General features: G+C 67.0%; 57 protein-coding genes and 1 tRNA gene (1 of these 58 only partly in view). 34 read left to right on the plus strand and 24 right to left on the minus strand.

What is annotated here, in order from left to right; translation table 11 throughout:
* From KPL74_00560 to rpsB, 6 genes are all read right to left on the minus strand, one after another.
* On the minus strand, positions 1-312 hold the start of the coding sequence (locus tag KPL74_00560; GenBank protein QWT20519.1) for a phosphatidate cytidylyltransferase. It extends 507 nt beyond the left edge of the window; only the first 312 of its 819 coding nucleotides appear in the window; the start codon lies at positions 310-312; its stop codon lies beyond the left edge, outside the window.
* Between the two features lie 12 nt (positions 313-324).
* Positions 325-1062, minus strand: a complete 738-nt coding sequence (gene uppS / locus KPL74_00565) for a di-trans,poly-cis-decaprenylcistransferase (protein ID QWT20520.1) — start codon at positions 1060-1062, stop codon at positions 325-327.
* 20 nt (positions 1063-1082) lie between these two features.
* Complete coding sequence (frr, locus tag KPL74_00570; protein ID QWT20521.1) at positions 1083-1640, minus strand: ribosome recycling factor; 558 nt, start codon at positions 1638-1640, stop codon at positions 1083-1085.
* A gap of 93 nt (positions 1641-1733) precedes the next feature.
* A complete protein-coding gene (pyrH, locus tag KPL74_00575; GenBank protein QWT20522.1) occupies positions 1734-2456 on the minus strand; it encodes a UMP kinase in 723 nt (240 codons plus the stop codon).
* Between the two features lie 484 nt (positions 2457-2940).
* Complete coding sequence (gene tsf / locus KPL74_00580) at positions 2941-3819, minus strand: translation elongation factor Ts (GenBank protein ID QWT20523.1); 879 nt, start codon at positions 3817-3819, stop codon at positions 2941-2943.
* 87 nt (positions 3820-3906) lie between these two features.
* Complete coding sequence (gene rpsB, locus KPL74_00585; GenBank protein QWT20524.1) at positions 3907-4764, minus strand: 30S ribosomal protein S2; 858 nt, start codon at positions 4762-4764, stop codon at positions 3907-3909.
* A 381-nt stretch (positions 4765-5145) separates the two neighbouring features.
* Between rpsB and map the strand changes: the two genes are divergently transcribed.
* The 5 genes from map (at position 5146) to dapE (ending at position 10945) form a co-directional block, all read left to right on the plus strand.
* Positions 5146-5913, plus strand: a complete 768-nt coding sequence (gene map / locus KPL74_00590; GenBank protein ID QWT20525.1) for a type I methionyl aminopeptidase — start codon at positions 5146-5148, stop codon at positions 5911-5913.
* Positions 5914-5978: 65 nt separating this feature from the next.
* Positions 5979-8636, plus strand: a complete 2658-nt coding sequence (gene glnD / locus KPL74_00595) for a [protein-PII] uridylyltransferase (protein QWT20526.1) — start codon at positions 5979-5981, stop codon at positions 8634-8636.
* Complete coding sequence (gene dapD / locus KPL74_00600; protein QWT20527.1) at positions 8617-9450, plus strand: 2,3,4,5-tetrahydropyridine-2,6-dicarboxylate N-succinyltransferase; 834 nt, start codon at positions 8617-8619, stop codon at positions 9448-9450. Before glnD ends, dapD begins: the two co-directional genes overlap by 20 nt.
* A gap of 4 nt (positions 9451-9454) precedes the next feature.
* Complete coding sequence (locus KPL74_00605) at positions 9455-9808, plus strand: arsenate reductase (protein QWT20528.1); 354 nt, start codon at positions 9455-9457, stop codon at positions 9806-9808.
* 6 nt (positions 9809-9814) lie between these two features.
* Complete coding sequence (dapE, locus tag KPL74_00610; protein QWT20529.1) at positions 9815-10945, plus strand: succinyl-diaminopimelate desuccinylase; 1131 nt, start codon at positions 9815-9817, stop codon at positions 10943-10945.
* Here the strand turns inward: dapE and KPL74_00615 are convergent.
* Positions 10940-13303 (minus strand): penicillin acylase family protein, encoded by a 2364-nt coding sequence (locus KPL74_00615; protein ID QWT20530.1) that lies wholly within the window; start codon positions 13301-13303, stop codon positions 10940-10942. The two genes, dapE and KPL74_00615, sit on opposite strands and share 6 nt — an antisense overlap.
* Positions 13304-13308: 5 nt before the next feature.
* Positions 13309-14097 carry a phosphodiester glycosidase family protein gene (locus KPL74_00620; GenBank protein QWT20531.1) on the minus strand — a complete coding sequence of 263 codons (789 nt, stop codon included), beginning with the start codon at positions 14095-14097 and terminating at the stop codon, positions 13309-13311.
* 167 nt (positions 14098-14264) lie between these two features.
* On the opposite strand from KPL74_00620, the gene KPL74_00625 reads away from it, so the two are divergent.
* The gene (locus KPL74_00625; GenBank protein ID QWT20532.1) at positions 14265-14753 is read left to right on the plus strand and encodes an 8-oxo-dGTP diphosphatase; all 489 of its coding nucleotides are present in this window, start codon (positions 14265-14267) and stop codon (positions 14751-14753) included.
* A 46-nt stretch (positions 14754-14799) separates the two neighbouring features.
* Here KPL74_00625 and parC read toward each other — a convergent pair whose 3' ends face one another.
* Positions 14800-17040 carry a DNA topoisomerase IV subunit A gene (parC, locus tag KPL74_00630; GenBank protein ID QWT20533.1) on the minus strand — a complete coding sequence of 747 codons (2241 nt, stop codon included), beginning with the start codon at positions 17038-17040 and terminating at the stop codon, positions 14800-14802.
* A 95-nt stretch (positions 17041-17135) separates the two neighbouring features.
* Complete coding sequence (locus KPL74_00635) at positions 17136-18032, minus strand: proline iminopeptidase-family hydrolase (GenBank protein QWT22555.1); 897 nt, start codon at positions 18030-18032, stop codon at positions 17136-17138.
* Between the two features lie 299 nt (positions 18033-18331).
* Between KPL74_00635 and KPL74_00640 the strand changes: the two genes are divergently transcribed.
* Entirely contained in the window at positions 18332-19594 is a 1263-nt protein-coding gene (locus tag KPL74_00640) for an acyltransferase (GenBank protein QWT20534.1), read from the plus strand.
* Here KPL74_00640 and KPL74_00645 read toward each other — a convergent pair.
* From KPL74_00645 to KPL74_00655, 3 genes are read right to left on the minus strand one after another with little or no spacing between them, the layout of a single operon-like run.
* Entirely contained in the window at positions 19580-20473 is an 894-nt protein-coding gene (locus KPL74_00645) for an NAD(P)/FAD-dependent oxidoreductase (GenBank protein ID QWT20535.1), read from the minus strand. The two genes, KPL74_00640 and KPL74_00645, sit on opposite strands and share 15 nt — an antisense overlap.
* 1 nt (position 20474) lies before the next feature.
* Entirely contained in the window at positions 20475-20924 is a 450-nt protein-coding gene (locus tag KPL74_00650; protein QWT20536.1) for an Rrf2 family transcriptional regulator, read from the minus strand.
* Positions 20925-20972: 48 nt separating this feature from the next.
* A complete protein-coding gene (locus tag KPL74_00655) occupies positions 20973-21806 on the minus strand; it encodes an endonuclease/exonuclease/phosphatase family protein (GenBank protein QWT20537.1) in 834 nt (277 codons plus the stop codon).
* Positions 21807-21989: 183 nt separating this feature from the next.
* On the opposite strand from KPL74_00655, the gene KPL74_00660 reads away from it, so the two are divergent.
* Positions 21990-22454, plus strand: coding sequence for a hypothetical protein (locus KPL74_00660; protein QWT20538.1), 465 nt, complete (start codon positions 21990-21992; stop codon positions 22452-22454).
* On the opposite strand, the gene KPL74_00665 is transcribed toward KPL74_00660, so the two are convergent.
* From KPL74_00665 to ftsY, 6 genes are all read right to left on the minus strand, one after another.
* Positions 22451-23149, minus strand: a complete 699-nt coding sequence (locus tag KPL74_00665) for a hypothetical protein (protein ID QWT20539.1) — start codon at positions 23147-23149, stop codon at positions 22451-22453. The genes KPL74_00660 and KPL74_00665 overlap by 4 nt on opposite strands.
* A 156-nt stretch (positions 23150-23305) precedes the next feature.
* Positions 23306-23381: transfer RNA gene (locus KPL74_00670), tRNA-Phe, on the minus strand.
* Positions 23382-23447: 66 nt separating this feature from the next.
* A complete protein-coding gene (locus KPL74_00675; protein QWT20540.1) occupies positions 23448-23723 on the minus strand; it encodes an oxidative damage protection protein in 276 nt (91 codons plus the stop codon).
* Positions 23720-24766, minus strand: coding sequence for an A/G-specific adenine glycosylase (gene mutY / locus KPL74_00680; protein QWT20541.1), 1047 nt, complete (start codon positions 24764-24766; stop codon positions 23720-23722). The genes KPL74_00675 and mutY overlap by 4 nt, the downstream gene beginning before the upstream one ends.
* Positions 24763-25812: a hypothetical protein gene (locus tag KPL74_00685; protein QWT20542.1), complete on the minus strand. Its 1050-nt coding sequence runs from the start codon at positions 25810-25812 to the stop codon at positions 24763-24765. The genes mutY and KPL74_00685 overlap by 4 nt, the downstream gene beginning before the upstream one ends.
* An 18-nt stretch (positions 25813-25830) precedes the next feature.
* Entirely contained in the window at positions 25831-26970 is a 1140-nt protein-coding gene (ftsY, locus tag KPL74_00690; protein QWT20543.1) for a signal recognition particle-docking protein FtsY, read from the minus strand.
* A 64-nt stretch (positions 26971-27034) separates the two neighbouring features.
* Here ftsY and rsmD point away from each other — a divergent pair, with 64 nt between their 5' ends.
* The 8 genes from rsmD (at position 27035) to KPL74_00730 (ending at position 33216) form a co-directional block, all read left to right on the plus strand.
* The gene (gene rsmD, locus KPL74_00695) at positions 27035-27604 is read left to right on the plus strand and encodes a 16S rRNA (guanine(966)-N(2))-methyltransferase RsmD (GenBank protein QWT20544.1); all 570 of its coding nucleotides are present in this window, start codon (positions 27035-27037) and stop codon (positions 27602-27604) included.
* 28 nt (positions 27605-27632) lie between these two features.
* Positions 27633-28136 carry a pantetheine-phosphate adenylyltransferase gene (coaD, locus tag KPL74_00700; protein ID QWT20545.1) on the plus strand — a complete coding sequence of 168 codons (504 nt, stop codon included), beginning with the start codon at positions 27633-27635 and terminating at the stop codon, positions 28134-28136.
* Positions 28137-28153: 17 nt separating this feature from the next.
* Positions 28154-28657 carry a hypothetical protein gene (locus tag KPL74_00705; protein ID QWT20546.1) on the plus strand — a complete coding sequence of 168 codons (504 nt, stop codon included), beginning with the start codon at positions 28154-28156 and terminating at the stop codon, positions 28655-28657.
* A gap of 123 nt (positions 28658-28780) precedes the next feature.
* Positions 28781-29038 carry a YfhL family 4Fe-4S dicluster ferredoxin gene (locus KPL74_00710; protein ID QWT20547.1) on the plus strand — a complete coding sequence of 86 codons (258 nt, stop codon included), beginning with the start codon at positions 28781-28783 and terminating at the stop codon, positions 29036-29038.
* Positions 29039-29111: 73 nt separating this feature from the next.
* Positions 29112-30839 carry a gamma-glutamyltransferase gene (ggt, locus tag KPL74_00715; protein ID QWT20548.1) on the plus strand — a complete coding sequence of 576 codons (1728 nt, stop codon included), beginning with the start codon at positions 29112-29114 and terminating at the stop codon, positions 30837-30839.
* A gap of 9 nt (positions 30840-30848) precedes the next feature.
* Entirely contained in the window at positions 30849-31700 is an 852-nt protein-coding gene (locus KPL74_00720; GenBank protein ID QWT20549.1) for an MBL fold metallo-hydrolase, read from the plus strand.
* A 28-nt stretch (positions 31701-31728) separates the two neighbouring features.
* On the plus strand, positions 31729-32787 hold the full coding sequence (locus KPL74_00725; GenBank protein QWT20550.1) for a TMEM43 family protein: 1059 nt from the start codon (positions 31729-31731) through the stop codon (positions 32785-32787).
* A gap of 18 nt (positions 32788-32805) precedes the next feature.
* Positions 32806-33216 (plus strand): MAPEG family protein, encoded by a 411-nt coding sequence (locus KPL74_00730; protein ID QWT20551.1) that lies wholly within the window; start codon positions 32806-32808, stop codon positions 33214-33216.
* A gap of 7 nt (positions 33217-33223) precedes the next feature.
* Here KPL74_00730 and KPL74_00735 read toward each other — a convergent pair whose 3' ends face one another.
* The 5 genes from KPL74_00735 to KPL74_00755 form a co-directional block, all read right to left on the minus strand.
* Entirely contained in the window at positions 33224-34492 is a 1269-nt protein-coding gene (locus KPL74_00735; GenBank protein ID QWT20552.1) for an HDOD domain-containing protein, read from the minus strand.
* A 47-nt stretch (positions 34493-34539) separates the two neighbouring features.
* Entirely contained in the window at positions 34540-34986 is a 447-nt protein-coding gene (locus tag KPL74_00740) for a flagellar protein FlgN (GenBank protein ID QWT20553.1), read from the minus strand.
* A complete protein-coding gene (flgM, locus tag KPL74_00745) occupies positions 34983-35288 on the minus strand; it encodes a flagellar biosynthesis anti-sigma factor FlgM (protein QWT20554.1) in 306 nt (101 codons plus the stop codon). The genes KPL74_00740 and flgM overlap by 4 nt, the downstream gene beginning before the upstream one ends.
* Before the next feature lie 105 nt (positions 35289-35393).
* Entirely contained in the window at positions 35394-36092 is a 699-nt protein-coding gene (gene flgA / locus KPL74_00750) for a flagellar basal body P-ring formation protein FlgA (GenBank protein ID QWT20555.1), read from the minus strand.
* Positions 36089-37492, minus strand: a complete 1404-nt coding sequence (locus KPL74_00755; protein QWT20556.1) for a hypothetical protein — start codon at positions 37490-37492, stop codon at positions 36089-36091. Before KPL74_00755 ends, flgA begins: the two co-directional genes overlap by 4 nt.
* Before the next feature lie 160 nt (positions 37493-37652).
* On the opposite strand from KPL74_00755, the gene KPL74_00760 reads away from it, so the two are divergent.
* The 18 genes from KPL74_00760 (at position 37653) to KPL74_00845 (ending at position 55529) form a co-directional block, all read left to right on the plus strand.
* On the plus strand, positions 37653-38564 hold the full coding sequence (locus KPL74_00760) for a chemotaxis protein (GenBank protein QWT20557.1): 912 nt from the start codon (positions 37653-37655) through the stop codon (positions 38562-38564).
* 274 nt (positions 38565-38838) lie between these two features.
* A complete protein-coding gene (flgB, locus tag KPL74_00765; GenBank protein ID QWT20558.1) occupies positions 38839-39258 on the plus strand; it encodes a flagellar basal body rod protein FlgB in 420 nt (139 codons plus the stop codon).
* Positions 39255-39668, plus strand: coding sequence for a flagellar basal body rod protein FlgC (gene flgC / locus KPL74_00770; protein QWT20559.1), 414 nt, complete (start codon positions 39255-39257; stop codon positions 39666-39668). The genes flgB and flgC overlap by 4 nt, the downstream gene beginning before the upstream one ends.
* A gap of 11 nt (positions 39669-39679) precedes the next feature.
* The gene (locus KPL74_00775) at positions 39680-40330 is read left to right on the plus strand and encodes a hypothetical protein (protein ID QWT20560.1); all 651 of its coding nucleotides are present in this window, start codon (positions 39680-39682) and stop codon (positions 40328-40330) included.
* Positions 40331-40351: 21 nt separating this feature from the next.
* Positions 40352-41578, plus strand: a complete 1227-nt coding sequence (locus KPL74_00780) for a flagellar hook protein FlgE (protein ID QWT20561.1) — start codon at positions 40352-40354, stop codon at positions 41576-41578.
* A gap of 55 nt (positions 41579-41633) precedes the next feature.
* Positions 41634-42374 carry a flagellar basal-body rod protein FlgF gene (gene flgF / locus KPL74_00785; protein ID QWT20562.1) on the plus strand — a complete coding sequence of 247 codons (741 nt, stop codon included), beginning with the start codon at positions 41634-41636 and terminating at the stop codon, positions 42372-42374.
* Positions 42375-42436: 62 nt separating this feature from the next.
* Positions 42437-43222: a flagellar basal-body rod protein FlgG gene (flgG, locus tag KPL74_00790; GenBank protein QWT20563.1), complete on the plus strand. Its 786-nt coding sequence runs from the start codon at positions 42437-42439 to the stop codon at positions 43220-43222.
* Between the two features lie 11 nt (positions 43223-43233).
* Positions 43234-43914, plus strand: a complete 681-nt coding sequence (gene flgH, locus KPL74_00795) for a flagellar basal body L-ring protein FlgH (GenBank protein ID QWT20564.1) — start codon at positions 43234-43236, stop codon at positions 43912-43914.
* Positions 43914-45041, plus strand: coding sequence for a flagellar basal body P-ring protein FlgI (locus KPL74_00800; GenBank protein ID QWT20565.1), 1128 nt, complete (start codon positions 43914-43916; stop codon positions 45039-45041). The genes flgH and KPL74_00800 overlap by 1 nt, the downstream gene beginning before the upstream one ends.
* Position 45042: 1 nt before the next feature.
* Positions 45043-46047 (plus strand): flagellar assembly peptidoglycan hydrolase FlgJ, encoded by a 1005-nt coding sequence (gene flgJ, locus KPL74_00805; protein ID QWT20566.1) that lies wholly within the window; start codon positions 45043-45045, stop codon positions 46045-46047.
* Between the two features lie 10 nt (positions 46048-46057).
* Positions 46058-47929, plus strand: a complete 1872-nt coding sequence (gene flgK, locus KPL74_00810; GenBank protein ID QWT20567.1) for a flagellar hook-associated protein FlgK — start codon at positions 46058-46060, stop codon at positions 47927-47929.
* 2 nt (positions 47930-47931) lie between these two features.
* Positions 47932-49128 carry a flagellar hook-associated protein FlgL gene (flgL, locus tag KPL74_00815; protein ID QWT20568.1) on the plus strand — a complete coding sequence of 399 codons (1197 nt, stop codon included), beginning with the start codon at positions 47932-47934 and terminating at the stop codon, positions 49126-49128.
* 396 nt (positions 49129-49524) lie between these two features.
* Positions 49525-50994: a hypothetical protein gene (locus KPL74_00820; protein QWT20569.1), complete on the plus strand. Its 1470-nt coding sequence runs from the start codon at positions 49525-49527 to the stop codon at positions 50992-50994.
* 143 nt (positions 50995-51137) lie between these two features.
* The gene (fliD, locus tag KPL74_00825; protein ID QWT20570.1) at positions 51138-52502 is read left to right on the plus strand and encodes a flagellar filament capping protein FliD; all 1365 of its coding nucleotides are present in this window, start codon (positions 51138-51140) and stop codon (positions 52500-52502) included.
* Positions 52503-52524: 22 nt separating this feature from the next.
* Entirely contained in the window at positions 52525-52944 is a 420-nt protein-coding gene (gene fliS, locus KPL74_00830) for a flagellar export chaperone FliS (protein QWT20571.1), read from the plus strand.
* The gene (locus KPL74_00835) at positions 52941-53237 is read left to right on the plus strand and encodes a flagellar protein FliT (GenBank protein QWT20572.1); all 297 of its coding nucleotides are present in this window, start codon (positions 52941-52943) and stop codon (positions 53235-53237) included. The genes fliS and KPL74_00835 overlap by 4 nt, the downstream gene beginning before the upstream one ends.
* Positions 53238-53261: 24 nt before the next feature.
* Positions 53262-53822: a PilZ domain-containing protein gene (locus KPL74_00840; protein QWT20573.1), complete on the plus strand. Its 561-nt coding sequence runs from the start codon at positions 53262-53264 to the stop codon at positions 53820-53822.
* Between the two features lie 510 nt (positions 53823-54332).
* Positions 54333-55529, plus strand: coding sequence for a sigma-54 dependent transcriptional regulator (locus KPL74_00845; protein ID QWT22556.1), 1197 nt, complete (start codon positions 54333-54335; stop codon positions 55527-55529).
* Positions 55530-55544 lie beyond the last annotated feature (15 nt).

Raw genomic sequence — 55544 nt, forward strand, 5'->3', positions numbered from 1 at the left:
CGCGGCCGCGAAAGTGAAGTGGCGCAGCCAGAAGCAGCAGCCGATCCACCAGGCGACGCCGGCAAACGTCAGCGCCGCCAGCAGGCCATGCGTGCGCACGATCAGTAGCACGGCGAAGATCACCGCGGCGACGGCGGTGACGATGCCGCGGCTGACCTGCGTGCGGCAGCCGGCGAGCGCGGCCCATTCCCATGCCGCGCCGACGAAGGCGAGGGCGGCCACCACCGCGAAGAACCCGGTCGGCGACAGCAGGATGATGGCGAGGACCACCGGAAGGAGGACGGCCGCGGTGATGATGCGTTGCTTCAGCATGGGGGTCCGGCGTTAGCCCGTGGCGACCTGCTCGCCCGTGCGGCCATAACGGCGCTCGCGGCGTGCATAGTCGTCCAGCGCCTCGGCCAGGCAAGCCTGGTCGACGTCTGGCCACAGGGTGTCGGTGAAATAGAGCTCGGCGTAGGCAAGCTGCCAGAGCAGGAAGTTACTGACCCGGCGCTCGCCACCCGTGCGGATGAAGAGATCCAGCGGCGGCTGGTCGGCGAGGCAGGTGTAGCTGTTGAGGCGCTTCTCGTCGAGCTCGGCCAGGCTGAACTCGCCACGGGCCGCGGCTTCGGCGGCAAGCTTCGCCGCGTTGGCGATGTCCCAGCGGCCGCCGTAGTTCACGGCCACGTTCATGTTCAGCGCCGCATTGCCGGCCGTGCGTTCCATCGCCCCGAGCATGCGCTTGCGCAGTTCGGGCGCGAACGCGTCGAGGTCGCCGACGAAGCGGATGCGCACGCCGTTGCCGTGCAATTCGTCCACTTCGCGGTCGATGGCCTTGAGGAACAGTTCCATCAACGCCGACACTTCGCCCTCGGGCCGCGCCCAGTTCTCACTGGAGAACGCGAAGAGGGTGAGCGAGGCGACGCCGCGACGCAGGCAGAACTCAACGGCCTCACGCACGGCCTTCTGGCCGGCGTGATGACCGAACGTGCGCGGTCGCAGGCGCTGCTTTGCCCAGCGACCGTTGCCATCCATCACGATGGCGAGGTGGCGGGGAACCCGGTCGTCGGGCCTCGCTGCCATGGATGAGGGCCGATGGCGCGTCAGAGCGCCATCAGCTCCTTTTCCTTTTCCTTGACCACGTCATCCACTTCCTTGACGTACTTGTCCGTCAGCTTCTGGATGTCGTCGTCGGCACGCTTCTTGTCGTCTTCCGTGATCGTCTTGTCCTTGAGCAGCTTGTCGATGTGCTGGATGGCATCGCGACGCACGTTGCGGACGGCGATCTTGGCCTGCTCGCCTTCCTTCGACACGCTCTTGGCGAGCTCCTTGCGGCGCTCCTCGGTCGGCGGCGGGAAGTTCAGGCGGATGTCCATGCCCATCGTGGTCGGCGTGATGCCGAGGTCCGACGCCATGATGGCCTTCTCGATCGGGCCGATCATGGCCTTGTCGAACGGCTTCACGGAGAGCGAGCGCGCATCCGGCGTGGTCACGTTGGCGACCTGGGAGAGCGGCGTTTCCGAACCGTAGTACGGGACGCGGATGTTCTCGAGGATCGAGGGGTTGGCACGACCGGTGCGGATCGTCTTCAGGTCGTGGCGCAGCGATTCGATGCTCTTGCCCATGCGGGTCTCAGCATCTTTCTTGATGTCATTGATCATGGGCGATATTTCCGGTGAATCTGGTCAGCAGGCGAGTATAGCAAAGCGCGCGGTGTGGCCGTGCCGCACCGCGCCAGAGGCCGAATATGCAGGTTAGCCGGCGTCGACCAGCGTGCCGACGGGCTCGCCCTGCATGATCTTCATCAGGTTGCCCGGTGCGGTCATGTCGTAGATACGCAGGGGCAGCTTGTTTTCGCGGCAGAGGGCGATGGCGGCGGTATCCATGACTTCGAGGCGGCGCTCGATGACCTGGTTGTAGGTCAGGTGGTCGTAGCGGGTCGCATCCGGCACGCGCTTCGGGTCGGCGCTGTACACACCGTCGACCTTGGTTGCCTTCAGCAGCAGGTCCGCACCCACCTCGACGGCACGCAGCGCGGCGGCCGAATCGGTGGTGAAGAACGGGTTGCCGATACCGGCGGCGAACAGGGCGACACGGCCCTTTTCGAGGTGGCGGATGGCGCGACGGCGGATGAAGTCTTCACAGACCTCGTTGATCTTGATGGCGCTCATGGTGCGGGCTTCGCCGCCGAGCTTTTCGATGGCGTCCTGCATGGCGAGGGCGTTCATGACCGTGGCCAGCATGCCCATGTGGTCGCCGGTGACGCGGTCCATGCCCGAGGCAGCCAGGCCGGCGCCGCGGAAGATGTTGCCGCCACCGATGACGACGCCGACCTGGACGCCTGCACCGATGACTTCGAGGATTTCTTTGGCGAGGCGGCCGATGACCTTGGGATCGATCCCATAGTCTTCGCTGCCCATGAGGGCTTCACCGGAGAGTTTGAGCAGGATGCGGCGGTGTTTCAGCGAGTTGCTCATGGGGTTTCTCCGAATTGTGTGGGGCAAAACGCGCGCATTGTACCCCGAGGTGTTTATTACAGACACATTAAAAGCTGAGAGCGGGGGCTCGGCTTCGCCTTCGCCGAGAGCTGGGACTGGGGCGCGGGGGAGGCGTCGGCTGGCATTTTCGTCACTAAGTCCTCGTCCGGCCTTCGCCTCCCTGCGGAATCGTTCCGAAAACGCCACCCGACGCCTCCCCACCCCACGTCCCCGCAGCTTGTCGGAGTGCAGGCGCACAAGCTCTGGCTCTGGCTGTCCACACCGGGACTGGGGGCGCTGGGTGGGGTGGGGGCGGGCGGTGTCCCTGGAGCGATTCCGCAGGGAGGCGAAGGCCGGACGAGGACTTAGCGATAGGGACACCGCCCACCCCCGCCCCGTGCCTCGCCGCCCGAGCGCTGGGCTCTGGCGCCAGGGCAAAAAAAAGGCCGCGATTGCTCGCGGCCTTTCTTTTCGGGCGGGTGGCTTAGGCCAGGCCGGCCTGCTTCATGACTTCGGCAGCGAAGTCGTCGACCACCTTCTCGATGCCCTCGCCGACGGCGAGGCGCTCGACGGCGACGATCTCCGCGCCAGCCTTCTTGAGGGCCTCGGCAACGGTGATGTCGGTATCGATGACATACGACTGGCCCACGAGGGTCACGTCGGCAAGGATCTTGTTCACCTTGCCCGAGACGATCTTCTCGAGGATTTCAGCCGGCTTCTGCTTTTCCTTGTCCGACATCTTCGACAGCTCGATTTCCTTTTCCTTCTCAAGGAACTCGACCGGGACGTCTTCGACCTTGACGAACTTCGGGTTCATCGCGGCCACGTGCATGGCGATACCCCTGGCCAGCTCTTCCGAGCCACCCTTCAGGGCAACCAGCACGCCGATGCGGCCGCTGTGCGAGTAGGCACCCAGCACGCCGTCGGTTTCGACCGTCGCCATGCGGCGGACTTCGAACTTCTCACCGATGGTGAGGGTCAGGGCCTTCGCAGCGTCTTCCACGGACACGTCGCCGAGCTTGGCAGCCTTCAGCGTCTCGATATCCTTGGCGCCCGACGAAAGGGCGACGCCAGCGACGTCCTTCGTGAACTGGATGAACTGCTCGTTGCGCGAAGAGAAGTCGGTCTCGCTGTTGACTTCGACCAGCACGCCCTTGCCACCGTTGGTGGCGACGGCGACGAGGCCCTCGGCAGCCACGCGGTCAGCCTTCTTGTCGGCCTTGGCCATGCCGTTCTTGCGCAGCCATTCCATCGCCGCTTCGATATCGCCATTGTTTTCGACGAGTGCCTTCTTGCACTCCATCATGCCGACGCCCGAACGCTCGCGCAGGTCCTTGACGAGGCTTGCGGTGATCTCAGCCATGGTAATTCCTCAATGGTTTTGGTGGGTGCCGCGGCCAGGTTGCCGCGGCACCGGTGAAACGGAAGAGCGTGTTACGGGGTGGGGCGCTTACGCGCGGCCACGACCACCGTCACGGCCGCCTTCGCGACGCGGGGCACCCTTCTTGGCCGGGCCGCGGTCGTTGCGACGCTCGCCACGCGGGGCTTCGTCCTTGGCGACCGGGTTGCCGGCTTCGTCCATTTCCACGAACTCGTTGGCATCGCCGCGGGCGGCGTGCTGCGGAGCGGCGGCCTTGCCTTCCAGGATCGAGTCGGCGGCGGCGCGTGCGTAGAGCTGGATGGCGCGGATGGCGTCGTCGTTACCCGGGATGGCGTAGTCGACGAGGGCCGGGTCATAGTTGGTATCGACGACGGCGACGACCGGGATGCCGAGCTTGCGGGCTTCCTGCACGGCGATGTCTTCGTGGCCGATGTCCACGATGAACAGCGCGTCCGGCAGGCGGTTCATGTCCTTGATGCCGCCCAGCGAGTTCTGCAGCTTGTCGCGCTCGCGGCGGCGGGCCAGCACTTCGTGCTTGACCAGCTTCTCGAACGAACCGTCGGTTTCGGCGGCTTCGAGTTCCTTCAGGCGGGCAACCGACTGCTTCACGGTGCGGAAGTTGGTCAGCATGCCGCCGAGCCAGCGGGCGGTGACGAACGGCTGGTTCGCGCGGCCGGCTTCTTCAGCCAGGGCTTCGCGGGCCGAACGCTTGGTGCCGACGAACAGGATGGTGCCGCCCTTCTGGGCCAGGCCCGAGAGGAAGTTCATCGCGTCGTTGAAGAGCGGAAGGGTCTTCTCGAGGTTGATGATGTGGATCTTGCCGCGGGCGCCGAAGATGTACGGAGCCATCTTGGGGTTCCAGTAACGGGTCTGGTGGCCGAAATGGACGCCGGCTTCCAGCATCTCGCGCATGGTGACTTGTGCCATGGAATACTCCTGGGCGAACCGCACCGGGGCGGTTCTATGGGGGTTGGGACCTCCACGCATCCCCGGCTTCGACCCTGTCCTTGCCGCGGAGCCTTTCGCTCGTCGTCGGCGGGACAAGGCACCCCGAAGGCGGTGCCGATGCGTGTGTGGCGTTAAAAGCGATGGCTAGGCCGGGCCAATGGTGGCGCCGTGCGGTTACAATCGCGCTTCGATTTCGCCGCCGTGGCCACGTTAAAGTGGCTTCGCCGGACAGCAAAACTCGCTAATTGTAGCCTTCGGCTCCGTCCTCCGCAAGCGCGGGGGTGGAAAACCGGCAGGGGTGCCGCCACGTGGGTGGAAGGCCCATCCCCCTGAGGGCAAAGGAAAAAGAGAGAGACCACCATGGCAGTCGTACCCAAGACCCCCGAAGAGATCCAGTCCATGCGCGAGGCCGGCCGGCTGGCCGCCGAGGTGCTGGCCATGCTCGTGCCGCACGTGAAGCCGGGCGTGACCACCGAGGAACTGGACCGCCTGGCCCACGACCACATCGTGAACGTGCAGAAGGCCATCCCGGCCAACGTCGGCTACCGGGGCTTCCCGAAAACCGTGTGCACGTCGGTCAACCACGTGATCTGCCACGGCATCCCGACCGAGACCAAGGTCCTGAAGGACGGCGACATCGTCAATATCGACGTCACCGTGATCAAGGACGGCTGGCACGGCGATACCAGCCGCATGTACTTCGTCGGCACCCCGAGCGTGCTGGCGAAGCGCCTGGTCGACACGACCTTCGAGGCCATGATGAAGGGCATCGAGGCGGTGAAGCCGGGTGCGACCCTTGGCGACGTGGGCGCGGCGATCCAGAAGCACGCCGAAGCCGCCGGTTTCTCGGTGGTCCGCGAGTACTGCGGCCACGGCATCGGCAAGGTCTACCACGACGAGCCCCAGGTGCTGCATTACGGCCGCCAGGGCACCGGCATGGAGCTGAAGGCCGGCATGACCTTCACCGTCGAGCCGATGATCAACGCCGGCAAGCCGCAGACCAAGTCGCTGCCGGACGGCTGGACGGTGGTGACCAAGGACCACTCCCTGTCGGCGCAGTGGGAGCACACGGTGGCAGTGACCGAGGATGGTTTCGAGATCCTCACCCCGTGGCCGGATGCTGCCTGACGATGTGAGCGCCCGGGGCCATCGCCCCGGGCGTGCGTGACCGTTCCTGACCCGAGGGCCCCGACGTGACGCTGCCTCCGCTTCCACGCCTGCCCGCCGTAGTTCCCCGCTCGGGCGTGTCGCCCGAAGCCCGGCGCTCGCTCCGCCAGTTGCTGGGCGACGCCGACCGTGCGCTCACCGTCGCCTTCCGTGACGGCGAGGATGCTCCCGCCCTGGCCCGTCGACGGGCCGAGATCGTCGAGCGCGTCGTGGTCCATGCCTGGGGCGCCTGCCTGGGCGACATGGCCGCCGCCGCGCTGTTCGCCGTCGGCGGCTTCGGCCGCGGCATGTTGTTCCCCTGTTCGGACGTCGACCTGCTGGCCATGGTCGGCGAGAGCTCGCCTCCGCTGTACCGCGCACTCGAGAATTTCTTCGGCTGCCTGTGGGACATCGGCCTGAAACCGGGCCATGCCGTGCGCACCGTGGAGCAATGCCGTGAACTGGCCGCCCGCGACGCCAGCGTGTTCACCAGCCTGCTCGATGGCCGCCGGCTGGCCGGCTGGCCGATCCTGGCCAACGAATTGCGCGGCATCCTCGACGATCCGGCGCTGTGGCCGCCACGCGAATACCTCGCGGCGCGCCTGGCCGAGCGCGATGCCCGCCACGCCCGCTACGACGACACCGCGCAGAACCTCGAGCCGAACCTGAAGGACGGCCCGGGTGGCCTGCGCACGCTGGACGCCCTGCGCTGGCTGGGCCGGCGCCTGGCCAACGCGCCGGAGTTCGACGCCATGGTCGCCGAAGGCCTGCTCGAACCGGTGGAAGCAGCGAAGCTGGCCAAGGCGGAAGAGACCCTGCGTCGCTATCGTTACGCGCTGCACCTGGAGGCCGGCCGCGCCGAGGAGCGGCTGCTGTTCGACTACCAGCGCGCCCTGGCCATGCGGCTGGGCTTCGAGGACGAGCACGCGAAGAACCTCGGCGTCGAACAGTTCATGCAGGGCTATTACCGCGCCGCCACGCAGATCGAGCGTTCCGGTACGCAGCTGGTCGAGCGCTTCGAGGAAATGCTCGACCCGTCGACCGAGCCGCAGGCGATCGGCAGCGATTACGTCCGCTACGGTTCACGCATCGCCCTGCGCAATCCGCACCTGTTCGCGCGCCGGCCGGCGGCCCTGGTCGAAATCTTCATCGCCCGCCTGGACGAGCCGGGCATCACCGGCTTCACCGCGGAGACGATGCGCCGGATCCAGCACGCGGTGTCGCTGCATGGCGAAGGCCTTGCCGACGACCAGGCCGTGCTCGACGCCTTCCTTGCCCTGCTGCGCCGTGGTGCGCCCGCGGTCGAGGCGCTGTGGCGGATGAATCGGCATGGCTTGCTTGCCGCGATCCTGCCGGCGTTCGGCAAGGTGGTCGGGCGCATGCAGTACGACCTGTTCCATGTGTATACGGTCGACGAACACACCCTACGCGTGCTGCGCAACGTCGCCCGCTTCGCCGATCCGGCGGCACGCCGCGAATTCCCGGTGGGCTGCGAGATCTGGCCGCACATCGAGCGTCCCGAACTGATGTTGCTGGCCGCGCTGTTCCACGACATCGCCAAGGGCCGCGGCGGCGACCATTCCGCGCTGGGCGAAGAAGATGCGCGCGCGTTCTGCACGCGGCTCGGCCTGCCCGACGACCAGGTCGAACTGGTCGCGTGGCTGGTCCGCCAGCACCTGCTGATGAGCACGACCGCACAGCGCCAGGACATTACCGATCCCGACGTGGTCCATCGCTTCGCCAGCGTCGTCGGCGACTGGGAACACCTGGACCATCTGTACCTGCTGACCATCGCCGACATCATCGGCACCAGCCCCAAGCTGTGGAACGCGTGGAAAGACCGGCTGCTCGCCGACCTCTACACGGCGACGCGTTTCGCCCTGCGCAGCGATGTCAGCCACGCCAGCATGGCCGGGTCGCGGGTGCGCGAATGCCGCGAACGCGCGCTGTCGATGCTGGTCGCCGAACACCTCGCCGCGGACGACATCGCGAAGGTATGGGCCGACTTCCCCGACCTGAGCTTCCTGCGCCATCGCCCCGAGCAGATCGCATGGCAGACTGCCGCGATCCTGCGTGAAGGCGGCTCCGGGCCGCTGGTGGAAGTGCATCCGTTCTCGGTGCGCGGCAGTACCGAGCTGTTCGTTTACGCGCCCGATCGCGATGGACTGTTCGCCACCGTCACCGCCGTGCTCGATCGCCTGCGTTTCTCGGTGGTGGAGGCACGCATCCTGGTGTCGAACACCGGCATGGCCCTGGATACGTTCCTGTTGCTCGAATCGGATTCGCAGGCCCCGGCCTCGTTGCAGCGGTCCGAGGAACTGCGCGGGCGCATGATGCGTGCCGTCGCGCATCCGGAAGGGCACAGCGCGCCGAAGCGTGGCATCTCGCGCCACCTGCGGCATTTCCAGATGGCACCGCGTGTCGCCTTCAGCGCCGTCGGCGAGCGTACCCAGCTTTCGCTGGTCTGCACCGATCGCCCGGGCCTTCTCGCCGCCGTGGCCCAGGCGCTGGCCGAAGCGGGGGTGCGCGTGCATGATGCGCGTATCGCCACGTTCGGCGAGCGCGTCGAAGATTTCTTCCAGCTCACCGATCGCAGCAACGCGCCACTGTCACCCGAACGCCAGGAACACCTGCGCGAGTGCCTGCTGCGCCACATCGGTTTCGAAACCCCCAGGACTTCCCTTGATGCAAATGCAAACGCTTGAATCCGTCATCGACAACGCCTTCGAGCGCCGCGCGGACCTGACCCAGACCGAGATCGAAGGCGGCCTGCGCGATACCGTCGACCAAGTGCTCGACCTGCTTGAATCGGGCGAGCGCCGCGTGGCCGAGCCCGACGGCAACGGCGGCTGGAAGGTCAACCAGTGGCTGAAGAAGGCCGTGCTGCTTTACTTCCGCATGAACGGTAACCGCGTGATGGACGGTGGCCCGTCCAGCGCGTTCGACAAGGTGCCGCTGCGCTTCACCGACGGCGACGCCACCGAATACGCGAACCTTGGCGCACGCGTGGTTCCCGGTGCCCTGGTTCGCCGCGGCGCGCACATCGCGAAAGACGCCGTGCTGATGCCCAGCTACACCAACATCGGTGCCTACGTCGGCGCCGGCAGCATGGTCGATACGTGGGCCACGGTCGGTTCCTGCGCGCAGATCGGCGCGGGCGTGCACCTGTCCGGCGGCGTCGGCATCGGTGGCGTGCTCGAGCCGCTGCAGGCGGGCCCGACGATCATCGAGGACAACTGCTTCATCGGCGCGCGGTCGGAAGTCGTCGAAGGCGTGGTCGTGGAAAAGGGCTCGGTCATCGGCATGGGCGTGTTCCTCGGCCAGTCCACCCGCATCTACAACCGTGCCACCGGCGAGGTCAGCTATGGCCGCGTGCCGGCGGGCAGCGTCGTCGTCGCGGGCAGCCTGCCAGCGAAGGACGGTAGCCACAGCCTGTATGCCGCGATCATCGTGAAGCAGGTCGACGAGAAGACCCGCTCGAAGACCGGTATCAACGAACTCCTGCGCAGCGGGGAGTAAGGCCATGGCGGTCACGCTCTACGGCTTGCCCAACTGCGACACCTGCAAGAAGGCGCGCAACTGGCTCGATCGCTTCGGCGTCGAGCATGTGTTCGTCGACTACCGTGCCAATCCGGTGCCCGCGGCCACGCTCAAGGCGTGGTCGGAGCAGGTCGGCGGCTGGGAGAAACTGGTCAACAAGGCGTCCACCACGTGGCGCACGCTGTTGCCGCAGCGCAAGGACCCGCGCAGCGACCCCGAGTGGACCCTGCTGCTGAAGGAGTATCCGGCGCTGGTGAAGCGCCCGGTGCTGGTCGATGGCGACAGCGTCAGCGTCGGCTTTACCGACAACGCCTTCAAGAAGCGCTTCGGTAAGTAGGCCGCCATGTCCGACGTCCTCGCGCTGACCCGTGACCTGATTTCCCGCCGTTCGGTTACCCCGGATGATGCGGGTTGCCTGCCGCTGATCGCCACGCGCCTGGCGGCACTGGGCTTTCGCATCGAACACCTGCGCTTCGGCGACGTCGACAACCTGTGGGCGACGCATGGTTCGTCCGGTCCGGTGCTCGCCTTCCTCGGCCACACCGACGTGGTGCCGAGCGGGCCCGAAGAGCATTGGGCGTCGCCGCCGTTCGTGCCGACCGAGCGCGAAGGCTTGCTGTATGGCCGTGGTGCGGCGGACATGAAGGGCTCGGTGGCGGCGATGGTGGTCGCGTTGGAGCGCTTCGTGGGCGGACATCCCGACCATGCGGGGACGGTCGGCCTTTTGTTGACCTCCGATGAGGAAGGCGTGGCGCTGCATGGCGTGCGCGAAGTGGTGGACTATTTCGACGCGGTCGGCCAGCGCATCGATTACTGCGTGGTGGGCGAGCCGTCGGCGAAGGCCGTGCTGGGTGACCTTATTCGCGTGGGACGGCGCGGCTCGCTGTCGGGTACGCTGACCGTGCACGGCGTGCAGGGCCACGTCGCCTACCCGGAGAAGGCAAAGAATCCCATCCATGCCTTTGCACCGGCGCTGGCCGCACTGGCTGCCGAGCGCTGGGATGAAGGCAATGCGGATTTCCCGCCGACCTCGTTCCAGGTGTCGAACATCAACGCGGGCACGGGCGCGAACAACGTCATTCCCGGCGAACTCGTCGCGCTGGTGAACTTCCGCTTCTCCACCGCGAGCACCGCGGATGGCCTGCGTGAGCGTGCCGAGGCGATCCTGCGCGCGCACGGCGTCGACTTCCACATCGACTGGCATCTGTCCGGCCACCCGTTCCTGGCCACGCCCGGTGGACGCCTGCGCGACGTCGTGGCCGGGGTCTGCCGGGATCTTTGCGACATCGACCCGGAACAGAGCACCGGTGGCGGCACCAGCGATGGCCGCTTCATCGCCCCGATGGGCGCGGAAGTGATCGAGCTCGGCCCGGTGAACGCGACGATCCACAAGGTCGACGAGTGCGTCTCCGTGGCCGACCTGGAACGCCTGCCAGACCTATACGCAGCAATCTGCGAACGCATGTTTTCATAGCTGCGGGGTGATGGTCAGGCTGTGTTCGGTGGGGCCCGGCAGCAGCGGTGTTAAATGCCCGTCCACCCACTCGTCGTGCCCGGCCCCATGGAACGGCGATAGCGGATGCCCGCTCTGTCCGCCAGGCATTTCCAGATAGCTCTGGTCTTCGTGCCCAGGCGAGATCGCGAAGCGTTCCGACGCACCGAACGCGGGCGCCTGCACGCGCGGCATGTCGGTGTCGCCGGCCAGGGGCTCGGCAGGCATGTCGAGGAAGCGGCCGAGCCAGCGTGGCAGCGCCGACGACAGGGGATGGACGATGTGCGCGGTGTTCTGCTCGCCCCACGTGCGCGCCTCGATGCCGCCAGGACCCGCGTTGAGATCGTCCATCGTCTTGCGCGCCGCGGCGCCGAGCAGCGCGTCCCAGTCCTTCCACTTCGGCTCGAGCAGGTTCGGCGGCCGCGTCGTGACCATCTGCCATACCGCGCCTTCGGCCGTCGTACCACGCGGCCAGGTGAAATCAGGGAAGCGGGCCTTCGCCCGTTCGACGAAGGGCGCGAGCGCCAGGTCGCGGACGTTCTCGCGGAATGTGCGCACGACGCGGTAATCGACGCTGTCGACAGAGGCGTGCCCCGTCCAGTTTGCCGTGGCGCGCCGCAGCGGATCCAGCGCGCCGTCGGTCGTCGTCTTCAGCGTCGCCTGAAGCAGGTCGTTCCAGCGCGACAGGAATACGGCCCGGTCGTCGAGCTGGATCGACAGCATATCGCCGGGGACAAAGCGATCGCGGCCACGCAGGTCGTCGCGGATCTGCTGGGCGCGAGCGCCGAGGTCGTGGCCACCGTTGCCGAGCAGGCCAAGCGCCTCGCCGCCGACGGTGCGGTTGTTCGCGGTCCACAGGCGACCGTCCGTCGGATCGACGATGCGCGGATAGCGCGAGGCATCGGCGAAGCCGCTCCAGCCGGGCGTCCCGGCCTGGCGCAGCGGCACGGCGTTGCCGATGATCGTCCAGCCGACGTGGCCGGCGCGATCGCCGACGACCAGGTTCTGCGGCGGCATGCCGGCGTGCGGCGCCACGCCAAGCGCCGTCGTGACATCGGTCGCGCGTTCCAGGCCCATGATGCCGAGGTTGAATGCATCCGGCCGATGCGCGATCCATGACAGGGCCAGCGGCGTGCCGTCGACGTCGCTTGCGGCAAGCGGACCCCACTTCGTGTCTTCGACCGTGAGGTGGCGAGCCTCGCCATGCGCGACCTCGATGACCTCGTCGTGCACTTCGAACGCCGCGCTGCCTTCCGGCGTGGTGTAACGCTTCGGGTTCGCCGGATCGCGGGTGACGCGGACGAAATCCGACCAGTCGCCGTAGCTGTTGGTGAAGGCCCACGCGACCTGTCCATTCGAGCCGGCGACGAGGGCCGGCGTGCCTGGCAGGGTGACGCCGTTGAGGTCGCGCATGCCACCCGGTGCCGTCGCATCGGGAAAGCGGATGCGCGCCCGGAACCAGATATCCGGCACGCGCAGCCCCAGGTGCATGTCGTCCGCCACCAGCGCCGCGCCGTTCTCGGTCAACCCCCCGCCCACCGCGAAGCTGTTACTCCCCGGCAAAACCTCATCCCCAAGCCCCTCCTGTAGGAGCGCGCCCGCGCGCGATTGCTTCTCGGCCCCCACCCCACCCCGAAAATCCAACACCCCCACCCCCGGCAACACCCCAGCCGGCGACAACGACCCATCCAGCGCCGCCTCCCACGTCGGATCGGGCGCCGCCAGCGCGTCCACAACCGCCCCCGGCAACACGGCGCGCAACCTTGCCAGCCCCAGCTCCCGGCTGTTCATCCCGTCGTCGTTGAGGTCCAGGTACATCGCGCCGAGCACCAGCAGGCTGTCCTCGCTTTCCCAACGCTTCGGCGCCTGGCGCAGCAACAGGTATTCCCACGGCCGCACGCGCAGCTGGCCGAGCCCCGCATTGACGCCGTCGCGGTACGCATCGATCACCTCGCGCTGGTCCGGCGGCAGGAACGCATACGCGGCTTCGGCCACGGCGCGCAGGCGATGCACGCGGTGGCGCATGTCCACGTCCACGGCTTTTTCGCCGACCAGCGCGGCCAGTTCACCCGCGGCCACGCGGCGCAGCAGGTCCATCTGGAAAAAGCGATCCTGGCCATGCGCGAAGCCGAGCGCCCAGGCGGCGTCGCGGCGGTTCGCAGCCTGCACCGTGAGCGTGCCGCGGGCATCGCGTTGCAGCGTCGCGACCGCGCTGGGGCCGCGTAGCGACAGCGTGCCGTCCAGCCGCGCGAGGCTGCCCGATAGTGCGAACCAGGCGCTTGCCACCGCGAGCAGGATCAGGACAGACAGGCCGATCAGCAGGCGGATGGCGAGGCGCATGGGCGTCAGCGTGGCTTGGGGAAGACGGCGACCATGCCTGCGTAAGGCTTGGTCATGAAGGCGGGAGCGCCGGCGTAGCCATCCGTGGGCGTCCACGCCTGCGAGATGGTGCCGTCGAGGAACAGTGCGTCGCGGCAGCCCAGTTCGTCGCGGAACAGGCGGGCGAACGAGTGGAAGTTGACCGGGGCGCGGCTGATGGCGAAGACCACTTCGTGTGCTGATTTCGCGCAGACGCCGCTGCGCCATTTCATGCTGTCCGAACCGTTGTCGAACTGCGTGTTGACCTCGCCGTCGATCACCAGCATCGGGCCGGACTGCGTGGCCCAGCGTGGCTTGCGACCGGACGCCCTGAACGCTTCGGTCGGTCGGACCTCGGCGCTGCCGTCGTCGTAGATGGCGAAAACGCCGTTCGGCAGCAGCGAGAAATTGCCCGAGCGCGGGTTGCCGTGGGCGAGGTTGAGCGGAACGATGGTCTTGCCGTCTTCGACGTAGAGGCCGAGCGGGCGGAAGTCGCGGTCGTAGATGCCGGCGTTGGTCGCGAAGGCCAGCTTGCGGCCCCTGGCCGCCGTGTAGGCCTTCAACGCTTCGATGCCCGCGAACGGCTGCTGCGTGTCCGGGTTCTGCCAGAACAGCTCGATCGACTCCTCGCGCGTATCCACGTTGACCACGTAGTACGACTGGCTGTCGAACACCACGTCGCGGCCTTCGACGGCGTCGGCCGGCGCGGCGCAGCCGATCGATAGCGTGGCAAGGCCTGCCAGGGCGAGGCTGCGGGAGAGGAAACGGGTGGCCATCAGGCGAATACGGCGGTGGGGCATCCGCCGATGTTCGCCGGGCGGGCGGGGCGCACGCAAGGGCCGGTGCAAGGCTGACGCGTGGCAACGGTGTGGCAACGGCGTGGCGACGGGCCGCAGGGCCTGCGAGGGCGTAAACTCCGGGGTTTAACCCACGCCGCCACGCCATGCCCTACACACCCATCGTCGCCACCCTAGGCTACGTGCTGTCGCCCGATGGCCAGCGCGTGCTGATGATCCACCGCAATGCGCGCAAGGACGACCAGCACCTTGGCAAGTACAACGGCCTCGGCGGCAAGATGGAGCCCGGCGAAGACATCGCCGCCTGCATGCGTCGCGAGATCCGCGAGGAAGCCGGCATCGAATGCCTGGAGATGAGCCTGCGCGGTACGCTGAACTGGCCTGGCTTCGGCAAGCAGGGCGAAGACTGGCTCGGCTTCATCTTCGTCATCACCCGCTTCGAGGGCGAGGCCTTCACGTCCAACCCCGAAGGCACGCTGGAATGGGTGCCGGTCGACGGGCTGGACGCGCTACCCATGTGGGAAGGCGACCGCCATTTCCTGCCGCTGGTGTTCGACGGCGATCCGCGGCCCTTCCATGGCGTGATGCCATACAAGGGCGGGCAGATGGTGTCGTGGAAGTACACCCGCATGTGATCGATGTGATCGCGCGCAGGCGCGCTCCTACACGGGTTGGTGGTGGTTAGCCGGTGGTTTCGATGCGCTCGACGCGGCGCAGGCCGCGCGGTAGCACGCCGCCGCGGGTGGCGCGGCTGCCGCCGTATTCGACCAGGTCGGCCCACTTCAGCGTGAGCTTGCGGGCGCCGGCGTACATGGTGACCTCGCCCTTGCCCTCGGTGACCACGGCGATGCCGACCACGCGCTCTTCGCCCGACGCCAGCTTCGCCTTAGGGATCTCGATCAGCTTGTTGCCCTTGCCCTTGTCGAGTTCGGGCAGTTCGGCCACCGAGAACATCAGCAGGTGGCCTTCGCCAGTGACGACCACGATGCGGTCACGCGACGGATCGGCGGTGATCACCGGGGCCAGCACGCGGGCGCCTTCGCTCAGCGAGATGATCTGCTTGCCGGCCTTCTGGCGGCCGGTGAGGGCCTCGAAGCGGGTGACGAAGCCGTAGCCGAAGTCGGTGGCCAAGACGATGCGGGTGTCGTTGTCCGCCGCGACCACCGCGTCGAAACGCGCGCCGGACGGCGGGCTGAAGCGACCGGTGAGGGGCTCGCCATTGCCGCGCGCCGAGGGCAGCGTATGCGCCGGTGTGGCGTAGGCACGGCCGGTGGAATCGATGAAGGCGACCTGCTGGGTGGTGCGGGCACGGGCGATCGCCGCCAGGCTGTCGCCCTCGCGGTACGACAGTGCCTCGCCGTCGACATCGTGGCCCTTGCCGGCGCGCACCCAGCCCTTCTGCGACAGCACCACGGTGACTGGCTCGGAGGCGACCAGGGCGCTCTCGTCGAGGGCCTGGGCGACGCTGCGCTCGATCAGCGGCGAGCGACGCTCGTCGCCGAATTTCTCGGCGTCGCTGCGCAGTTCATCCTTGATCAGGCTCTTCAGCTTGGCCGGCGACTTCAGCAGCACGTTGATGCGCGCGCGTTCTTCTTCGAGCTTGTCGCGCTCTTCGTTGATCTTCATCTCCTCGAGGCGGGCCAGCTGGCGCAGCTTCGTTTCGAGGATGTAGTCGGCCTGTTCTTCATCGAGGCGGAAGCGGGCGATCAGCACCGGCTTCGGCTCTTCCTCGGTGCGGACGATGCGAATGACTTCGTCCAGGTTGAGGTAGGCGATGCGCAGCGCCTCGAGCAGGTGCAGGCGGCGCTCGACGCGGCTCAGGCGGTGGTTGAGGCGGCGCGTGACCGTGTCGGTACGGAAGCGCAACCACTCGGAAAGGATCATTTTCAGATCCTTTACCTGCGGGCGCCCGTCCAGGCCGATCATGTTCATGTTGATGCGGAAGCTCTTCTCCAGGTCGGTCGTGGCGAAGAGGTGCTGCATCATTTCGTCGACGTCCACGCGGTTGGAGCGCGGCACGATGACGAGGCGGATCGGGTTTTCGTGGTCGGACTCGTCGCGCAGGTCTTCGATCATCGGCAACTTCTTCGCGCGCATCTGTGCGGCGATCTGCTCGAGGATCTTCGAGGGCGACACCTGGTGGGGCAGGGCGGTGATGACGATGTTGCCGTCGTCGCGCTCGTAGATGGCGCGGGCGCGCACCGAGCCGATGCCGGTCTGGTACATCGCGGCCAGTTCGCGGCGGGGCGTGATGATCTCGGCCTGGGTCGGGTAGTCCGGGCCCTGCACGTGCTCGCACAGGTCGGCGATGGTCGCGTCCGGGTCGTCGAGCAGGCGGATGCAGGCGCTGGCCACTTCGCGCAGGTTATGCGGCGGGATGTCGGTGGCCATGCCCACGGCGATGCCCATGGAGCCATTCAGCAGCACGTGCGGGACGCGCGCCGGTAGCCAGGTCGGCTCTTCCAGCGTGCCGTCGAAGTTGGCCGACCAGTCGGTCGTGCCGTGGCCCAGCTCGGAGAGCAGCACTTCGGCGATCGGGGTCAGGCGCGACTCGGTGTAGCGCATCGCGGCGAAGCTCTTCGGATCGTCCGAGGAGCCAAAGTTGCCGTGGCCGTCCACCAGCGGGTAGCGGTACGAGAACGGCTGGGCCATCAACACCATGGCCTCGTAGCAGGCCGAGTCGCCGTGCGGATGGAACTTGCCGATCACGTCACCGATGGTGCGCGCCGATTTCTTCGGCTTGGCCTGGGCACCCAGGCTCAGCTCGCTCATGGCGTAGATGATGCGCCGCTGGACCGGCTTCAGGCCGTCGCCGATGAAGGGCAGGGCGCGGTCGAGCACCACGTACATGGAATAGTCCAGGTACGCGCGCTCGGCGTAGTCCTTGAGCGGGATCTGTTCGTAATTGGCTTGCAAATTCATGGATTTAGAAGTCCGTCAGCGCGCCGCGGCGCGTCATTAGCCGGACGATGGTGCCAGAAAGAGGTCTCAGGAGCTAAGAATGCGTTGGGGTTGCCTCAAGGCTTCCCCGCATCCGTATCCTTCAAGAACCCGATCAACCCCGCGAAGTACGTCGCCTGGTCGTCATACATGGCCAGGTGAGCGCCCTTCGGGCACAGCAGGAAATGCCCCCTGGGCAACTTCTTCGCCATGGCCTGCATGTACTTCGGATCCATCGTGTCGTAGGTGGCCCCGATCACCAGCGTCGGCACCGTGATCTTCGCCAGGTCCTTGCTGCGGTCCCAGTGGAGCAGCTTGCCGCTGGCGCCCAGTTCGCTCGGCCCCTGCATCGAAACGTAGATCTGCTCGTTGATGTGCCCGAACGAGCGGGTCACCGGCTCCGGCCACTGGTCGGCCGGCATCCGCAGCACGTGCTGCTGGTAATGCATCGGCATCAGGATGGCCATGTAGGCCGGGTCGTCGGTCTTCTTCTCGCGCTCCATGCGCTGCACTTCGGCGAGCTTCTTCTGATCCATGGCCGGCATCAGCACCGTCTTCGCGTACACGTTGTACGCCGGGATGCTATCGACCATGTTGGAAATGACCAGCCCCTTGAGGTGCTGCTGGTATTTCAGCGCGTACTCGATGGCTAGCACGCCGCCCCAGGAATGGCCGAGCAGGTAGAAGTTGTCCTTGTCCAGGTGCAGGGCCTGGCGGACCTGCTCCACCTCTTCGACGAAGCGCGGCGTATCCCACAACGACTCGTCGGTCGGCTTGTCGCTGAACGCCGAGCCAAGCTGGTCGTAGTAGTAATACTCGATGCCCGCGCCGGGGAAGTAGCTGTCGAAGGCTTCGAAATACTCATGGGTGGCGCCCGGGCCGCCATGCAGCAGCAGGACCTTGATGGTCGGGTTGTTGCCGACCCGCTTGGTCCAGACCCTGAACTTCCCCTTTGGCGTGTCGATGGTGATCATCTTCACGCCACCGGACAGCACGTCGTCGCGCCCGGTGTTGTCGAAGTAGGAGGGCGGGGGAGCGGCATGTGCCGCCACCACGGTGAAAACAAACAGCAGCAATGCGATCAGGCGGCGCATGGCATAACCCTCCCCCGGAAGATGTCGTGACTATCGCGGTCCGGCCGGTTGCCCGCAAGATGCAGGTGGGCCGTCACGCCGGTTTGATCTTTCCGAAGGTTCCCCAACGCAGGATCCTGCATTCACGGGGGAGCCAAGCCGCGGCTGGTTACATGGTATTTTTCGCAGCGGGAAGATCGATGCGCAAGGACCTCTCCGCCGACGGCCTGCGTGGCCTCGCCGCGGTCAACGTGTTGCTCTGCCACCTGTTCCTGGCCTTCCTGCCGGGCGGCTTTGCCTGGATTTATCCCGACACCACCACGCCGGCGGCGATGCAGGGTGTCGTCGACCACGTGATCGCCTTCCCGCCGCTGGCCGTGCTGTGGAACGGCCAGTTCGCCGTGTGCATCTTCTTCGTGCTCAGTGGCTACGTGCTGACGAAGTCGTTCCTCGCGTCCGGCGACCTGATGGTGTTCAAGCTGCGTGCCTCGCGGCGTTTCCTGCGCCTTGGCGTGCCGATCTTCGGCTCGGTGATGTTCGCGTGGCTGGTGATGTCGCTGGGCCTGTCGCACGCGCGCGAGGCCGGCGCGCTGTCGGGCTCGACCTGGCTGGCCGACTTCTGGATGAAGCCGCCCGATGCGCTGGAGGCCCTGCGCGACGGCGTTTACGGCACGCTGCTCAACGGCTGGTCGCGCTTCAACCCCACGCTGTGGACCATGAAGATCGAATTGCTCGGCTCGATGTTCGTCTTTGCCTACCGTGCCCTGACGTTGAAAGGTGGGCCCGGCGTGCTGAACTTCGGCATGGCCCTCGCGCTCCTCGCCTGGTTCTTCCCCAACGACTGGCCGTACTACACCGCGTTCCTCGCCGGCAGCCACGTGGGCGAGGCGCCGCTTGTGCGCTCGAAGCCGCTGCCCGCTGCCCTGGTAGTGGGTGCCGTGGTTTGCGGCGGCTTCGATGTGTCGCCGTGGTACGAGTGGACGCGCGTGCTGCCGCTGGACGATAACGTCCGCAAGGCCGCCTTCAACGTGGCCGGCGGCATCATGCTGCTGTACGTCGTGCGCTGCGGGGTGTTCGATCGCGTGTTGCAAGGGCGCGTGGCGCAGTTCATGGGCCGCATCTCGTATGCGTTCTACCTGGTGCACCTGCCGATCCTGCTCAGCGTATCGGCGTGGTGCTTCGCATGGCTGGTGGGCACCGCGGGCCTGTCGCCGGTGGCCGGCGCGCTCGCGACGATCCCCGTCACCTTCGCCGCCGTCATCGCCGTGGCGGTGCTGTTCGACCGCACGTTCGACCGCTGGGGCATCCTCCTGTCGCAGAAGGTGTTCCCGGCACCGTCGCAACGCCGCGGCACGGTGGCGCTGCTCGGTGCCGACGGCCTGCGCCGCCGCCTGCGCTACCACCGCCGGCGGCCCGCCATGCGTGAAGAGCACCCGCGTGCGCGGGGCTCAGGCCATCAGTGACTGGTGCGCGCCGACGCCGGCGAGGGTGCCCGACGCGATGGCAAGGTTGGCGTTCTGCATCGCCTGCGCGGCATCGCCGCCGGCATAAACGCCGGGTACGCTGGTCGCCTTCCACTCATCCACCTCGATGTACGGGCCCATCGGCCCCTCGGTGATGGCGCAGCCCAACTGCGCCGCGAGCGGGCTGGCGATGCTGGTCCGCGGCGCGACAAACAGGGCACCCAGTTCCACCACGCGGCCATCGGCAAGTTCCACTGCGTTGAGGCCGGGCGCGTCACCGCGTAGCCCGACGATCGGCGTGCGTTCGATGCGGACGCCCCGACGTTCGAGGATCGCGAGCTGCTCGGCGTCGGGTTCGTACTCGCCTTGCGTGAAGAACGTGGTCGGCCCCCAGTCGGGCAGCATCTTCGCCTGGTGCCACGAATGCGGCGAGCTGGCGAGCGAGCCCAGCGGGCGGTCGCGCACTTCGTACCCGTGGCAATACGGGCAATGGATGACCGTGCTGCCCCAGCGGTCCCAAAGGCCGTCGATGTCGGGCAGGTGGTCTTTCACGCCGGTGGCCAGCACGAGGCGGTGGGCCGTCTCGCGGTGGCCATTGGCCAGCGTCACCTGGAACACATCGTCGATGCGCTCGGCCTGCACGGCCTCGCCATCGAGGAAGCCCGCGGTGGGGTAGGCGAGTAGCTGGCGCGTCGCTTCCTGCACGATGGCCCGCGGCGGCTTCCCGTCGTGGCCGACCAGGCCGTGCGCGCCCCTGGCAAAGCGATTGCGGGGCGCGGCGGCGTCGATGACCAGCACGCGGCGGCGCGCGCGGGCAAGCTGGATGGCCGCGGCCTGGCCGGCGAAGCTGCCGCCCACCACGATCACGTCGTAGGGCATGTCACGCTCCCTTGAGCTTGTGGCCGGTCACGGCCGAAATGTGCTGCACGCGGTGCGCCAGGTCGGCCAGGCTGAGGCTGGCCAGCCGCGCTTCCACGACTTTCGCCGCCTCGCGCAGGGCGCCATCCACGGCTTCGACCACGGCGCGCTCCACGAGGCAGCCGGGCGACTCCTCGTGCAAGGCGAGGGGAAGGATGGATTCGCCCAGGGCACGCTGCACATCGGCGAGGGCGATGTCGGCGGCCGGGCGCGCAAGGCGCCAGCCGCCGCCATGGCCCTTGTCGGACGTGACGATGCCCGCTTCGCGCAGGCCGGCGAAGGTGCGCCGGATGACGACAGGGTTTGTTTCGACGCATGCGGCCATTTCGGCCGAGGTCATGGCGGCACCGTTGCGCTCGGCCATGTGCAGGAGCACGTGCAGCGCGACGGAGAGGCGATCGTTCCGTTTCATGTAACTAAAGTTATTACATGAAACGGAGCGATGCAAGGCGTGGGCTTCTTAGAGCGCGAAATCCGCCTGGACCGGGAAATGGTCGGATGGGTAGCGGCCATCTTTGGAAATGGTGATGGTGCGGACGCTTTTCGGTTCCAGTCCGCGATAGAGGATCCAGTCGATGCGCTTGTCCGGGTTTCCCGTGAAGTTGTGGAACGTCTTGTCCGGCCCGGTCTTTTCGGGCGCGGTTTCCCAGGCATCCTTGAACGTGGCCGTGAGCGCCTTGTGCGCGTCGCTATCGGGCCCGGTGTTGAAATCGCCGGTGATCACCACCGGGATGCCCTCAGGCAGCTTCTTCACCCACTCGGCCATCTCGTGCGCGGACTTCGAGCGCGCCGGCTCGTCGGTATCGCGGTACGGGTAGTGCGTATCGAGCAGGTAGAACTGCTTGTGGTCGGAGAGGCGTTCAAACAGGGCCCAGTTCACCATGCGCGGAAAGATGTTGCCCCAGGTGATGCTCGCGACCTTGTCCGGCGTGTCCGATAGCCAGAAATCGCCCGACTTGATGAGCTTGAGGCGGTCCTTCCGGTAGAAAATGCCCATGTGCTCGTCCTTGTGGCCGCCGAAGCGGTCGCGTCCGAACCACGTGAACTGCGGAAGGCGGGCGACGGTGTCGTCACCCTGCTGCTGGCCCAGCTCCTGCGTGCCGACGACGTCCGGATCCATCTGTCGGATCGTGTCCGCGAAGAGATCCTTGCGCATGTCCCATCGGTTCGGGCCGTCGGGCCCCGTGATGGTGCGGACGTTGAACGTCATCACCTTGAGGTCTTCGGCGGCCACGGGGCCGGCAAAAGCGGCGGCCAGCGCGGCGAGGAGGGCGAGGGTGCGCAAACGAGGCATGCGGATCGGCTTCCTTGGATGGGACAGGCCTGGGACTATAGCCACGTAACGGCTGGCACGCGTGTTACGTAGGTCACGGGGCCGGTCGGCGGTAGGGCATTTCGTCGCTGCCAGTCGTCGTCGCGACCGATGGCCCGGGCCGCTGGGGCACAATAAGCGATTGAACCCATGCAGGATCCGGCCATGACGGAGCAGCCCTCCAATGCGCCCCCGCGAGACAGCGGACGGCGCGCCGTCTTCATCGTCATCGGCGTCGCCTTCCTCGCCTCGCTGGCGACCCTGATCTTCGCGCTCACGGCGTCACATGGCGCTCGCCAGCGCGATGCGGCGGCGATCTCGGCCGACAGCAGCGATCTGCACGCGGTGGTGAGCGAATGGCGTGCCCAGATCGCCACCGCCGAACAGACGCCTGCGGACCAGCGCGAAGACCTGATTGCGACACTCCGCAAGCGTGCGGATGCGCTTAGCGACTGGAAGCCACGCACGCCCTGCGGCCAGACGGCACAGGAGCGTCTGCGCGCGGCCATGGACACGCGGTTGGTCAGCCTGTCACGGCAGACGCCCGGGACAGTGCAGGATGAGCAGGCCATCGTCGACGATGCGCTGCGCGAGTGCGCGGCGCAGGCTGGGCGGGATGTACAGGGTTAGTTGAACCACTTCGAAATCGTTTTGGCGCCACCGTCGCTGAGCCAGTCGACGGCCGCGGCCGTCGCGACGAAGGTGCCCGTGGCTGCGGCGCCGATGACCTTCCAGCTGGGCAACCTCGAAACGTCGCACTGAAGCTTGATCACATCGATCTGCAGCTTTCCAACGTTCCTTTCGATGTGTTCGACGCGGACGTCCAGACAGTCCATGCGCGTTTCGACGCGGTCGAGGCGAAGGTCGATCCTGTCGAGTCGATCGTCGACTCCGTCGAGCCGGTCCTCAATGCGATCCATCCGCGCATCCATCCGGGTGAGCGTTCCCTCCACGCAGGTCAGGCGGCCTTCCACGTTGGTAAGGCGGCCTTCCACGTTGGTAAGGCGGCTTTCCACGCAGGTAAGGCGGCTTTCCACATTGGTGAGGCGCCCTTCAATATTGGTGAGGCGCCCGTCGATGCTGTCAAGGCGACCATTGATGCTCTGCAGGACTGCGATCAGCATGGTTTTTTCCTCCTCGGCAATGTTTACGTCCAGGGCAGCCAAGTCATCGGTAGGGTGCATCGGTTCCTGATTGAGAAGCGCGGGAACTTCGTGACGAGGCCTGGCGGATGGCGCCGACGGAACAAGGTTGCAGGCGAAGGCACCGGGCATCACGTTGGGCTCCCAGAAGAAAACGATGTGGAACGATGCCACGTCATCCATGGGCCCGTATGTAGGCCTGGAGCCCGACATGTCGCGAGGGTTGTAGGTGGTACGCCGTTGGTGGTGCTTGGCGGGGGCGGTCGCGCGCGGGCGCGCTCCTACAGCGGCGGCGGGGCGAAAAAAAAGGGCCCGCCATGCAGGCGAGCCCTTGAATAATGGTGGCTCGGGACGGAATCGAACCGCCGACACGGGGATTTTCAATCCCCTGCTCTACCAACTGAGCTACCGAGCCACGAGTGCCTGCAATGTGACTTGCGGCTTGTGGAGCCGCGTATTAAATCGGGTGGCGCGGCTGGCGTCAAGCCCCTTCGGGCGGAACATAGCCTGCCGGCTGGGTGACATCGCCGCCAAAGAAATACTTTTCCATCTCCGCGGAGAGGAAGGTGCGCGTCTTCGGATCCAGCGGCGACAGGCGCATCTCGTTGATCAGCATGGTCTGGTGGGCGAGCCACTGTGCCCAGGCTTCCTTCGAGACGTTCTCGTAGATGCGCTTGCCGAGGTCGCCGGGCCAGGGGGCGAAATCGAGGCCATCGGCATCGCGGCCGAGTTTCACGCAATGAACCGTGCGCGTCATGGGGTTATCTCCGGAAGATGGTCGAGCAGCGTGCGCACCGGTGCGGGAAGGCCAAGGGCCTGCAGGTCGGCGGGCGCACACCAGCGGCGGTCGGCGCGATCGTTTACGCTGGCCAGCGGGGCCGCATGGTCGAACAGGACGGGCGAAACGTCCAGCCGGTAGTGGCTGAATACGTGGGTAAAGGCGGGCAGGGCGTCCGCGGAACGCACGCGTGCCAGCGTCGACGCCGTCGCCGGCGCGCTGTCCGCGTCGACGGCTTCGGGCAGGCTCCACAGGCCCGACCAGACACCGGTCGGGCCGCGGCGCTCCAGTAGCACGCGACCGCGCGCATCGCGCAGCAACAGCATGGCCACCGAGCGGGTAGGAATCTTTTTCCCGGGCTTCGCCGTCGGCAGCACGGCGGTCAATCCATCGCGGTGCGCCACGCAGGAGGCAGCCTGCGGGCACAGCAGGCAGGCAGGCTTGCTGCGCACGCAGACCGTGGCACCGAGGTCCATGATCGCCTGGGTGTAGTCCGCCGTGCGCTGCGCGGGCGTGTGCTCGTCGGCATGCACCCAAAGCCGTTTCTCGATGGCGCTCTCGCCGGGGAACCCAGCAATGCCGTGATAACGCGTCAGCACGCGCTTCACGTTGCCGTCGAGGATCGGGAAACGCATGCCGTGGGACTGGGCCAGGATCGCGCCAGCGGTGGAGCGGCCGATGCCCGGCAACGCCATCAACGCATCGAGATCGCGTGGCAGCTCGCCGCCGTGCTGTTCGACGCAAAGCTGCGCAGCGCGATGCAGGAAGCGTGCGCGGCGGTAGTAGCCCAGGCCGGACCACAGCGCCAGCACGGTGTCTTCGTCGGCAGCGGCAAGTTCGCGCAGGGTCGGCAGGCGCTCGACGAAACGCTGGAAGTAACCGATGACGGTGACCACCTGCGTCTGTTGCAACATGATCTCCGACAGCCACACGCGATACGCATCGCGCGGATGCTGCCACGGCAGGTCCTTGCGCCCGTGGTGATCGAACCAGCGCAGCAATTCTTCGGCGAAACGATTCACGGCGCGGTGCCTGGCCTTGCGCTGGTCGATGCCGACACCGGCACGTTGGGCGTGGCACGGATGCGCAGTCCCTTCACCTGGACGCTACCCGCATTGATCGCGTTGACGTCGAGGCTGCCCAGCAGCGGGGGCAGGGTGGCCGATCCGCCGGCTTGCACGCCGGTCCACCAGTCGGCCAGCGCGAGTGGCGGCACGCGTACGTCGGCGTGGTCGGTTTCACCGTCCAGCTTTACCGCGACATAGAGCGGGTCTTCCTGGTTCGCCGGCGTGACGGTCAGCACCATGTCGTACGGGGCGAGCTTGTCGCGGGCGAGCTGACCCGAGAGCGAAGCACCGATGTCGGCACCGCCGCGCCACGTCGCTTCGCCCTTGAGCTTGCTTTCGAAACGATCGCGCGAGGCCACGTCGAGGGCCACGTCACTGAGCGTGAGTACGCCGCCCTGCAAGGTCGGAACCGCGGCGAGCACGACCTGGTAAGGGCTGCCGTCGGCGGTGTCGGCAGCCAGCGACAACATGGCGTGGCGGCCGCTGGCCAGCGCACCGGCATCGACTTCCACGTTGGACAGCAGCAGGCGGTTGCCGCGCAGCAGCGTGCCGCGGCTGATCCGGAAGCCCGCGTCGATTGTGGGCAGCGTCGCGCCGGCGGTGGCCGGACGCTTCGGCAAGGTGTCGAGATAGGCGGAGACCGCGTCCAGGTCGATCCGCGCGCCTTCCACCTCGAGGCGGGAAATGCGCGTGTCGCGGCCGAACAGCGTGCGCCACGGCAACACCAGCTTGCCGCGCGTCGCCACGATCAACGGCGTGCCGCCGTCGCGACCGCGCACGGTCAGGCCTTCGAGTTCGAGCGCCGGCTTCGGCCACAGTGTCGGCGTGGCCGGGCTGGCCAGGGTCACCGACAGCCCGATCGAGCGCGCCTGGGCCTGCAGCAACGACGTGAAGCGATCGGGCTGCAGCACCACGTACATCGCAATGACGAGCGCAACGACCAGCGCGGCCACGAAGCCGCCGGTCGCGAACAGGAAGGTGCGCAGGCGCTGATTTATCATGCGGCGGGTGGGCCTGGCTCAGCCGCCCAGCGCGGCCGGCAGCAGGCCGTCGACGAAGGCCTCGGCCTCGAAGACGCGCAGGTCGGTTGCGGTTTCGCCGAGGCCGACATAGCGGATCGGCAGGCCGAACTCGCGGGCCAGCGCGAACATCACGCCACCCTTGGCCGTGCCGTCGAGCTTCGTGACGACCAGGCCGGTGACGCCCGCCGTTTCGCGGAACTGGCGCAGCTGGCTGATCGCGTTCTGGCCGGTGGTGCCGTCGATGACCATCAGCACCTCATGTGGCGCGCCTGGATCCAGTTTCTTCATCACGCGGCCGATCTTGCCCAGCTCGTCCATCAGGCCGCCCTGGGTGTGCAGGCGGCCGGCGGTGTCGGCGATCAGCACCTGGGTACCACGCGAACGGGCGGCCTGTAGGGCGTCGTAGATCACGCTGGCCGCGTCGGCGTCCTGGCCCTGCGAAACCACGGGAACGTTGTTGCGATCGCCCCAGGTCTTCAGCTGTTCGACGGCGGCGGCGCGGAAGGTGTCGCCCGCGGCCAGCATCACGCCACGGCCTTCGTCGCGATAGCGCCGGGCCAGCTTGCCGATGGTGGTGGTCTTGCCCACGCCATTGATGCCGACGGTGAGGATGACGAACGGCGCGTGGGTGCCCACGTCGAGCGGCTTTTCCACCGGCTTCAGCAGGCCGACCAGCTCGCTGCGCAGGGCTGCGAGCAGGGCGCCCGCGTCGGCGAACTCGCGCTTGTGCATGCGTTTGCGCAGCGCTTCGACCAGGTTCGTGCTGGCTTCGACGCCGACGTCGGCGGTGATCAGCGCGGTCTCCAGCTCGTCGAGCAGGTCGTCGTCGAGCTTGGGGTGGCGCACGAAGATCGAGCTGAGGCTCCTGGCGAAGCCGCTGCCGGAGAGGCGCTCGCGCCAGCTGCGCTTCGCCGGCTGGGCGGCCTGCGCGTCGGCGACGATCGCGGCTTCTTCGTCATCGGGCTCGACTTCGGGCGCGGCCGGCTCGGGCGCCACCGTTTCGGCAAGCACCTCGGCGATGGCGGGCGTGCTGTCGAAGGCGACAGGCGCGACGGGCTGCTCGACGCGCTCCTCGGCCGGCGCCGCAGCGGGCGTCGGGGTGGGCTCGGCGGGCTTCTTCTTCCAGAACTTGAGCATTGCGTGGGGGATTCAAAGACAATGGACGAATGCTAGCACCCCCGCCCCCTCTGGCCGCTGAGCGATGAACGCCATCGGCCGTATCCGCATCGTCAGCGGCAGCCTGCGCAATTCCCGGCTCGAGGTCCCCGACCTTCCCGGGTTGCGCCCTACGCCCGAGCGCGTCCGCGAAACCCTGTTCAACTGGCTGCAGCCGGTGATCGAGGGCGCCCGCTGCCTCGATCTCTTCGCCGGGACCGGCGCCCTGGGCATCGAGGCGCTGTCCCGCGGCGCGTCCATGGCCACCTTCGTGGAGCGCGAGCCGAAGCTGGCCACGGCGCTGAAGGCGAATCTCGCCCGGCTGAAAGTCCAGGCCGCCGTGGTGGTCGACGACGCGGCGCGCTGGCTGGGCGGCGGTGGCAAGCCGTTCGACGTGGTGTTCATGGACCCGCCCTTCGCCGCCGGGCTGTGGGACGCCGCGGCCGCGGCGCTCGAAGCGCATGGCTGGCTGGCGCCCTCGGCGTGGATCTACGTGGAAGCGCCGCGGGATGCTTCGCCGAGCGTCCCGCCGGGCTGGCAGGTGCACCGCCAGGGCAGCGCCGGTGACGTCGTCTTCACCCTCTATCGCCGCACCCCGGCTGATCCGCTAAGCTAGCCCGCGTTTTCCCCCGACCAGTCCATTCATGACTCCTCCGCCGGTCAATCCGCGCCTCGCCGTCTATCCGGGTACTTTCGACCCGGTCACGAACGGGCATGCCGACCTCGTGTCGCGCGCCGCGCCGCTGTTCGACCGCATCGTGGTCGCGGTGGCCGAGAGCCGTAACAAAGGCCCGGGCTTCAGCCTGGGCGAGCGCATTGCGCTGGCCCGGCTGGCGCTGGCCGACCTGCCGAACGTCGAAGTGCGCGGTTTCGACTGCCTGCTCGCCGACTTCGTCACGGAGATCGGTGCCGGGGTGATCCTGCGTGGCCTGCGCGCCGTGTCGGACTTTGAATACGAATTCCAGCTCGCCAGCATGAATCGCCATCTCATCCCCGGGGTTGAGACGCTGTTCCTGACCCCGGCCGAGCAGTACAGCTTTATCTCCTCGTCGCTCGTGCGTGAAATCGGTCGCCTGGGTGGCGATATCTCCGGCTTCGTGCATCCGGCGGTGCAGCAGGCCATGCGCCAACGCTGGCGCAACTCTTGAAAACAAAGGTGATCATCATGCGTAAGTTCGTCCTCGCCTCGTCCCTGGCCCTGACCGCCGCCTTCGCCCTGTCGGCCTGCAACAAGTCGGACGACACCGACCAGGCCGCCACCCAGCAGGAAGCCGCCGTCGCCAAGCCGACCAACCCCACCGATACCAAGGCGTGGAGCCAGTACTTCGGCCAGATCGTGCGCAAGAACATGGAGGGCATGACCGCCGACCGTCCGTTCCCGTACTTCGTGCCGGCCGGTGACGACCAGGCTGGCCAGGATGGCCGCGCCCGCCAGCTCGAGAACGTCCAGGGCACCGTCGCCCGCGGCGTCACCCCGGGCAACATGCTGGTCTTCGGCGGCCCCGAGTCGGCCAAGACCGCCGACCTGATCGTCGAAGCCTTCAAGAGCGCCAATGCGGGCTCGTTCAAGAACGTCATCATCCTGTTCATCGGCGACCAGGCCGACCAGCAGCGCGTCACCGATGCGCTGGCCCCGACGGGTGCGACGGTTCGCTTCGTGGCGATGTGATTGGGTAAAGCGTCAAGCGTTAATCGTCAGGAAGGGCGCCTTTGGGCGCCCTTCCTGCGTCTGGTCCCCCTGTTTTACATCTGTCCCCGCCCTGTAGGAGGGAAACGCGCTAAAATTCGCGGCATGTCATTGATGATCATCGATACCTGCGTTAACTGCGACGTCTGTGAGCCGGTGTGCCCGAACAAGGCCATTTCGCTGGGCGAGCTGTATTACGTGATCGATCCTGACCTCTGCACCGAATGCGTCGGTCATTTCGATAACCCGCAGTGCGTGGAAGTGTGTCCGGTCGAGTGCATACCGCACGATCCGGAGCGCGTGGAGTCGCAAGACCAGCTCATGCGCAAATACGAGCACCTGATGGCCAAAGCGGCCCAGTAACCACGGCGCGGGCCCCGGCCGCCGCAATCGGTTAATCTCGGACTTCGAGATATCCCCGCAAAGTGAGGCCCCCATGGTCCATGCCCCATCGTGGCGCGTGCTCGCCGCGACCGTGTTCCTTGTCGTCGGTCCTGGCATCGCGTTCGCCGACCAGCGTCCCCAGTCGACCACGCCGGCCGCTCCTGCACCCGCGGCGCGCGGCCCTGGCCACGCTGCCATCGCCAGTGCGAACTACCTCGCGACGAATGCCGGGCTGGAAGTGCTGGCCAAGGGCGGCAATGCCTTCGACGCCGCCATCGCCGTGTCGTCCACGCTCGCCGTGGTCGAGCAGCAGAGCTCCGGCCTGGGCGGCGGTTTCATGGCGATGCTGCACGTGGCGAAGGACAACCGCGACATCTTCATTGATGCGCGCGAAACCGCACCTAAGGCCGTCGACATGCAGGTCTACGTCGGCAAGGACGGCAAACCCAACCGCGATGTCTCCACCCATGGCCCGCTCTCGGCCGGCATCCCCGGCGAGCCCGCTGGCCTGGCCTGGATCGCAAAGCACTACGGCAAGTTGCCGCTGAGCCAGTCGCTCGCACCGGCCATCCGCGTGGCGAGCGAGGGCTACCAGCCGGATACCCGCTTCCTCGGGACAATCGCCGAGAACCAGGAGATCCTGTCGCGCTATCCGTCCTCGGCCGCGATCATGCTGCCGGGCGGTAAGCCGCCGGCGGAAGGCTGGACGCTGAAGCAGCCGGACCTCGCGAACACGCTGAAGCGGCTTGCCGAGAAGGGCGGCGATGGCTTCTACAAGGGCGAGACGGCGAAGATGCTCGTCGATGCGTCGCGCAAGGCCGGCGGTAACTGGAGCCAGGCCGATCTCGACGCGTACAAGGTGAAGGAGCGCGAGCCGCTGCGGATCGACTACAAGGGTTACCGCATCGTCACCGCGCCGCCGCCGTCGTCAGGCGGCGTCGCCATCGCCGAGGTGCTCAACATCCTCGCCGGCTTCGACCTGGCGAAGCTCGACATGGCGCATTCCACCCACCTCACCATCGAGGCGATGCGCCGCGCTTTCCGCGACCACAACGAATACCTCGGCGACCCGGACTTCGTGAAGATGCCGCTGGACATGCTGCTGTCGCGTTTCTACGCCGATGGCCTGCGCGCCACGATTTCCCCGGACAAGGCGACGCCGTCGGACCTGCTGCCGACCGCCATGGCGTCCGAGCCCGGCATGCACACGACGCATTTCTCGGTGATCGACGCCGATGGCAACATGGTCGCCTCGACGCTGACCGTGAACCTCGAGTTCGGCTCGGGCTTCGTCGCCGATGGCACGGGCGTGTTCCTCAACGACGAGATGGATGACTTCGCCCTCGTGCCCGGCCAGCCGAACGCGTTCGGCCTGCGCGGTGCGGAAGCGAACAAGCCGGAGCCCGGCAAGCGCATGCTTTCGTCGATGTCGCCGAGCTTCGTGTTCGGCGCGAACCGCACGGCGGTGATCGGCTCGCCCGGTGGTTCCACGATCATCACCCAGGTGCTCGAAGGCATCCTCGCCTTCATCGACGGCAAGGGTGCGGCCGAGATCACCGCGCAGAAACGCTACCACCACCAGTACCTGCCCGACCGCGTGGACGTGGAGGACGGCGTGTTCGACGCGGCGACCACGAAGACCCTGTCCGACATGGGCCACGTGCTGCGTCCGCGTTCGCCGTGGGGGTTCATGAACGTGGTGACCTGGGACCATCGCACCGGCAAGCTCGAGGCCGCCAGCGATCCCCGTCGGCCCTCGGGCCTGGGCAAGGTGCAGTAAAGTACGTGCATGAAACTCTGGTCGCTTATCGGTAATTCGCAGAAGCTGGATGGCGGCGCCATGTTCGGCAATGCCCCGCGCGCCCTGTGGTCGCGCTGGGTGCAGCCGGACGAGGAAAACCGCATCCCGCTGGCCTGCCGTTGCCTGCTGGCCACGGATCTGGACGGCCGCAACGTGCTGTTCGAAACGGGCATCGGTGCGTTCTTCGAACCGTCGATGCGCGAGCGCTACGGCGTGGTGGAAGATCGCCACGTGTTGCTGGATTCGCTGGCCGGGGCCGGCCTGTCGCACGAAGACATCGATGCCGTGGTGCTATCGCACCTGCACTTCGACCACGCCGGCGGCCTGCTGGCGCCGTGGGCGGACGGCGAGCCGGCGCGTTTGCTGTTTCCAAACGCGCGTTACCTCGTCGGCAGGGATCACTTCGAGCGTGCGCGCCACCCGCATCCGCGCGACCGCGCCTCGTTCGTCCCCGACATCATCCGCATGCTCGAGGAGAGCGGCCGGCTGGAGCTGGTCGAGCCCGGCGTACCGTCGTCGCTGGGCGACGCCGTGCGATTTGAGTTTTCCGAGGGCCATACCCCCGGGTTGATGTTGGCCGAGGTGGGCGGCGTGGCGTTCTGCGCCGACCTCATCCCGGGCCGGGCATGGGTCCACCTGCCGGTGACGATGGGCTACGACCGGTGGCCCGAGAAACTGATCGACGAAAAAAAGGCCTTCCTGGACGACAAGCTGGCGCGTGGCGTGCGGCTCTTTTTCACGCATGACCACGGCTGCGCGATGGCCTCGGTGGCGGTGGACGATAAAGGACGCTATCACGCGGCCGATATCCATCCTGCGCTTGCCGATTGGGCCGCGTGAGGTCGCCAAAGGCAGCTACGGGGGCAGGATGAGGGTAAGCAGGAAAATCGATGGCGCCGGCATGGCGTGGGGCGCCCGTATCGCGGGTGCGTTGCTGTTGCTCTGCGCGCTGGGCCTGGTGGCCTGGAACGAGCGCAGGGTGATGGACTATGCCGCGGCCGTGAACCGGCATGGTGCGCCCGTGCTCGACCTCGGCGCGGCCGGCCGTCCGGCCGCTGGCCAATACGGTTCGACCACCCGGGTCAGCGGCATGCCGCAGGTGTTCGACGCGCCGCATGACCGCGAATTCAACGTCAGCAGCGACTCGCCCGTGCTGGTCCGCCACGTTGAAATGTTCCAATGGCGCGAGATCACCGTTGGCGGCAACACCCATTACGAACTCGACTGGGTCGATCGCCCGATCGACGCGACCGGTTTCGCCAAGCCGCAGGGCCACGTGAATCCGGGTGCCTTCCCCGTCCAGGGGCGGCAGTTCGAGGCGGGCGAAGTGAAGCTCGGCAATTTCCGCCTGGCCAGCGAGATCGTCCGCCAGTTCCCCGGTCGCGTTGCCGTGCCGGTGACCGACAAGGCGCTGCCGCCGAACCTCGCGGCGACCTTCCAGGCCTACAACGGTGCGCTGGTGACGAGCAGCAAGCCGGCGCGCCCGCGCCTTGGCGACCTGCGGGTGAGCTGGGAGGCGGTGCCGTTGCAGGCGATGACCGTGCTGGCACGCATCGATGGCGACGCGCTGGTGCCCGGCAAGACCGACCAGGGCAGCGAACCGGGCTTCGATGTACAGGTGGGCGAACGTAGCCTGCTCGACGTGATCCCGGCCCTGCCGGAGCCGCCCGTGGGCGTGGTGCCGGTGCGCGCCGTGGCCTACCTGCTGGCCATCGTCGGCGCCTTGCTGCTGGCATCCGGTGGCCGTTTCGGCCGCGACGTCCTGTTCGCCGTGGGTATCGGCGTGGTGGTGGTCTCGGCCGTGGCCGGCGTGATGTGGCTGGCTGGCGACGCCATGGCGGCCAGCGTATGGTTGCTCTTCGCCGTGCTTGGCGCAGGCCTCGCCATCTGGCGCGTCCAGCAACACGCAAGCCGCGCGTCCCACTGATCCCGTCACGGAGTTTCCATGCGCATCACTGGTCTTTACGCCGCCCTGCTGGCCCTGCTGATGATCGGCCTGGCGGTGAGGGTGATGCTCCTGCGTCGCAACACCAGCATCGGCCTGGGCGACGGCGGCAATCGCACGCTCGCCTGTGCCGTGCGCGCGCACGGCAACGCCATCGAATACGTGCCGATGGGGCTCATCCTGTTACTGGTGCTCGAGCTCAACCAGACCTTGCCGCTGCTACTGCATGCGTTCGGCATCGTGCTGGTGCTCGGCCGTATCGTGCATGCACTCGGCCTGTCGTCGACGCCGGGCATGTCCGCCGGGCGCGCCGTCGGTGCGGCGCTCACCCTTATCGCCATCATCGGCATGTCGCTGATGTTGATCTGGCAGTACGTGCTGATCCACCTGATCGCACCGACCCTGGTTTGAAACCGGATCAGGCGGCGACGGGGCCGTCCGCGAAGGCATACACGTGGTCGGCCCACGCGGTGGCTTCCAGGTAGAGCGAAGCCATCTGCTGTACGTGCTGTTCGCGCAGGGCCACGTCGGTTTCCAGTTCGCCCTGTTCCCAGTGGCGGATCTGGTCGAGGATCGGGGCGAATGGACCGGTGCCTTCCAGCAGCGCTTCGCGGATTTCGATGGCCAGCGGCAGGTGTTCGAGCACGTAGGCCATGGACACGTTCATCAGCGCATCCAGCAACGAGAACAGGCCGGCGGTGAACGCCATTTCCTGCAGCTCCGGCTTGACGTTGCGCGCGAGCTTCTCGCACATATGTGCACGGATCAGCGCCTGGCGCAGCAGCTCCGGCGGACGCTCGTCCATGCCCGACACGGCCATGGTGAAGATCCAGTTGCGCATGCGGTTGACGCCGAAGAACACCGCCGCCTGTTCCACCGACTTGAGCTGGCGGGGCAGGGCGAAATAAGCGGAGTTCACGCAGCCCAGCAGCTTGTAGCTGAGGATGGCGTCGTCGCGGATGATCTTGCCCAGTTCGATCGGGCCGTTGTCCGGATCCTGCAGCGCGCCCAGCAGGCGCAGCACGCCCAGCTTGCTCGGGGTGAGCCGCGGCATGTCCACGCGCTCGGGGCGCAGCAGGTACTTGCCCTGGAAACCGTCGACGTCCTGGTCGGCGTAGTCGGCGAACGTCTCGTGGCTATCGATGCCGGTGACGATGACCTTGACGCCGAACGCGTGGACGTAATCCATGTGCGCACGCGCCGCCACGGGATGGCGGTGGTTTACCGCGATCTTGGCGAACTGCACGATGCGCAGCACCGCATCGACACCGGCGCGATGGGCCGGGTCGGCGGGCAGGTTGAAATCTTCGAGCATGAGCAGGCAGCCATGGCCCTTCAGCTCACGCAGTTTTTCCAGCAGGTGCTCGTCCGCGCCGAGGTCGGCGTTGACGATCGCACCAAGGCGCGCGTTGTGGCGAAGAATGTCGGCGTGCTCGAGCAGCAGCTCGTGCGACATGTGCAGGAAGGCGCGATTGTCGCGCACGAGGCGCTTCAGGCTGCCATCGGCGATGGCACTGAGGGTGGCCTGCGTATGCGCGGTGGCGGCGGTTTCCGCATCGGTGCCCGACGGGCGCGGAAACACCAGTTCGTAGGCGAACAGCGCCTGCCTGCGGTCGAGGATGGGAACGCGAACGATGGGAAGGATGCCATCGTCATTCACCGCTGCCGCCTGGGGGTTCACTGCCATTGCCTTTCTTTGTGAGCTGGATCGGTGGGCGGGAGGGTGGGGGAGGTTCAGGCCTGGGCGAACATCCCTGATCGCAGGCTGACCTGTGTACTTCCCTTCGGCCCGTAGGTGGCGGCCCTGCCGCCACTGGCGTCGCCGGAAATCAGCGACAACGCCTGGCGCACGTGGCCGATACGCTGGCTGACGATGCGACCGTTGGTTTCATTGAGCTGGCGGCACTCGCGGATGCGCTCGAAGGTCGGCGCCCAGCGGGCATCGTTGGCGCTGTCGATCCCGGATGCGCTGCTTAGCTGGCGGCGCTCGACGTCGAGGCGGTCGATCCGGTCGAGCAGGTGGCCCTTGCTGCGCGTCGCGTTCTGCAACGCGTCGGCATTGGCCTGGTCGAGCGCCATGCGCTCTTCGATCAGGCAGGCATGCAGCGCGTCGACCTCACGGGCGAGGTCGCCCATCACGGCGCTGAGGGCGCTGTCGAAGTCACGGCTGCTGGCATTCATGCCTTGCCACCCATCTGGCTCTCCATCGCGACCAGCTTGCTGGCGATGGCTTGGGCGTCGGGCTTGTAGGTGCCGTCGGCCAGCTTCGAGCGGATTTCGTCGACACGCTTGGTGTCGATGCCGTCCGAGCGGCTGGCGGCGTCCAGCGCCTTGGCCGAATCGGTGATGTTCACGCTGTCGGCCGTGCTACGCACCGGGGCAGAGCCCTGGGCGGAGGCAGCGGCGCCCGTACCCTGGGCCTGGGTGCGCAACTGGACCGGCGGCTGCTGGGCCTGGATGCCTGGTTTGATCGTCGTCGTCATGGGTATATCCCTCGGAACCTGTGTCCTTCGAACCCTTTATCGGCCCTCGGGACGCAAACTTTAACTGGCGCTATCCGGCAAAGTGTGACCGGATTCGTACTTCGTTCATGGCAGTACCGCGACAGATCCCGGCCCGCTGACGACTGCGTCGAGGATCTTCCCTGACGACGCGTTGCGGACCTTGACCCTGGCCCCGGCATCGCCGGCGCCCATCGCTATGCCATCGGCGTGGATCACCACGCCGTCCACGCTGGCTTCCATGCTGACCGCATCGCCCACCCGCACGGCCTGGCGGCCCGCGAGCATGCCCGGCGTCAGCACGGTGCCGGCATTCAACGGCCGCGCCAGCGCGCGACCCTGGACCTGGTCCAGCCCGGCTACGTAACCGTAGGCCAGGCTGGCGACGTCCCGTTCCTCGCTGCGGAGGTCGTCCGCACCCAGGCCGTCACCGCGAGCCAGCGGGCGCGTGGTGACCAGGACGTTGGTGAACATCTGAATTTTGACCGAAACACGGGCGGTCCAGCCACCCGGGACGGGGCAGTGGACGACGACGCTGGCGCGGGCACCCAGTGGCCGGTTGCCCGGCAGCGAGACGTCCAGCGGGGCGGCGCAGTCGGCCAGGCGCAGGCGGCTATCCAGCGGCACGGCCTCGGCCACCAGCCGTGCGCCGGGCGGCGTGCGGTTCTTCGCCAGCCACGACAGGGCGGCGTTGGTCACCGCCGGCAGCGATTGCTCCGCGGCCGCGGCAAGCGGGCACGCGGCCACGCAGGCGACGAGCACGGCGCTGGCGACGCGATGGATCACGCGGCGCGCTCGGCCACGGCGACGGAGAGGCCCTGGGTGATCGCCTCCAGTTCCTTCAGCAAGCCGGGAACCATGTGCCCCGCGTCGGCGTGGCGGCCTTCGCCAAGGGTGATGGCATAGGCCGAAGCCATCGTGCCGAAGCGTTCCGCGGCGGCATGGGCGGCGTCCGCCGACCCATCGGCGCGGCGCACGCGCAGCTGGTCGATGCAGCGCAGGAGCGGGGTGGTGTCGAGCCAGCGGCGGTCCAGCCCGGCCGGGTCGCGTGCCGCCAGTTCAACGGCAAAGCGCAGGCCCTGGCAGGCCTCGCGGACCATCTGGCTGAGCGTGGCCGCGTCCAGTGCGCCTTCGGAGTCGAGCTTGTTCAGGCCGAGCCGGTGGGCAAGGACGGTGGCGCGCGCCGCGGCGTCGGCCTGGCGGCGGGCTTCCTGGGTCACCCGGCCGAGCGTGGCCTGGGCGGACTGAGCGGTGGCCACGCGACCCTGCAGGCCGCCAAGGCCCTCGCGAGCGGCGTCGAGGCTGCCGCTCGCGCCGCGCACGGCGTCGTCGATGCGGCCCAGCGAGGCCTGCATGCCGGCCACGCCGGCCTGGGTCACGTCGATCCGGCGCAGGCTGCCCTGCACGGCTTCGTCCAGCTGGTGGGCGAACTCACCCACGGCATGGGTGACCTGGTCGATCTCGGCCGTGGCCTGGGTGGTCTTCTCGGCAAGCTGCTTCACTTCGTCGGCGACGACGGCGAAGCCGCGACCCGCCTCGCCGGCACGCGCCGCTTCGATGGCCGCGTTCAGCGCCACGAGGTTGGTCTGGTGGGCGATGTCCTGCACGGCCGCCGTGAGCTTGCGAATGGCCGTGAAGTAATCGGAGAACTGTGCATGGTTGCGGCTCATGCCCGACAGCGCGCTGCGCAGCAGGCGCAGCTGGCCATCGAGGTCGCCAGCCGTCGCCACGCCCTGCGTACCGACGTCGGATACGCCGGCCACGCCGGCATGCGCCTGGTCGACCGCCGTCGAAATCCTGGCGCTGGCGTCCGTCAAACGGCTGGCGGCGTCACGACCGGCATCCGCCGCCGTGCCCAGTTCCAGCAGCGTGACACCCAGTGCCTGCGCGTTGTTCAGCGCCATGCCCTGTTGTTCGATCGCCTGGATGGTGGTGGCCGCGGCGGTACGCGGCTCCGCCTTCGGCGGCACCAGCAACGCGCCCATCGCGGCGGCAGCCGCCGGATACTGCGCCGACAACGCGCGGACGCGCGCGGCGTCCCCCGTCGCGGCAGCGTGGGCGAGGAGGCGGACGTGCTGGCTCCAGAGCAAAGACATGGTGTTGGGTAAGCCCGTATGTATGTGGTCGACCAGTTTGTCGGTCAGGGTGGTCCGGACTTGAGGGAAGCAAGGCGTGTGCCAAGCCATCCCCACCCTGTATGTAGGAGCGCGCCTGCGCGCGATGTGGCCCGCGACACCCCCATCGCGCGCAGGCGCGCTCCTACGGATCGGGTACTCAAGCTCACGGCGTCAAGGCCGATACCTAATCCGAACGCTCGACACCCCACCGCAGAAACCGACGCCCCCCATGCCTCTCCTCGACACCGTCGAAACCTTCACCCGCCTGGCGGGCCACAATCGCGTGGCCATGCTGTTGTTCCGGCTGGGCGACCGGCAGGCGTTCGGCATCAACGTTTTCAAGGTGCGCGAGGTGTTGCGCCGGCCCCGGCTTGAGCGGATGCCGAGCATGCACGCGCTGGTCTCGGGCAGCTTCGACTACCGCGGGCAGACCATCCCGGTGATCGACCTGGCCGCCGCCATGGGCTACGCGCCGCTGGCGATGGTGGATACCGCGCACCTGATCGTCACCGAGTTCAGCCGGACCGTGCAGGGCTTCCTGGTTTCCGACGTCGACCGGATCGTGCACGTCGACGGGGCCAACATGGCCGCCCCGTCGCCCGCACTCGGCTACGGCGCCCGGGTCAACGCGGTCACCCGGCTGGATGGCGACCTGATGGCCGTGGTCGACGTCGAGCAGGTGCTCGCCTCGATCAACCCGCAGGCCGTGGAAATCTCCGACAAGGTGCAGCAGGCCGCCCACGTGCAGCAGGGCGGCACCCGCCGCGTGCTGGTGGTCGACGACTCGCTGGTCGCGCGTACCCAGCTGTCCGACCTGTTCCGCAAGCTCGACCTCGAATGCGTGCTGGCGAAGGACGGCACGGAAGGCCTCGACGTGTTGCGCAGCCTGGCCATGGGCCCGGCCGACGAGCGCGTCGACCTCGTCGTCTCGGATATCGAAATGCCCTCGATGGACGGTTACGCCCTGACCCGGGCGATCCGCGAGGACGCCCAGCTGCGCCACCTCCGCGTCCTGCTGCACAGCTCGCTCAGCGGCGTCTTCAACGAAGCCATGGTCGCCCGGGTCGGTGCCGACCGCTTCATCGCCAAGTTCCAGCCCGAAATCCTGGCCACCGCCGTCCTCGACCTCCTCCCCGCCTAACCCCCGCCACCGCCGCCCCCTGTAGGAGCGCGCCCGCGCGCGACCCACCACCCGCGACCCGCCGACCAGCGACGCGCGACGCGCCCCCACCCGCGACAACCCACCGTCGCCCAGCCAGCCCCCACCCGCGTCAGTATTCCGTCACACCCCCCTAGCCACACCCCCGCAAACCCCCCACGAACGGCGCCACGGCGCCGTTTCTTGCTACTGCCGAAGCCGTGGCACGCGTCTTGCTGATCCCCTCGGGCCAAGAACCCACGAGGGGCCCACGCCCATGATCGACAAACCGGATCCGCTGCTCGGCATGCACCCACAGGCGCTGAACCTGTGGCAGCGCCGTGCGGAAGTCATTTCGTCGAACCTGGCCAATGCGGACACGCCGGGCTTCCTCGCCCGCGACGTGGATTTCCGCAAGGCCCTCACCGCCGCCACCGGCGCCCAGGACGGCAACCAGCTGGCCATGGCCGCGACCGAATCCGGCCACATCGGCGGCAACCCCACCTATGCCCTGGCCGACGCCGACAAGCTCGCCTACCGCGCCGCCACCCAGCCGTCGATGGACGGCAACACGGTGGACACGCAGGTCGAGCAGGCCCAGTTCGCCGGCAACGCCATCCACTACCAGGCGTCCCTCAGCTTCATCACCGCGCAGATCAAGATGATGCGCACCGCCATCACCGGAGGCAGCTCATGAGCCTGCTCAAGATCTTCGACGTGGCGGGCTCCGGCATGGCCGCGCAGTCGGCCCGTCTCAACACCACCGCCAGCAACATGGCCAACGCCGACAGCGTGGCCAGCAGCGCGGATGCGGCCTACCACGCCAAGCAGCCAATGTTCTCGGCCGTGCAGCAGATGGTCAACGGACAGATGGAAAACCAGGGCGTGCGCGCCATGGGCATCACCGAGAGCCAGGCGCCGATCCAGTCGCGCTACGAGCCCGGCAACCCGATGGCGGACACCGACGGCTACGTCTACCAGAGCAACGTCAATCCCGTGGACGAGCTGGTCAACATGATCTCCGCGTCGCGCTCCTACCAGAACAACGTCGAAGTCATGAACAGCGCAAGGCAGCTCATGCAGAAGACGCTCGACCTCGGCAAATAAGGGCCTTTCCCATGACTACCGTCAGCGGTACCAGCAGCACCAGCACCACCGGCACGTCCACGTCCTCGCAGCTGCAGTCGCAGACGCTGGACCAGTCGGACTTCCTGAAGCTCATGGTCACCCAGATGACCAACCAGGACCCGACCAAGCCCATGGACGCCAACGACATGGTCGCCCAGATGGCGCAGTTCTCCCAGGTGGCCGCCACCCAGCAGCTGCAGTCGTCGTTCGACACCCTGTCGACCAACCTCACCGGCGACCAGTTCGTCCGTGCGGCGTCGCTGGTCGGCAACGACGTGCTGGTGCCTTCGTCGGCCGGCAAGCTCACCGACTCCACGCTGTCCGGCGCCGTCAACGTGCCGACGTCGGGCACCTACGTGAACGTGCAGATCAAGGACAGCGCCGGCAACGTCGTGCGCACGATCCCGATGGGCCAGCCGGATTCCGGCCTGCAGCAGTTCACCTGGGACGGCAAGTCCGACGACGGCACCCAGCTGGCCGACGGCGTTTACCAGATTTCCGCCACCTCCGGCGACACGGCGGCCGACACATTCGTGAAGGGCAAGGTGGAAGGCGTCGGTTCTTCCGGAACCGACGGTACGTACGTGCAGGTGGCCGGCTACGGCGGCGCCCTGCTTAGCCAGATCGCGCAAATCCTGTAATCCCACCGAGGAATCGCCTCCATGCCTTTCGATATCGCACTCAGCGGCATCAATGCCGCTTCCACGGACCTGGAAGTCACCGCCAACAACATCGCCAACACCAGCACGGTGGGCTTCAAGGGCTCGCGCGCCGAGTTCTCCCAGGTGTATTCGGTGGCCGGCCAGAACCTTTCCGCCACGGCCGCCGGCAGCGGCGTCCGCGTCACCAACATCGCCCAGCAGTTCAGCGACGGCAACACGACGCAGACCGGCAACTCCTACGACATGGCCATCAGCGGCACGGGTTTCTTCACCCTGCGCGACGGTGCCGGTTACTCATACACCCGCGCCGGTAACTTCCACCCGGACGACAACAACTACGTCGTCAATGCCACCGGCCAGCACCTCCAGGTGTATCCGCCGACCGCGTCGGGCGGCTACGACATCAGCGCCCTGCAGGACCTGCAGCTGACCTCCGGCTCCGCGCCGGCCAAGGCCAGCGCCAACATCGGCCTGACCGCGAACCTGCCGGCCAGCGCCGCGGCGCCGACCGGTGGCGCGTTCAATGCCAGCGACGACACCACCTACAACAACATGTCGACGTTCCAGGCCTACGATTCGCTGGGCGCGGCGCATACCGTCAACGTCTACTACGCGAAGGACGCCGCCGGCTCCAACTCGTGGAACGCCTACATGACCGTGGACGGCACCCAGGTCGGTGGCGCCCAGCCGGTGACCTTCAGCAGCGGCGGCGCCATCGCCACGCCGGCAAACGGCAAGCTCAATTTCGGCGCGGTGTCGCCGAACCCGGGCGCGCAGCCGCTCAACCTCAACGTCGACCTGAGCAAGGTCACCCAGTTCGGTGACAGCTTCTCGACCACCGCGGTGAGCAACGACGGTTACGCCGCCGGCAAGTTCTCCGCCATCGACGTCTCCAGCGAGGGCGTGGTGTCGGCCAAGTACACCAACGGCGTGTCCGTCCCGCTCGGCCAGGTGGCCCTGGCCACCTTCGCCAACCCGCAGGGCCTGCGCCAGTTGAACGACACCAACTGGGCCGCCTCGGCGGACTCGGGCCAGCCGATCCGTGGCTCGGCCGGCACCGGCGACATGGGCAGCATCCAGTCCGGCACGCTCGAAGCGTCGAACACCGCCGACCTGACCGCCCAGCTGGTGAACATGATCAAGGCGCAGCGCAACTACCAGGCCAACGCCCAGGTCATCTCGACCGACAACCAGCTCACCCAGACCATCATCAACATCCGTAACTAAGCGCCACGGGGCGCGGCCATAGCGCCGCGCCCCGACGCCCGTCGGGGAAACCGCCATGGATCGTTCCGTATACATCGCCATGACCGGCGCCACGCAGACCATGCGGGCGCAGGCCGAAGTCGCGCACAACCTGGCCAACGCCAACACCACCGGCTTCAAGGCCGAGCTGTCGGCGTTCCAGAGCGTGCCCGTGCTGGGCGATGGCCTGCAGACGCGCATCAATGGCGTGGCCCAGGGCATGGGTTTCGACGGCACCCAGGGCAACCAGATGGCCACCGGCAACGACCTCGACGTGGCCGTGGAAGGCAACGGCTGGATCGCGGTGCAGTCGCCCGACGGCAACGAGGGCTACACCCGCGCCGGCAACCTGCGCATCGACGCCGACGGTCTTTTGACGGACGCGCGCGGGAATGCCGTCATGGGTGGCGGCGGCCCGATCACCATCCCGCAGGCGTCGAGCGTGAAGATCGGCACCGACGGCACGATTTCCGTCGTACCGCTCGGCCAGGCGCCGAATACGCTCACCACCACCGATCGCATCAAGCTGGTGAACCCCGGCAACGACCAGCTGCAGTACGGCAGCGACGGCCTCATGCATACGCGCGACGGCAATCCGGCCGAAGCGGACGCCAATGTCCGCGTGGTCTCCGGGGCCGTGGAATCGAGCAACGTCAACCCTTCCGAAGTGCTCGTGAAGATGATTTCGCTCTCCCGCGAATACGAAATGCAGGTCCGATCGATCAAGGCAGCCGACGAAAACGAGCAGTCGGCATCGAAATTGCTACAGGTGGGGTAACCACCGCCGCGCGACGCAAAACCGTCGCGGCATAGCAGGCGCCAAGCGCGCAGGAGTCAACGATGTTCACGTCCCTCTGGATCGCCAAGACCGGCCTCGATGCGCAGCAGACGCGCATGGATGTCGTCTCGAACAACCTGGCCAACACGAACACCACGGGCTTCAAGCGCGCCCGTGCCGAGTTCGAAGACCTCGCCTACCAGAACCGTGGGCAGGCCGGTGGCCAGACCACCGAACAGACCACCTCGCCCACGGGCCTGATGATCGGCACCGGTGTCCGCGTCGTCGGCACCCAGAAGATGTTCGAACAGGGCGGCTCGCAGCAGACCGACAACCCACTGGACGTGCGCATCGACGGCCGCGGTTTCCTGCAGGTGACCCTGCCCGACGGCACCGTCGGCTACACCCGCGACGGTTCGCTCAAGCGCGACCAGGATGGCCAGCTGGTGACTAACGACGGTTATCCGATCGAACCGGCCATCACCATCCCGTCGACGGCCACCGCCGTCACCATCGGTACCGACGGCACGGTGAGCGTCACCACGGCCGGCACGTCGGCGTCGACCACGGTGGGCCAGATCCAGCTCGCCGATTTCGTCAATCCCGCGGGCCTGGAGCCGCGCGGCGACAACATGTACCTGGAGACCACCGCCAGCGGCACGCCGCAGACCGGTACCGCAGGCCTCAATGGCCTTGGCACGCTCCAGCAAAACGCCCTCGAATCGTCGAACGTCAACGTGGTCGAGGAAATGGTGAACATGATCGAAACCCAGCGCGCCTACGAGATGAACTCGAAGGCCGTGTCGGCGGCCGACCAGATGCTCCAGTTCATCACCCAGAAGACCTGAGACCCGTCGTCATGAATCGTCGTTTCGCCCGCCTCGTCGTTGCCGCCCTCCCGTTCGCCGCCCTAACCGGTTGCGCGATGGTGCCGCCGACGCCCAAGCCGATGTATGCCGCCACGCTGCCGGTCGCTCCCGCCGTGCCTGCGCAGGCCACCGGCTCGATCTACGCCGACCAGCAGAACATGGAACTGTTCGCCGACCCGCGCGCGCACCGCGTGGGCGACATCCTCACCATCACGCTGGTGGAAGCCACCCAGGCCACCAAGAAGGCGGCGACCAGCACCAGCAAGAAGAACGGCAACAACATCACCGCGCCGACGCTGCTCGGCCGTGGCCTGAAGATCGGCGGCAACGTCGCCAACAGCAGCCTGGCCAGCAGCAACTCGTTCGATGGCGATGGCTCGTCCAGCCAGAGCAACGCGCTGACCGGCGAAATCACCGTCACCGTCGCGCAGCGCCTGAGCAATGGCGCGCTGATCGTGCAGGGCGAGAAGTGGCTCACCATCAACCAGGGCGAAGAACTGGTCCGCATCTCCGGCATCGTGCGCCCGCAGGACATCGGCAACGACAACATCGTCCTGTCCAGCCGCGTCGCCGATGCGAAGATCGAATACGTCGGCAAGGGCACCCTGGCCGATTCGAACACGCGTGGCTGGCTGTCGCGCTTCTTCGATTCGAAGTGGATGCCGTTCTGATGAAGACCTTCGTCGCCCGTTTCCGCAACGTGGCCCGCGCGGCCGCCGCCGTGCTGGCACTGGCTTCGGTCGTGCCGGCACACGCCGACAAGATCCGCGACCTGGCCCAGGTCGGCGGCGTGCGCAGCAACCAGCTGGTGGGCTACGGCCTGGTCGTCGGCCTCGATGGCAGCGGCGACCAGACCAGCCAGGCGCCGTTCACCACGCAAAGCCTCGAGAACATGCTGCAGCAGTTCGGCGTGAACGTGCCGGCGAACGTGCGTCCGCAGCTGAAGAATGCCGCGGCGGTCACCATCACCGCCGAGATCCCGCCGTTCGCCAAGCCGGGCCAGCGTATCGACGTCACCGTGGCTTCGATCGGCAACGCCAAGAGCATCCGCGGTGGCGAACTGCTGATGTCGCCGCTGAAGGGTGCCGATGGCCAGGTCTACGCCATCGCGCAGGGCAGCGTCATCGTTGGCGGCGTCAGCGCGCAGGGCAAGAGCGGTTCCAGCGTGCAGGTCAACATCTCCGCCAGCGGTCGCATCCCGGGCGGTGCGAGCATCGAGCGCAGCGTCGCCTCGTCCTTCGACAAGGGCGGCGACATCATGCTCAACCTCAACAGCGCCGACTTCATGACGGCCAACCGCGTCGCCGAGGCGGTGAACCGCAGCTTCGGCGCGGGCACGGCGAACGCCATCGACTCGGGCTCGATCGCCGTGCGCGCGCCGCTCGATCCGTCCCAGCGCGTGTCCTGGCTGGCCACGATCCAGTCGCTCGACGTCACCCCGGGCGATGCGCCGGCGCGGGTGATCGTCAACTCGCGCACGGGCACCGTGGTGATCGGCTCCGACGTGAAGGTCGGCACGGCCGCCGTCGCGCACGGTTCGATCCAGGTCACCATCAGCGAGCAGCCGCAGGTCAGCCAGCCGGGTGCCTTCAGCCGCGGTCAGACCGCGGTGGTGCCGAGCAGCCAGGTCGCGGTGAGCGAGAACGGTGGCCACATGTTCAAGTTCGGTCCGGGCACCAGCCTGGATTCGATCGTGCGCGCGGTGAACCAGGTCGGCGCCTCGCCGAGCGACCTCATCTCGATCCTGCAGGCCCTGAAAGAATCCGGCGCGCTGCGCGCCGAGCTGGTGGTGATCTGACATGGCTACCGCGGTCGACAACCAGCGCCTTGGCACTTACACGGACATGTCCGCGTTTGCCGGCCTGCGTTCGGCCGCGCAGCAGGATTCCAAGTCGGCACTGCCGGCCGTCGCCAAGCAGTTCGAATCGATCTTTACCCAGATGATGTTGAAGTCCATGCGCGACGCCAGTGCGTCCCTGGGCGGCGACGACCTGATGGGTTCCAGCGAAGCCAACCAGTACCGCGACATGCTCGACCACCAGCTCTCGGTCACGCTGTCGCAGGGCAAGGGCATCGGCATCGCCGACATGCTGATCCGCCAGCTCGGCGGCGGTGCGTCGACCTCGGCCAGCGATGCCAACAGCAGCCTGTTCGCGGGCGTCGATGGTTCGGCGTCCACCGCGGCATCCGTGTCGTCGCCGTCCGATGCCAACAGCGGCCTGATGGATTCGCTCGAGCACATGCTGGGTAGCGCGGGCCGTGCCGTGGGGCAGGGTGCCTCCGCCGTCACCAACGCGGTCGGCTCGATCGACAGCCCGCAGGATTTCGTCGAGAAGTTCGCGCCGCACGCCATCGAAGCGGCGAAGAAGCTCGGGGTCTCCGTGCGTGCGCTACTGGCCCAGGCCGCGCTCGAGACCGGCTGGGGCAAGCACATGCCGGCCTCGGGCAGCACCAACAGTTTCAACATGTTCGGGATCAAGGCCGGCAGCAGCTGGGACGGCAAGCGCGTGAACGTGCCGACCCTGGAATACGAAAACGGCGTGGCCGTGCGCAAGAAGGACAGCTTCCGCGCGTACGACTCCCCGTCCGATTCGTTCAAGGATTACGCCGACATGGTGGCCAGCAGCCCGCGTTATGCGAAGGCCGTGGGCCGCGGCGACGACATCGCGGGGTTCGCCCATGCGCTCACCCAGGGCGGTTACGCGACCGACCCGAGTTATGCGCAGAAGCTGACCGACATCGCCAACGGTCCCGTGATGAAGCAGGCGCTCGCTGCGCTCAAACAGGTAGCGGCGGAACTCTAAGGAAACGACGATGGCTGACCTTCTCTCCACCGGTGTATCGGGACTGCTTGCCTCGCAGGTAGGCCTGTCCACCGTTGGCAACAACATCAGCAACGTCAATACGGCGGGCTATAGCCGCCAGGTGACGAGCTTCGACGCGCGCCGCCCCGAATACTCGGGTGGTTACTACATCGGCCAGGGTGCCGATGCGGTCAGCGTGCAGCGCGCCTACAGCCAGTTCCTCACCCAGCAGGTGTGGTCCGCCAGTTCGAGCCAGAGCCGTGCGTCGCAGTACGCCACGCTCACGGCGTCGGTGAATAACGTGGTCAGCGGTTCGTCCAACCTGCAGAGCTCGCTCGACAGCTTCTTCGGCGCGATCAGCGACGTGGCCAACGCGCCGGTGGACACCGCCAGCCGCCAGGCCCTGATCGGCCAGGCCAATTCGCTGGTGGCGACGTTCAAGTCGCTGTCCACCCAGTTCCAGTCGCTGGACTCGCAGACCAACCAGCAGATCAGCAGTGCGGTCGATTCGATCAACTCGCTGGCGCAGAACATCGCCAGCCTGAACTCGCAGATCCAGAAGGGCTATGCGGGTGGCGCGGCGCCCAACCAGCTGCTCGACGCGCGCGACCAGGCGGTGGCGCAGCTGTCGGCGCTGGTCGGCGTCAGCGTGACCCAGAACAGCGACCACATGTACACGGTTAGCGTGGGCAACGGCCTGCCGCTGGTCAGCGGCACCAGCGCCACCAAGCTCGCCACGGCGACCAACCAGTACGACTCGTCGCGGCTGGAAGTGGTCGACCCGCAGGGCACCGTGATCAGCAACCAGCTGGGTTCGGGTTCGCTGGGCGCGACGTTCGATTTCCGTACCAACGTGCTCGACCCGGCGCGTAGCCAGCTCGGCCGCTCCGCGATCGCGCTGACCACGGCGATGAACAAGCAGAGTGCGCAGGGTATCGACCTCAACGGCGATGCCGGCGGCAACATGTTCAACATCGCCGACCCGGCCGTGTTCAACAGCACGAAGAACACCGGCACCGGCTCGGTGTCGGCCGTGGTCTCGGACGTCTCGAAGCTGAGCGGCTCGGACTACGTCATGCGCTTCGACGGCGTGAACTGGTCGGCGACGACCACGTCGGGCACCACCGTGCCGATGATCGGCAGCGGCACGGCGACCGATCCCTTCGTGCTGGAAGGCATGCAGGTGACCGTGGGCGCGGGCGCCGCGGCGGGCGACAGCTTCCAGATCCAGTCCACGCGCAACGCGGCATCGTCGATCAGCGTGGCCGTGAGCGATACGAACAAGATCGCCGCCTCGGGCCCGCTCTCCGCCGGCAAGGGTTCGGCCAACACGGGTACCGGCGCGCTCGGTGCGCTGACCGTGACCGACACGGCCAATGCGGCGTTCAAGACCCCGGTCAGCATCGTGTTCACCTCGGCCACCACCTACACGGTGAACGGCGGCACGCCGCAGACCTATACCGACCCCGGCACGATTTCCGGCAACGGCTGGACGCTGGCGATCACCGGCAAGCCGGCGACCAACGACACCTTCAACGTTAAGCCGGCGACCAGCGCCAGCGGCGACAACGGCAATGCGCTCGCGCTGGCCAACGTCGCCAACAAGGGCATCCTCGACGGCGGCGTCACCACGGTCGGCAAGTCGTACAGCCAGCTGATCGCCCAGGTCGGCACGGCCGGCTCGCAGGCGAACACGGCGCTCAGCGCACAGCAGAGCATCCTCGACCAGGCCTCGGCGGCACAGTCCAGCCTGTCCGGCGTGAACCTCGATGAAGAGGCCGCCAACCTGCTGAAGTTCCAGCAGGCGTATTCGGCGTCCGCGCAGGTGATCACCACCGCGAACTCAATCTTCCAATCCCTCCTTTCCGCCGTGCAGGGCTGATCATGCGCATCTCCACTTCCTGGCAGCAGCAACAGTCCGTCAACCAGATGCTCAACCGGCAGTACGACCTGTCGCAGACGCAGCTGGCCCTCGGCAACGGCAAGGCGATCCAGACGCCGTCGGACAACCCGGCCGCGGCGGCACGCGCCGTCGACGTCACCTCGGCGAGTGCGCAGAACGACCAGTACACGCGCAACATCAATTCGGCCAACACGCGACTGTCGGTGGAAGAGAGCGCGATCTCCGGCGCATCCGACATCCTCGATCGCGTGCGCACGCTGGCGCTGGAAGGCAGCAACGGCACGCAGACCGACGAGTCGCGCAAGTCGATCGCCACCGAACTTCGGCAGACGCTGCAGCAGCTGGTGTCGCTCGCGAACACGAAGGACGGGCAGGGCGAATACGTGTTCGCCGGCAATGCCACGACCACGCAGCCGTTCTCGCAGTCCGGCTTGTCGGTGACCTACGCGGGCGACCAGGGCCAGCGCATGGTCGCGGCCGCGGCGGGCCTGCAGGTGGCGACCGGCGACAGCGGCGATTCCGTATTCATGGCGATCCGCGGCGGCAACGGCACGTTCCAGACCGCGGCGGCCAGTGGCAACACCGGCACCGGCGTGGTTGGCAGCACCTCGGTCACCGACGCGTCGGCCTGGACCGGCGGCAGCTACACGATCAACTTCACCTCGGCATCGACCTACGAAATCCATGACGCGACGGATCCGACCGGTCCGGCGCTGAGCACGGGCACGTATGCGGCCGGGTCGGGCAGCATCAACTTCAACGGTGCGCAGATCAACATGACCGGCACGCCCGCCGCCGGCGATTCGTTCTCGGTCACGCCGTCGTCGTCGCAGGATGTGTTCTCCACCATTTCGAACCTGATCACCGCGTTCGAAACGCCGGGCGGCGGCGCACCGATGAACAACGCGGTGAATGCGCAGCTGCAGAACCTCGACCAGGCCAGCGGCAGCTTCCTCAACACGCGCACGCAGATCGGTGCGCGGATGAACACGCTGGACCAGCAGGCGAGCATCGGTTCGGACACCAAGCTGCAGTACGACAGCACGCTTTCGGACCTGCAGGACCTGGACTACGCAAGCGCCGCTAGCAAGTTCTCGCAGCAGCAGACGGCGCTGGATGCCGCGCAGCAGGCCTACGTGAAGATGCAGAACCTGTCGCTGTTCAACTACCTCAAGTAATGCGGTTTAACGGCAGGGCGCGTTAGACGCCCGCCAGGGATGGTTTGCCGGGCGGTTGCCACCACGCCACGGTTTCTTGCGACACATTGGGTTGACCTTTCCACCAACGGCACGGTTGCCGGTTCGGGGTATCCCGGCCGGATTTCCACGCAAGGAAGCGAAAAATGGCCCTAAACCCCGGCGCATTCGTGCCGATACCTCCCTCGACAGTGATTGGGCACCGGTTTTTTTCAGGCTCCGTCAAGAAATAACTGTTGACAGGTAGAAAAAGTTCTCAAGTTTCTTCCCGGCGTGCCGTAAACCTCCCTGAGGCGGAAGGCTTCCCTAACGGAACCCCGCCGGACTACGCCGACAAACTAATCCGGCAATCGGTTCCGCTACCAAAGGATCATTACGATGTCTCTGACCATCAACACCAACATCATGTCGCTGAATGCTCAGCGTAACCTGAGCACTTCGCAGACCAAGCTGTCCTCGGCCATCGAGCGCCTGTCGTCGGGTAACCGCATCAACAGCGCGAAGGACGACGCCGCCGGCCTCGCCATCTCGACCCGCATGACGACCCAGATCAACGGCCTGAACCGCGCGGTGCAGAACGCCAACGACGGTATCTCGCTGTCGCAGACGACCGAATCGGCCCTGGACGAAGTCACGAACAACCTGCAGCGCATCCGCGAGCTGGCTGTCCAGTCGACCAACGCCTCGAACTCGACCAGCGACCGCGCCGCGCTCGACGCCGAAGTGCAGCAGCGTCTGTCGGAAGTGACCCGCATCGCCACGCAGACCAACTTCAACGGCATGAAGGTGCTGGACGGCTCCGCCCAGAACCTCAGCTTCCAGGTCGGCGCCAACGTCGGTGAAGTCATCACCGTCGGCCTCGACAAGGGCATGAAGGCCAGCCAGATCGGCCAGCTGAACACCGGTTCGGCCACCCCGGTCATCCCGGCGGCGGCCGCTGCCACCACGGGTTCGGCCGCGGTTGCCGGCAACACCGTCATGACGGGCGCCCCGGGCCTCGACTACAGCGGTGGCGACAAGACCTTCAAGGTCGGCTCCGCTACGGTGACCCTGACCGGTACGTACGCCACCCAGGCGGACATGCTGACCGACATCAACAGCCAGCTGACCGGCGTCACCGCCAGCGTCAACGGCGGCAACCTGACCTTCACCAACAACACGGCCGGCGCCGGCGCTGCTCCGGTGATCGACGACTCGGCGGATTCCGTGCTCGGTGCGCAGCTCTCGACCACGCCCGGTGCCGCTGCCGTCGCAGCCGCTCCCGCCACCACCGGTGGCCTGACCCTCGCGGCTGGCGCCGTCACGGTCAAGGTCGGCGACAACGACGCGTTCGACCTCGCTGGCAAGTACAACAGCGTGCAGGACCTCGCCGACGCCATCAACGCCAAGTCGGGCCAGGGCATCAATGCCTACGTCTCGACCGCGACCGACGGCACGCAGTCGCTGAAGTTCGGTTCGTCCTCGGCCATCACGATCGGCGGCACCGCCCCGGCCTCGGCTGGCTTCACCGCCGGTGCGGTGGGTGACTCGGGCAAGACCCTTGCCGATTCGAGCGTGAAGACCGTCGACGGCGCGAACGAAACGATCGAGCGCATCGATGCGGCCCTGCAGTCGGTCTCCAGCCTCCGTTCGGACCTGGGTGCCGTGCAGAACCGCTTCGAGTCGACCATCTCCAACCTGCAGAACATCTCGCAGAACCTGACCTCGTCGAAGTCGGCCATCACCGACGCCGACTTCGCCCAGGAAACGGCGAACATGTCTTCGGCGCAGATCCTGCAGCAGGCTGGCGTCTCGGTGCTCGCCACCGCGAACTCCTCGCAGCAGATCGTGACCAAGCTCCTCGGCTAATCGGCCCGGAGCTCCGCCTCCCCTGGCTTAGCCCAGGGGTTGGCAGGGTAATTGCTTAAGTTGCCACGGGTAGTCCTGCATGCAGGGCTACCCGTCGGCAAATTGGCGCCCAGGGCAGTGAGGCGTCTTCTACGGAGAGTCTCATGGCCAGTTCCAGCACTGTCACCCTTGGTTCCAGTTCGATCGACGTCGCATCGATCGTCTCCAACCTCGTGGCAAACAAGCGCGCCGCGAAAGACAAGCAGCTTTCGGACGCCAGCACCACCAACACCACCCAGATTTCCGCCATTGGCAACTTCACCTCGTCGTTGACCAACCTGCAGGGCGCGATCAAGGCGCTGACCGACGGTTCCGCGTTCACCACGCAGAAGACCTCGCTCGGCGATTCCTCGGTCCTGACCGCCACGGCCGACAGCACCGCTGTCCCGGGCAGCTACAACATCGTGGTCGGCAAGCTCGCCGCCGCGCAGAAGACCACTTCCAGCGCCATCGCCAGTTCCACGGCGGCCGTCGGCAGTGGCACCCTGACCATCGCGGTCGGCAGCAAGTCCATGAGCCTGGACATCGGCACCACGGGCAACTCGCTGCAGGACATTCGCGACAAGATCAACAAGGCCTCGGACAACCCCGGCGTCACCGCCAGCATCGTCACCGGTACGGATGGCGCGCACCTGGTGCTCAATGCCACCTCCACGGGCGCGGCCAATGCGTTTTCGGTGAGTGCGAGCGGCGGCGATGGCGGCCTTTCCCAGTTGGCTTTCGACCCGACGACCGGCACGCCGACCACCAAGGCGCAGGATGCCGAGTTCACGATCGACGGTACGGCGGCGACCAGCCCGACCAACACGGTCGCTTCGGCGATCGATGGCATCACGCTTTCGCTGACCAAGGAAGGCACCAGCAGCGTCAACATCACCACCGACACCTCGGCGGTGAGCACGGCGATGCAGGGCCTGGTCACGGCGTATAACTCGTTCGTCTCCACCTACCAGACCCTGACCAAGTACGACGCGACCAACCAGCAGGTCGGCGCCCTCATCGGCGACGCCACGGTCATGTCGCTCAAGAGCCAGGTCACCAACCTGCTCGGTGGCCAGTCGGCTGCCGCCAACGGCGGCCCCAGCTCGCTCAGCGACCTCGGTGTGTCGTTCCAGGTGGATGGCACGCTGAAATTCGATTCGACCAAGCTGACCAAGTTCATGGCCTCCAATCCCAAGGAGACGCAGAACCTGCTCAGCGGCACCAACGGCATCGCGCCGAAGCTCGACAAGCTGATCACCGGCTGGACCTCCAGCTCCGGCATCCTCACCCAGCGCACCGCCAACCTTAACCAGAAGGCGAAGGACATTGCGCAGGAGCAGTCGGACTACGACGTGACGATGCAGGACTACACCAAGCGGCTCACGACGCAGTACACCGCGCTCGACACCATGATGACCAAGCTCAGCAGCACCAGCAGCTACCTCCAGCAGCAGTTCGACTCGCTGAACAACTCGAACAAGTCGTAAGACCGGGCAGGAAAGACAAGACATGGCACTGGGATATTCCCGCGGCGCAGGCGCCTACCAGCAGGTTCGTACCGGCGGTGGCATCGAAGCGGCCGACGCGCACGGCCTCATCACCCTCCTCATGGACGGTGCGCTCGAGCGCATCCGCCTGGCGGTGGCCTGCATCGCCACCGGCAGCATTGCCGGGCGTGGCGAGGCGATCTCCAAGGCGATCGAAATCCTCGGTGGCCTGCAGTCGAGCCTGAACCACGACATCGACACCCCGCTGGTCGGCCGCCTCGAAGCCCTCTACGACTACATGGCCCGCCGCCTGCTGCACGCCAACCTGCACGCCGACACCGATGCCCTCGAGGAAGTCGCCGGCCTGCTCGGCCAGATCCGCGACAGCTGGGTGGCGATCCCGGCCGAAGCGCGCCAGGTGGCGGCCGAGGCCGGCGCATGAGCGCCACCCCGTTCTGCGACCTCGACCAGGTCCTGAGCCTGACCGAGGCCATGCATTCGGCCGCCAGCGAAGGCCGCTGGGACGACCTGGCCGACCTCGAGGCCCGGCGCGACCCCGTGCTGCGCTCCGGCACCATGCGTCCGGCACCGCAGACGCTGGAGTCGCTCAAGTCGATCATGCTGATGGACAACCTGATCAAGGACCTGGTCTCGGCGGCCCGCGACGAAACGATGATCGCCCTGGACGCCTCGCGCCGCGTGCGCCGTGCAGTGGCTGCGTATACTTCGTTCTGATTCCCGGCGGACGGTGGCAGGCCCATGAGCGACGAAACATGGAAGGCCTTTTCTGAGCGGGTCGCCTGGGACGCCCGGTTCCACGCCACCCTCGAAGCCGGCGAGCGGCTCTCCCCGGCAGCCCTCGCCTCGATCAACGACCGCAACGCCAGCGTGCTGGTCGCCGTCGCCGCCCTCATGGACCGACGTATAGATACGGGCGAGGACGACAACGCCCTGGGCCAGGAAGTGGCCCGGCTCGACGCCAAGCTCAACGTCCTCATGGAGATCGTGAACCGGCTGCTCCTGCCGCAATCGGCCCTGCCTCCGCGGCTGGCCGTGCGCTTCAACGCCCTGGGTGCCGCGCTGCCGTGGGACGTGCTCCCGCCGGTCGGCCAGCCGGTGCTGCTGAAGATCCATTTCGACGCCTGCCGGGCCCTGCCGCTGGAACTTCCGGGGATCCGCGAGTCGGGCCCGAGCGATGGCAAGGGCTTCGTAGCCTTCGAAGGCCTCTCAGAATCCGTCCGCGACGAGCTGGAAAGGCTGGTTTTCCGGCAACATCGCCGGCAAGTGGCCGAAGCCAGGGCCCACGCTGCCCAGACGTGACATTTTACGTCACGTGACGTAAGTCCGACGCGTACCATCTTGCGTCACATTCGTGACGCGTGTCGTCACGGCTGACGCTGACCCCGGTCTTCACGTTTTAACCACTTGCCGAAAAGGTTTTCCTCACACGGCGAATTGACGACGGCCTACACGGATTTCAGGCTTTTCCCGCCGGTTTTCCGGCGTTGGCACGCTCCTTGATTGATACCTTGCAACGAAGGCGACGGGATTCCATCGCGAACCCGCCGATTGGGGCCTTCTTCCTTACTGCAATGCGAGGTATCTCCGGTGAAGTCGTCCAACTTTCTCGTCGTCGAATCCGACCGCACCCGCGCCGATGCCATCAGCTCGGCGCTCGCCTTCCTGGGCTACCGCCCGGTCGTCGCCAGCCGTGGTGATGTCGCCGATGCGAACGAATCGTGGCGCGGTGCCTACGTCGGCACGGTCGAAGACGAAGCCGAGCTCGAAGGTTACCTGGCTCCGCTGGGCCGCCAGGGTCGCCAGCTGCCGATGCTGGTCGCCGCCGATTCGCCGATCGCCACCTCGCTCATTGCCGACGACACCAACCAGCAGGTCGAACTGATCGACATGCCGCTGCGCTACGAGCGCCTGCAGGAAGCCCTGCGTGCCCTCCAGGCCCGCGTGCAGCCGGCGATGCCGTCCAGCCTGCGCTTCGTCGGCCAGTCCGGCCCGATGCAGCGGGTCAACTCGCTGATCCGCCAGGTCGCCCCGTTCGACAGCAGCGTGCTGGTGCTGGGTGAATCCGGCAGCGGCAAGGAACTGGTCGCCCGCACCATCCACGATTGCTCGCCGCGTCGCGACAAGCCGTTCATCGCCATCAACTGTGGCGCGATTCCGGCAGAACTGCTGGAAAGCGAACTGTTCGGCCACGAGAAGGGCGCGTTCACCGGCGCCATCAGCTCGCGCAAGGGTCGCTTCGAGCTGGCCGAGGGCGGCACGCTGTTCCTCGACGAAATCGGCGACATGAGCCTGCCGATGCAGGTGAAGCTGCTCCGTGTGCTTCAGGAGCGCGTGTTCGAGCGCGTCGGCGGCAACCGCCCGCAGCGTTGCGACGTGCGCATCATCGCGGCCACCCATCGTGACCTGGAAGCTTCCATCGAGCGCGGCAGCTTCCGCGAAGACCTTTTCTACCGCCTGTCGGTGTTCCCGCTGGAAATGCCGCCGCTGCGCCAGCGCCTGGAAGACCTGCCGGCGCTCATCTCGGAGTTCAACCAGCGCCTGGTCACCCGTGGCCTGTCGTCGGTCCGCTTCAACCCCAGCGCCATGAACGCGCTGTGCCAGCACGCCTGGCCGGGCAATGTCCGCGAGCTGTCGAACCTGGTCGAGCGCATGGCCATCCTGATGCCGCAGGGCGATGTCCGCGCGCAGGACCTGCCGGAAAAGTACCGCGGTGCCATGCCGGTTGAGGAAGTATCGGGTGCGGCGCTCATCGCCATGATGGAAGCCGAGCCGGAAGTGACGGAAACCTTCCGTTACAGCGGCGAGGGTGATCCGTCGGTGCTGCCGCAGGGCGGCCTCGACCTGAAGGACCACCTTGCCGGCATCGAAATCGGCCTGATCCGCCAGGCGCTGAATTCCGCCAACGGCGTCGTCGCCCACGCAGCCAAGCTGCTGCGCGTGCAGCGCACCACCCTGGTGGAAAAGCTGCGCAAGTACGGCTTGTCCGAAGCCGCGCAGGTGGGCTGATCCTGCCAGAGTGAT

The sequence above is a fragment of the Bacillus sp. NP157 genome (genome assembly GCA_018889975.1).
GTDB lineage: Bacteria > Pseudomonadota > Gammaproteobacteria > Xanthomonadales > Rhodanobacteraceae > Luteibacter.

Bases quoted from the DNA above. Each gene is read 5' to 3' on its own strand.
- uppS (QWT20520.1), bottom strand. From the start codon at position 1,062: ATGGCAGCGAGGCCCGACGACCGGGTTCCCCGCCACCTCGCCATCGTG.
- frr (QWT20521.1), bottom strand. From the start codon at position 1,640: ATGATCAATGACATCAAGAAAGATGCTGAGACCCGCATGGGCAAGAGC.
- pyrH (QWT20522.1), bottom strand. From the start codon at position 2,456: ATGAGCAACTCGCTGAAACACCGCCGCATCCTGCTCAAACTCTCCGGT.
- tsf (QWT20523.1), bottom strand. From the start codon at position 3,819: ATGGCTGAGATCACCGCAAGCCTCGTCAAGGACCTGCGCGAGCGTTCG.
- rpsB (QWT20524.1), bottom strand. From the start codon at position 4,764: ATGGCACAAGTCACCATGCGCGAGATGCTGGAAGCCGGCGTCCATTTC.
- map (QWT20525.1), top strand. From the start codon at position 5,146: ATGGCAGTCGTACCCAAGACCCCCGAAGAGATCCAGTCCATGCGCGAG.
- dapD (QWT20527.1), top strand. From the start codon at position 8,617: ATGCAAATGCAAACGCTTGAATCCGTCATCGACAACGCCTTCGAGCGC.
- KPL74_00605 (QWT20528.1), top strand. From the start codon at position 9,455: ATGGCGGTCACGCTCTACGGCTTGCCCAACTGCGACACCTGCAAGAAG.
- dapE (QWT20529.1), top strand. From the start codon at position 9,815: ATGTCCGACGTCCTCGCGCTGACCCGTGACCTGATTTCCCGCCGTTCG.
- KPL74_00615 (QWT20530.1), bottom strand. From the start codon at position 13,303: ATGCGCCTCGCCATCCGCCTGCTGATCGGCCTGTCTGTCCTGATCCTG.
- KPL74_00620 (QWT20531.1), bottom strand. From the start codon at position 14,097: ATGGCCACCCGTTTCCTCTCCCGCAGCCTCGCCCTGGCAGGCCTTGCC.
- KPL74_00625 (QWT20532.1), top strand. From the start codon at position 14,265: ATGCCCTACACACCCATCGTCGCCACCCTAGGCTACGTGCTGTCGCCC.
- parC (QWT20533.1), bottom strand. From the start codon at position 17,040: ATGAATTTGCAAGCCAATTACGAACAGATCCCGCTCAAGGACTACGCC.
- KPL74_00635 (QWT22555.1), bottom strand. From the start codon at position 18,032: ATGATCACCATCGACACGCCAAAGGGGAAGTTCAGGGTCTGGACCAAG.
- KPL74_00640 (QWT20534.1), top strand. From the start codon at position 18,332: ATGCGCAAGGACCTCTCCGCCGACGGCCTGCGTGGCCTCGCCGCGGTC.
- KPL74_00645 (QWT20535.1), bottom strand. From the start codon at position 20,473: ATGCCCTACGACGTGATCGTGGTGGGCGGCAGCTTCGCCGGCCAGGCC.
- KPL74_00650 (QWT20536.1), bottom strand. From the start codon at position 20,924: ATGAAACGGAACGATCGCCTCTCCGTCGCGCTGCACGTGCTCCTGCAC.
- KPL74_00655 (QWT20537.1), bottom strand. From the start codon at position 21,806: ATGCCTCGTTTGCGCACCCTCGCCCTCCTCGCCGCGCTGGCCGCCGCT.
- KPL74_00660 (QWT20538.1), top strand. From the start codon at position 21,990: ATGACGGAGCAGCCCTCCAATGCGCCCCCGCGAGACAGCGGACGGCGC.
- KPL74_00665 (QWT20539.1), bottom strand. From the start codon at position 23,149: ATGGATGACGTGGCATCGTTCCACATCGTTTTCTTCTGGGAGCCCAAC.
- KPL74_00675 (QWT20540.1), bottom strand. From the start codon at position 23,723: ATGACGCGCACGGTTCATTGCGTGAAACTCGGCCGCGATGCCGATGGC.
- KPL74_00685 (QWT20542.1), bottom strand. From the start codon at position 25,812: ATGATAAATCAGCGCCTGCGCACCTTCCTGTTCGCGACCGGCGGCTTC.
- ftsY (QWT20543.1), bottom strand. From the start codon at position 26,970: ATGCTCAAGTTCTGGAAGAAGAAGCCCGCCGAGCCCACCCCGACGCCC.
- rsmD (QWT20544.1), top strand. From the start codon at position 27,035: ATGAACGCCATCGGCCGTATCCGCATCGTCAGCGGCAGCCTGCGCAAT.
- coaD (QWT20545.1), top strand. From the start codon at position 27,633: ATGACTCCTCCGCCGGTCAATCCGCGCCTCGCCGTCTATCCGGGTACT.
- KPL74_00705 (QWT20546.1), top strand. From the start codon at position 28,154: ATGCGTAAGTTCGTCCTCGCCTCGTCCCTGGCCCTGACCGCCGCCTTC.
- KPL74_00710 (QWT20547.1), top strand. From the start codon at position 28,781: ATGTCATTGATGATCATCGATACCTGCGTTAACTGCGACGTCTGTGAG.
- ggt (QWT20548.1), top strand. From the start codon at position 29,112: ATGGTCCATGCCCCATCGTGGCGCGTGCTCGCCGCGACCGTGTTCCTT.
- KPL74_00720 (QWT20549.1), top strand. From the start codon at position 30,849: ATGAAACTCTGGTCGCTTATCGGTAATTCGCAGAAGCTGGATGGCGGC.
- KPL74_00725 (QWT20550.1), top strand. From the start codon at position 31,729: ATGAGGGTAAGCAGGAAAATCGATGGCGCCGGCATGGCGTGGGGCGCC.
- KPL74_00730 (QWT20551.1), top strand. From the start codon at position 32,806: ATGCGCATCACTGGTCTTTACGCCGCCCTGCTGGCCCTGCTGATGATC.
- KPL74_00735 (QWT20552.1), bottom strand. From the start codon at position 34,492: ATGGCAGTGAACCCCCAGGCGGCAGCGGTGAATGACGATGGCATCCTT.
- KPL74_00740 (QWT20553.1), bottom strand. From the start codon at position 34,986: ATGAATGCCAGCAGCCGTGACTTCGACAGCGCCCTCAGCGCCGTGATG.
- flgM (QWT20554.1), bottom strand. From the start codon at position 35,288: ATGACGACGACGATCAAACCAGGCATCCAGGCCCAGCAGCCGCCGGTC.
- KPL74_00755 (QWT20556.1), bottom strand. From the start codon at position 37,492: ATGGCTTGGCACACGCCTTGCTTCCCTCAAGTCCGGACCACCCTGACC.
- KPL74_00760 (QWT20557.1), top strand. From the start codon at position 37,653: ATGCCTCTCCTCGACACCGTCGAAACCTTCACCCGCCTGGCGGGCCAC.
- flgB (QWT20558.1), top strand. From the start codon at position 38,839: ATGATCGACAAACCGGATCCGCTGCTCGGCATGCACCCACAGGCGCTG.
- flgC (QWT20559.1), top strand. From the start codon at position 39,255: ATGAGCCTGCTCAAGATCTTCGACGTGGCGGGCTCCGGCATGGCCGCG.
- KPL74_00775 (QWT20560.1), top strand. From the start codon at position 39,680: ATGACTACCGTCAGCGGTACCAGCAGCACCAGCACCACCGGCACGTCC.
- KPL74_00780 (QWT20561.1), top strand. From the start codon at position 40,352: ATGCCTTTCGATATCGCACTCAGCGGCATCAATGCCGCTTCCACGGAC.
- flgF (QWT20562.1), top strand. From the start codon at position 41,634: ATGGATCGTTCCGTATACATCGCCATGACCGGCGCCACGCAGACCATG.
- flgG (QWT20563.1), top strand. From the start codon at position 42,437: ATGTTCACGTCCCTCTGGATCGCCAAGACCGGCCTCGATGCGCAGCAG.
- flgH (QWT20564.1), top strand. From the start codon at position 43,234: ATGAATCGTCGTTTCGCCCGCCTCGTCGTTGCCGCCCTCCCGTTCGCC.
- KPL74_00800 (QWT20565.1), top strand. From the start codon at position 43,914: ATGAAGACCTTCGTCGCCCGTTTCCGCAACGTGGCCCGCGCGGCCGCC.
- flgJ (QWT20566.1), top strand. From the start codon at position 45,043: ATGGCTACCGCGGTCGACAACCAGCGCCTTGGCACTTACACGGACATG.
- flgK (QWT20567.1), top strand. From the start codon at position 46,058: ATGGCTGACCTTCTCTCCACCGGTGTATCGGGACTGCTTGCCTCGCAG.
- flgL (QWT20568.1), top strand. From the start codon at position 47,932: ATGCGCATCTCCACTTCCTGGCAGCAGCAACAGTCCGTCAACCAGATG.
- KPL74_00820 (QWT20569.1), top strand. From the start codon at position 49,525: ATGTCTCTGACCATCAACACCAACATCATGTCGCTGAATGCTCAGCGT.
- fliD (QWT20570.1), top strand. From the start codon at position 51,138: ATGGCCAGTTCCAGCACTGTCACCCTTGGTTCCAGTTCGATCGACGTC.
- fliS (QWT20571.1), top strand. From the start codon at position 52,525: ATGGCACTGGGATATTCCCGCGGCGCAGGCGCCTACCAGCAGGTTCGT.
- KPL74_00835 (QWT20572.1), top strand. From the start codon at position 52,941: ATGAGCGCCACCCCGTTCTGCGACCTCGACCAGGTCCTGAGCCTGACC.
- KPL74_00840 (QWT20573.1), top strand. From the start codon at position 53,262: ATGAGCGACGAAACATGGAAGGCCTTTTCTGAGCGGGTCGCCTGGGAC.
- KPL74_00845 (QWT22556.1), top strand. From the start codon at position 54,333: ATGCTGGTCGCCGCCGATTCGCCGATCGCCACCTCGCTCATTGCCGAC.